The sequence below is a fragment of the Laceyella putida genome (genome assembly GCF_042665195.1).
Taxonomy (GTDB): Bacteria; Bacillota; Bacilli; order Thermoactinomycetales; family Thermoactinomycetaceae; genus Laceyella; species Laceyella putida.
In genome coordinates, this window is the sequence record NZ_JBHTBW010000013.1 from 1 (window position 1) to 56894 (window position 56894).

Annotated in this window: 31 protein-coding genes and 1 pseudogene; 28 read left to right on the forward strand and 4 right to left on the reverse strand. The window is 52.9% G+C overall.

Features of this window, described 5'->3' with window-relative positions; translation table 11 throughout:
* Positions 1–311 precede the first annotated feature (311 nt).
* The 3 genes from ACFQNG_RS04935 to ACFQNG_RS04945 all read left to right on the forward strand — a co-directional run bounded on the left by ACFQNG_RS04935 (position 312) and on the right by ACFQNG_RS04945 (position 3775).
* Positions 312–1064, forward strand: a complete 753-nt coding sequence (locus ACFQNG_RS04935; protein ID WP_379863776.1) for a thermonuclease family protein — start codon at positions 312–314, stop codon at positions 1062–1064.
* Positions 1065–1361: 297 nt separating this feature from the next.
* Positions 1362–2708 carry a glycerol-3-phosphate transporter gene (glpT, locus tag ACFQNG_RS04940; RefSeq protein ID WP_379863777.1) on the forward strand — a complete coding sequence of 449 codons (1347 nt, stop codon included), beginning with the start codon at positions 1362–1364 and terminating at the stop codon, positions 2706–2708.
* Between the two features lie 158 nt (positions 2709–2866).
* Positions 2867–3775, forward strand: a complete 909-nt coding sequence (locus tag ACFQNG_RS04945; protein WP_379863778.1) for a glycerophosphodiester phosphodiesterase — start codon at positions 2867–2869, stop codon at positions 3773–3775.
* A gap of 155 nt (positions 3776–3930) precedes the next feature.
* Here ACFQNG_RS04945 and ACFQNG_RS04950 read toward each other — a convergent pair whose 3' ends face one another.
* On the reverse strand, positions 3931–4281 hold the full coding sequence (locus ACFQNG_RS04950) for a DUF1904 family protein (protein WP_379863779.1): 351 nt from the start codon (positions 4279–4281) through the stop codon (positions 3931–3933).
* Between the two features lie 274 nt (positions 4282–4555).
* Between ACFQNG_RS04950 and ACFQNG_RS04955 the strand changes: the two genes are divergently transcribed.
* From ACFQNG_RS04955 to ACFQNG_RS04965, 3 genes are all read left to right on the forward strand, one after another.
* Positions 4556–5008: a flavodoxin gene (locus ACFQNG_RS04955; protein ID WP_379863780.1), complete on the forward strand. Its 453-nt coding sequence runs from the start codon at positions 4556–4558 to the stop codon at positions 5006–5008.
* Positions 5009–5028: 20 nt separating this feature from the next.
* Positions 5029–5676 (forward strand): hypothetical protein, encoded by a 648-nt coding sequence (locus tag ACFQNG_RS04960; protein ID WP_379863781.1) that lies wholly within the window; start codon positions 5029–5031, stop codon positions 5674–5676.
* A 281-nt stretch (positions 5677–5957) separates the two neighbouring features.
* Positions 5958–7358, forward strand: coding sequence for an amino acid permease (locus ACFQNG_RS04965; RefSeq protein WP_379863782.1), 1401 nt, complete (start codon positions 5958–5960; stop codon positions 7356–7358).
* A 395-nt stretch (positions 7359–7753) separates the two neighbouring features.
* Here the strand turns inward: ACFQNG_RS04965 and ACFQNG_RS04970 are convergent, their stop codons facing one another.
* Positions 7754–9274, reverse strand: a complete 1521-nt coding sequence (locus ACFQNG_RS04970) for a M36 family metallopeptidase (protein ID WP_379863783.1) — start codon at positions 9272–9274, stop codon at positions 7754–7756.
* A 1526-nt stretch (positions 9275–10800) separates the two neighbouring features.
* Here ACFQNG_RS04970 and ACFQNG_RS04975 point away from each other — a divergent pair.
* The 18 genes from ACFQNG_RS04975 (at position 10801) to ACFQNG_RS05060 (ending at position 51066) form a co-directional block, all read left to right on the forward strand.
* Entirely contained in the window at positions 10801–10962 is a 162-nt protein-coding gene (locus ACFQNG_RS04975; RefSeq protein ID WP_379863784.1) for a hypothetical protein, read from the forward strand.
* A gap of 59 nt (positions 10963–11021) precedes the next feature.
* Complete coding sequence (locus ACFQNG_RS04980; RefSeq protein ID WP_379863785.1) at positions 11022–14426, forward strand: beta-ketoacyl synthase N-terminal-like domain-containing protein; 3405 nt, start codon at positions 11022–11024, stop codon at positions 14424–14426.
* Complete coding sequence (locus ACFQNG_RS04985; protein WP_379863786.1) at positions 14335–19965, forward strand: amino acid adenylation domain-containing protein; 5631 nt, start codon at positions 14335–14337, stop codon at positions 19963–19965. Before ACFQNG_RS04980 ends, ACFQNG_RS04985 begins: the two co-directional genes overlap by 92 nt.
* A gap of 174 nt (positions 19966–20139) precedes the next feature.
* Positions 20140–20688, forward strand: a complete 549-nt coding sequence (locus tag ACFQNG_RS04990; protein ID WP_379863787.1) for a hypothetical protein — start codon at positions 20140–20142, stop codon at positions 20686–20688.
* Between the two features lie 172 nt (positions 20689–20860).
* Positions 20861–23917, forward strand: coding sequence for a type I polyketide synthase (locus tag ACFQNG_RS04995; RefSeq protein WP_379863788.1), 3057 nt, complete (start codon positions 20861–20863; stop codon positions 23915–23917).
* Between the two features lie 7 nt (positions 23918–23924).
* Positions 23925–28583: an amino acid adenylation domain-containing protein gene (locus ACFQNG_RS05000; RefSeq protein WP_379863789.1), complete on the forward strand. Its 4659-nt coding sequence runs from the start codon at positions 23925–23927 to the stop codon at positions 28581–28583.
* Positions 28580–31816 (forward strand): amino acid adenylation domain-containing protein, encoded by a 3237-nt coding sequence (locus ACFQNG_RS05005; RefSeq protein ID WP_379863790.1) that lies wholly within the window; start codon positions 28580–28582, stop codon positions 31814–31816. Before ACFQNG_RS05000 ends, ACFQNG_RS05005 begins: the two co-directional genes overlap by 4 nt.
* 24 nt (positions 31817–31840) lie before the next feature.
* Positions 31841–34906, forward strand: coding sequence for a type I polyketide synthase (locus ACFQNG_RS05010; protein WP_379863791.1), 3066 nt, complete (start codon positions 31841–31843; stop codon positions 34904–34906).
* A gap of 46 nt (positions 34907–34952) precedes the next feature.
* Positions 34953–40712: an amino acid adenylation domain-containing protein gene (locus ACFQNG_RS05015; protein ID WP_379863792.1), complete on the forward strand. Its 5760-nt coding sequence runs from the start codon at positions 34953–34955 to the stop codon at positions 40710–40712.
* Positions 40684–42024 (forward strand): MFS transporter, encoded by a 1341-nt coding sequence (locus tag ACFQNG_RS05020; protein WP_379863793.1) that lies wholly within the window; start codon positions 40684–40686, stop codon positions 42022–42024. The genes ACFQNG_RS05015 and ACFQNG_RS05020 overlap by 29 nt, the downstream gene beginning before the upstream one ends.
* Before the next feature lie 202 nt (positions 42025–42226).
* The gene (locus tag ACFQNG_RS05025) at positions 42227–44965 is read left to right on the forward strand and encodes a winged helix-turn-helix domain-containing protein (protein ID WP_379863794.1); all 2739 of its coding nucleotides are present in this window, start codon (positions 42227–42229) and stop codon (positions 44963–44965) included.
* Positions 44966–45266: 301 nt separating this feature from the next.
* Entirely contained in the window at positions 45267–46007 is a 741-nt protein-coding gene (gene fabG / locus ACFQNG_RS05030; protein WP_379863795.1) for a 3-oxoacyl-[acyl-carrier-protein] reductase, read from the forward strand.
* Between the two features lie 170 nt (positions 46008–46177).
* Positions 46178–46435 carry an acyl carrier protein gene (locus tag ACFQNG_RS05035; protein ID WP_379863796.1) on the forward strand — a complete coding sequence of 86 codons (258 nt, stop codon included), beginning with the start codon at positions 46178–46180 and terminating at the stop codon, positions 46433–46435.
* A gap of 12 nt (positions 46436–46447) precedes the next feature.
* The gene (locus tag ACFQNG_RS05040; protein WP_379863797.1) at positions 46448–47668 is read left to right on the forward strand and encodes a beta-ketoacyl-[acyl-carrier-protein] synthase family protein; all 1221 of its coding nucleotides are present in this window, start codon (positions 46448–46450) and stop codon (positions 47666–47668) included.
* A 3-nt stretch (positions 47669–47671) separates the two neighbouring features.
* Positions 47672–48685 carry a beta-ketoacyl synthase N-terminal-like domain-containing protein gene (locus tag ACFQNG_RS05045; protein WP_379863798.1) on the forward strand — a complete coding sequence of 338 codons (1014 nt, stop codon included), beginning with the start codon at positions 47672–47674 and terminating at the stop codon, positions 48683–48685.
* On the forward strand, positions 48685–49101 hold the full coding sequence (fabZ, locus tag ACFQNG_RS05050) for a 3-hydroxyacyl-ACP dehydratase FabZ (protein WP_379863799.1): 417 nt from the start codon (positions 48685–48687) through the stop codon (positions 49099–49101). The genes ACFQNG_RS05045 and fabZ overlap by 1 nt, the downstream gene beginning before the upstream one ends.
* Entirely contained in the window at positions 49088–49306 is a 219-nt protein-coding gene (locus tag ACFQNG_RS05055; protein ID WP_379863800.1) for a hypothetical protein, read from the forward strand. Before fabZ ends, ACFQNG_RS05055 begins: the two co-directional genes overlap by 14 nt.
* Positions 49303–51066, forward strand: coding sequence for a fatty acyl-AMP ligase (locus ACFQNG_RS05060; protein WP_379863801.1), 1764 nt, complete (start codon positions 49303–49305; stop codon positions 51064–51066). Before ACFQNG_RS05055 ends, ACFQNG_RS05060 begins: the two co-directional genes overlap by 4 nt.
* A gap of 211 nt (positions 51067–51277) precedes the next feature.
* On the opposite strand, the gene ACFQNG_RS05065 is transcribed toward ACFQNG_RS05060, so the two are convergent.
* Positions 51278–51634, reverse strand: a complete 357-nt coding sequence (locus ACFQNG_RS05065; RefSeq protein ID WP_379863802.1) for a YunG family protein — start codon at positions 51632–51634, stop codon at positions 51278–51280.
* 549 nt (positions 51635–52183) lie between these two features.
* On the opposite strand from ACFQNG_RS05065, the gene ACFQNG_RS05070 reads away from it, so the two are divergent.
* Positions 52184–52888 (forward strand): methyltransferase family protein, encoded by a 705-nt coding sequence (locus ACFQNG_RS05070; RefSeq protein ID WP_379863803.1) that lies wholly within the window; start codon positions 52184–52186, stop codon positions 52886–52888.
* A gap of 369 nt (positions 52889–53257) precedes the next feature.
* Here the strand turns inward: ACFQNG_RS05070 and uvrA are convergent.
* Positions 53258–53527: pseudogene (gene uvrA / locus ACFQNG_RS05075) on the reverse strand (ABC-ATPase UvrA); the annotation flags it as partial.
* A gap of 278 nt (positions 53528–53805) precedes the next feature.
* On the opposite strand from uvrA, the gene ACFQNG_RS05080 reads away from it, so the two are divergent.
* The 3 genes from ACFQNG_RS05080 to tnpA form a co-directional block, all read left to right on the forward strand.
* Positions 53806–54252, forward strand: a complete 447-nt coding sequence (locus tag ACFQNG_RS05080) for a MerR family transcriptional regulator (RefSeq protein ID WP_379863804.1) — start codon at positions 53806–53808, stop codon at positions 54250–54252.
* Complete coding sequence (locus tag ACFQNG_RS05085) at positions 54143–55585, forward strand: phospholipase D-like domain-containing protein (protein ID WP_379863805.1); 1443 nt, start codon at positions 54143–54145, stop codon at positions 55583–55585. The genes ACFQNG_RS05080 and ACFQNG_RS05085 overlap by 110 nt, the downstream gene beginning before the upstream one ends.
* A gap of 987 nt (positions 55586–56572) precedes the next feature.
* Positions 56573–56894: IS200/IS605 family transposase (tnpA, locus tag ACFQNG_RS05090; RefSeq protein WP_379863806.1), on the forward strand; the 322-nt coding region annotated here is incomplete at its 3' end.

Here is a 56894-nt window from a genome sequence, read left to right on the forward strand (position 1 = left end):
TTTATCGTCTAGCCAACAAACCCCTTCTGAACACCGTTTTCAGAAGGGGTTTGTCTACAGTCTGAGACCACAACACGTGGTCTCTTCTTGTTATTAAAAACCCTCGGCCTGGAAGATGGTGAAAGGATCGAACTCAATCGAAACGATTATGCTTGAATGAATAGCTTGCTCATAAGGTAAGGCGATTTAACGCCCTAGTAATCCAGAGCGGTTTGGAGATTGTCCGCTTTTGTAATCGATTGAATCGTTTGGAAGATAGTGCTATGCTGATTAGTGAAGATACCTCTTATAAATTTGAGGGGGGAATGAGCTTGAAGCGGCAATTTGCGCTTGTGATCATTTTTGCGCTCTTCCTTACTGGCTGTGGAACTCAGCAAGCCGCGAAGGTTGACGATGGCCCTTATGGGCTGGACTCGCCCGCTCCCATTAAAGAAAAAGTTACTTTTGTTGAGATTGTGGACGGCGATACCGCCAAGTTTGAGATTGACGGAAAAGTTGAATCCGTTCGGTTTCTGCTCATTGATATGCCTGAAACTTCGCATCCGCAGTTGGGAGAGCAACCATTGGGGTTTGAAGCCAAAGCCTACACCAACAAGTTGCTGTCCGACGCGAAACAAGTCTATGTGGAATTGGACAAAGAGAAGCGGGACAAATACAATCGCCTTCTGGCTCATATCTATGCGGACGGTCAAAGTGTGCAGCAAGCCCTCTTAAAAGAAGGGCTGGCCAGGGTTGGATACATATTCGAGAGTACGAACCACTTGGATGAATACCGTCAAGCGGAAGCCGAGGCCCGGGAAGCGAAGAAAGGGATATGGAAGTGTCCGGGTTATGTGACGGATGAAGGATACGAGAAGGAGAAATGGTGCCAATCTATCTTGCCGGCGAAACGACCCGAACGTGGCATAGCAGAAGGGGAACCGAACCCGAATTTCCCGGATAAAGACTGCAGTGACTTTAAAACACAGAAGGAGGCGCAGGCTTTCTTTGAACAGGCGGGCCCCGGTGATCCGCATCGCTTGGATGGTGATGGAAACGGTGTGGTGTGTGCGGGTTTGCCATAAAGCTTAAACTTTTCGGTATATTTGTCGAGGATGGGTGCGCTTGGACGTACATATGCAATTAGGTTGTCATGCCTTTGAAAGAATGTTAAAATTATTATGCATAAGTTAATAAGTTTTGGTCCGGAGCGTGGAGATTCCATAAAAAACAAGAAGTGGTCGGCTTCTTTGCTTTTTTATGGTTTTTTTATGTCTTCGGATGTATCCGCTTTCAAAGATTGTGGTTTACAGAATAATGGCGGAAAAGGGGTTATTTGAAAAAATCATGGAAACAGAGAGGAAGAGGGAGGAGAAAATGGGATGATAGGTAAACTGCTCAGTTTGTATAAGCCCGCCCCTCACATCCAACGGTTGCCGGCCGAGCGAATCGACGCCGAGTATCGACGGTTGCGTTGGCAAGTGTTTCTGAGCATCTTTATTGGGTATGCTGGCTATTATTTGGTGAGAAAAAACTTCTCCTTGGCGATGCCGTATCTGGCAGAAGAGGGATTCTCTAAGGGGGAGCTTGGTTTTATCCTGTCTGCCGTCTCCATCGCTTATGGGATTGGGAAATTTGTGATGGGGATGGTGTCCGACCGTTGCAACCCCAGATATTTTTTGCCTACGGGTCTCATTTTATCGGGGCTGATCAATATCTTTTTCGGGACCGTTCCCTATGTGACGGAGAGCGTCACCATAATGTTCATCTTGATGTTCCTCAACGGCTGGGTGCAAGGGATGGGCTGGCCTCCTAGCGGACGTACGATGGTGCACTGGTTTTCCATCAGTGAACGCGGGACGAAGATGTCGATTTGGAATGTGGCCCACAATGTTGGACAAGGGTTGACCGCCCCGCTTGTCAGCTTGGGGATTATGTTGTTTGCCACATGGAAAAGCATTTTTTTCTTCCCGGCGATGATGACTTTACTGGTTGCGGTCTATGTGTTGATCACTTTGCGGGATACCCCGCAATCTTGTGGTCTGCCGCCAATTGAGGAGTATAAGGATGAATATCCCGACGATCAGGTGGAAGACAGGGAAAAGGAACGGACGATTAAAGAAATCTTGTTTAAGTATGTATTGAACAATAAATATCTCTGGTATATCGCTTTGGCCAACGTTTTTGTCTATTTCGTCCGATACGGGGTGATTGATTGGGCGCCCACGTATCTGACCGAAGTGAAAAAGTTTAGCCATGACAGTACCAGATGGGCCTATTTTTTATATGAGTATGCGGCGATTCCGGGTACCCTCCTGTGTGGATGGATGAGTGACAAGCTGTTTAAAGGCCGGCGCGCACCGGCGGGCATCATCTTTATGGCTTTGGTGGCACTGGCTGTGGTCGTTTACTGGTTAAATCCGCCGGGAAATCCGTTGATAGATAACATCGCCCTGATTATGATCGGTTTTTTGATTTACGGGCCGGTCATGCTGATCGGTCTGCATGCGTTGGATTTGGCGCCGAAAAAGGCTGCGGGAACCGCCGCCGGTTTGACGAACTTTTTTGGCTACTTAGGTGGTGCGGCATTTGCTAACGCCATGATGGGAGTTGTCGTGGATTCATTCGGATGGGATGGAGGCTTTATTCTGCTCATTGTCTCTTGCGTGTTGTCGATTTTGTTTTTGGCGATGACTTGGCATGCGGGGAAAGCGGTGGAACAGAGTTGATGTATTGCCCAAGGAGTCGTCGGATTTGGCTTGATAGTGGATTTACACATTTGAAATAAAACCTTTTCACTTTCAACGTCGTTTGTGTGTGAACATATGGGTTGGGGGATGTTTATTTCCCAACTCCCCAAACAGCCTAAGCGTGAGGAGATGATCTAATGAAAAGCACAGCAAAACGCGTTGCCGCATTGACGCTTGGTCTGGCATTGGCCATTCCTTCAATCGCGGGGGCAAAAACGGTTAGCCCTGATTTGCCCTATCCCTCAAGCAAAATCTTGAATGTGGCCCATCGGGGAGCTTCCGGGCATGCGCCTGAACATACCATTCCCTCGTATGAATTGGGACGGAAAATGAAAGCGGATTACATTGAAATCGATTTACAAATGACCAAAGATGGCCATCTGATCGCGATGCATGATGAAACGGTGGATCGCACCACCAACGGTAGCGGCTATGTGAAAGAGCTCACTTTGGCTGAAATCAAAAAGTTGGATGCCGGTTCTTGGTTTAATGAAAAATATCCGCAGTACGCCAATCCCGCTTACGTCGGTTTAAAAGTGCCCACTTTGGAGGAAGTGATTCGAAAGTTTGGTGCTGGCGCCAACTATTACATTGAAACCAAGGCGCCAGAAGTTTATCCGGGCATGGAAGAGAAATTGATTGAGATCCTTGACCGCTACAAACTGACCCGCACCAATGGGCGCTCCGGCAAAGTCATCATTCAATCTTTTAGTGAAGAGAGCTTGAAAAAAGTTCATGAATTAAACCCGCATATTCCGCTGGTTCAGCTTCTGTGGTATGAGACGCCGGGAATCGCAACCATTTCTGACGGGGAAATCAAAGAGATCAAACGATATGCGGTGGGAGTTGGGCCGAACTTCGACAAAATCAATCGCGCCTATGTCCAAAAAGTCCGTCGGGCGGGTTTGCAGATTCATCCATATACCGTCAATGAAAAGGCTGACATGAAGAGATTGCTTGAGTGGGGCGTCACCGGGATGTTCTCCAACTTCCCTGACCGGTTGCACGAAGTGATCAAAGAATATCGGCAACCACACAAACAATAACCCAGAACATAAATATTTATTCATGCGGGCACATGTAGCAAAAAAAGGCCGAAGGCGCTAGCCTCCGGCCTTTTTCCATGGTGCTCCGAACTTTTCCGGCAGAGTGGGAAGCTGTCGACGCCGCTTGCGGAAGGTCATTGGCAAACGTGGCTTTTTCAGGGGGTTCCGATCGGCTTTTTCGCCATGGGAATCTGGTTCAAGGGGGTACCACCTTTGTAATAAAGTGAGGGGGTTAATCGGATGAAAAAAATATGGACCTGTTCAAATCCGTGCCGACACAACAAGTGATGCAACATGGCCGCAACGGCATCATGCTGTTCCTGTTCCCGCTCAAACATTAAGATCTCCACATACTGCGGGGACTTGGTGATTGCTTCCACATGGAGCAGTTCGATCTTCACATTTTCTTTTGGCACATTGGCTACTTCATGCATGCCATCTATGATTAATGGGGCAAGTGTTTTGATTCGCTCTCTTTCAAATCCTTTAAAACGCATAATCGGCATGTTTAATCCTTCCTAATCTATGAAATGTTGCGGGGCTACATCATCATCCGCCCGTGCTGGCGAAAAATACTTCTGCTTCCTAAATACTTGCTTTTAAAAGTATACAACCTTCCCAATATGAATGAAAGGGGTGTGGCCATAACTGGTTTTCAGGTGTGAAGCCCAAAACAAGATCACCATCAACAAGGCGAAGGCCTTATAATGATATTGATAATCATTATCATTGATGTTATAATGATGGCAACGTAAACCAGTTCTTGTGAAGGAGGATTCCATGGTGAAGATCATCATGATTTATACCAGCATGACAGGCAACACAGAAGAGATGGCTGAGTTGATTGCCGAAGGGATTCGCGAGCAAGGTTGGGTCCTTGACATGAAGGAAGTGATGGATGCGGATGTGTCCGAACTTCAAGATTATGAAGGGATTTTGCTAGGGGCATACACATGGGGAGATGGGGAACTGCCGGATGAATTTATCGATTTCTATGAAGAGATGAAAGAATTGGACTTGACGGGAAAGAGGGCTGCCGTTTTCGGCTCTTGTGATTCCGCTTATGAAAAGTTTGGCGCGGCAGTCGATATTCTAACGGAAAGGCTTGCCGAATTGGGAGCCAATCTGGTGTTGAAAGGATTAAAAGTGGAGCTGGCTCCATCGGGGGAAGAAAGAGAGACTTGCAAACAGTTCGGCAGAAACTTTGTGATCCAGCTCTCAACAACTGCATAGTCAGATGATGGGGTGAAAACATGAGAATGCGAGATGTATTTGTGTTATCCGATGAAGATATGAGCTATGCTTGGTTCTGCTGTGACCAATGCAGCAAAGTCATGCGTCCAGAATGGGCAAAGGTTGTACAAAGCACGGTGAACCAAGTGATCCAGGCGTATTATCGACTGCCCGTGGAAAGGCGCTCCGGAATTCGCGTGCTTGAACTGATTGGTGAATACTGGAAAAAAGATGTTGGACTGTTTGAGTCCAAGTTCCACTATCATGAAGTGTTGTTAAAAATAACGGATCATTTGCTGCAATATTTATCCAATGATGGCAGCATGAGTCCTCCCGCGCTTTTGTTTGAAGAGCTGAATGCGTTCATTAAGGAGCTGAACTTGAGTTTACAGCTGAATTTGCATGTGGTTCAATGGACTCCCACTTCGGTGGCCATCAAAAAATACATCGTTTTTGAGAACCCCTATGTCTTAGAGGCGTTTAAGCATATCATCTCAGTCTTTTGCCATCACGGTGTCTTATCTTTTCCGGAAAAAATTGAGATCATTAATATCCTGGACGGAACCAAGAAGGAAATTGAAATCGAAAAAGACCTGCAAAAATCGCTGGATTATTTGTTTTTATCCAAAGAAGTCGTGCAAAAGAACGGGCTTTCCCTGTTGGTATAAACCAATTAACCTCCCATCTGGAGATCTTGAGAAGACGCAATAAGCGTCTTTTTTTATTCATCGAGCAGGGTGAGAACTCAGACTGTTTAGAGAATTTTTACATAAATCATGGTTTTTTATTGTTGTATCAAAAATTTGTTGTTAATTTCATACATAATGTATAGAGTTTTTCGGGGATAATATCGTTATTATCTTGAAAAGAATCAATAAGAGATGGATTTTTTTTGTAAATTCACATGCAATTTTGATGTTTTTGCTTTGTAAAGTAGGAGGTTTATTTCATGAATTTGTTCAGGAAGAAAAGCATTAACGCCATGCTTCAACAAGCCAAGACAGGGACTCCATTAAATAGAACATTGGGAGCGTGGGATTTGACCTTGCTGGGGTTGGGGGCCATCATCGGCACGGGCATCTTTGTGCTTACGGGAACAGGTGCCGTTACGGCAGGGCCCGGGATCATGATCTCGTTCTTGATTTCCGGACTGGCATGTGCCTTGACCGCATTGTGTTATGCTGAGTTTGCCACAATCACTCCCGTCTCGGGCTCCGTTTATACATTTACTTATGCGACCTTAGGTGAGCTGGTGGCTTGGATTATCGGGTGGGATCTGATTTTGGAATATCTATTGGCCGTCAGCCTGGTTTCGGCCGGGTGGTCGGGATATTTGCAGAGTTTGCTTCATGGCTTCGGCATTTCCTTGCCAACGGCTTTGACGGCAGCTCATGGGGCGGTACCCGGAGTGGAAACATGGTTTAATTTACCCGCCTTTATCATCGTCATGATCATTACCTTTTTTGTGTCCAGAGGAGTGAAAGAATCCGCGCGCGTAAACAACATCATGGTTATTATCAAAACGGCCGTGGTGATCTTGTTTATCGTTGTTGGGGTCGGTTATGTCAAACCGGAAAATTGGCATAATTTTTTACCATTTGGTTTTGAAGGTGTTTTTTCCGCCGCCGCTATTACATTTACCGCCTTTTTGGGATTTGATGCCGTCGTTTCCGCAGCCGAGGAAACGAAAAATCCAGCCAAAGACCTCCCGAGAGGAATTCTGTTTTCACTCGGCATCTGCATCCTCTTATATATAGCTGTTTCAGCCATTATGACAGGAATCGTTCCGTTTGCGGAATTTAAAGGAGTTGCTCATCCGGTATCTCTCGCGCTTCAGTATGCGGGCCAAAACTGGGTAGCCGGTTTTATTGACCTTGGTGCCATTCTTGGCATGCTTACCGTGATGTTGGTCATGCTGTACGGGCAAACCCGAATCATATTCGCCATGTCACGGGATGGCCTTCTGCCCGGCGTTTTTTCTAAAGTTCATGCAACGTACCAAACCCCTTATCAGGCGACTTGGATCATTGGGGTTATCGCAGCATTGCTTGGGGGAAGTGTTTCTCTGGATCGGTTGGCAGAAATGATTAATATCGGGACGTTGACTGCTTTTACATTGATCTCTTTGGGGGTGATCGTGTTGCGAAAAACACAACCCCAATTACCGCGTGTTTTCCGTACGCCTTGGGTGCCCTATATTCCGCTTCTGTCCATCGCCATTTGCATCTTTTTGATGACCAACCTTTCTGCCGGCACCTGGTATGTGTTTCTTATTTGGTTGGTGATTGGTTTGTTCATCTATTTCATTTATTCAAGGAATAAATCTCTTTTGAATGAGCTGTCTGATTAGATCAGAATGCCCGCCGCTATTTATGGCGGGTTTTACTTAACCGTAAGGAAAGCCCGATCTTTGTAAAAAGAAAGATCCGTGTTGCTGGAAAGCATGAATCAAAATATAAAGCGACAGTTGGTAATTGTTAGGGCGTGTCTGGCAAATCAAGTTGACCATTGGGAGAAGGCGGAAAAACCTTTTCCCGATGAGCGCCGATGGACAAGTGAAGCGAATGGGAAAACGGTTTTGGAGCCGCCGACATATTGATCAGACACGCCCTAGTTGAAAAAAGGGAAATGGGAGAGCGGTCCCAGTTCCCTTGCGTTTATTCAGAATGTTTTTATAAGTTGAGCCATTTGAAGAAAATCATCTCCACGGCGGCGAAATGATTGGCAAAAACAGTAGGCTTGCCACTATTGGGTAGAAATGCCGCGCGCAGCCCAGATCGCATCGATTTGAGCGCCATGTGAGCCATTGTAAAGCAGCACATCCGCTTGCTTGATCGCTTTTGCGCCATCGTTGAATGTGGCGTTTGGCGTCAATGACCAGTGGGATTGCAAGATCAATTTTGTCGCAACATCACGTCCGAAAGCTTGGGCCATTTCATATTCGCCTTGGGACCAGATTTCGCCATCGGCGTGCACTTCGCCAGCCCAATCCTGCGGATATACTTTGTTTTCATCCAAGCGGCGCAAGCAAGGCGGATTGGAAGAGGAGTATGAAACCGCATCCCATTCACCCACACAAGCTTTGCCAAAGGTATCGTTCCCTGTCAGCGCATCTTCATAAGTAGCCCCCAGGTAGTCGCCAAACCCTTCTCCCATGGCGCCGCCTTCCGCCGATTGGCCCCAGTCGGGAACTTGGTTGTCTTGAATCGAATGACCGTATTCATGTGCGATGATCCCGGCGTCTTCTGCATCATCCACTCCGCCAGTGCCAAATGTTAAAGCTTTGGTGGCCGGAGAGTAGAAAGAATTGTCAGCAGTTGTCCCATTCGTGTTTACCGTGATCGAACGGTTATTGATATTGGTGAAGCCAAGGCTTTGGATATAGCGTTGCAAGGTGTCAATGTGGTAATAAGCCATCACATCCTCAAAGCTGTCATTTGCGCGGGTATAGTTAAAGGTATTGGTGGCTGAATAGGTTTTTGCTTTGGAAGATATGGTTGCATATTGCCCTCTCAAGTAACCTGAACCATCCAAGCCAAGCAGTGTCACAGACTTTAATTGATTGGTCAATGCGGTGGAATCCGCATCTCTGTTATCAGCCAAACCGGAAGTGGAGTCTTGCGTTTCGACCGGGTTCGGGTTGAAGACTTTGCCTGTGCCCGTGGCATATTGGACCCTGTTTTTCTTTTTCAACAACTTGCCGCTGCCGGCATGTACATAAGTATCCCATTCGTCAGCCGGCGCATTTGTTTTTACGACAACCCGGTATGACGGGATGGCCTTGCCGTCTTCGATCACATAGCCGAACTCGCGGGAGGCTGACGACCATTTGCTTTTGTTCGCGCCGCCGATATATTCAAGCGCTTTTGATTCCGCTTCTTGTGGAGAAATTTTACTTTTCATTTGTTCAATCGAGTTAAACGGTACATAATCAGAAACGACGAGCAAAGCTTTCCCGGCGCGGTCGACTGTAACGGTGATTTGTTTGGTAAAAACGGGGGCTCCTTGGATCACCTGTTGATAGCGGACATAAGAAGCGGCCTCCGTATCGATGGTAGTCACGAATTGAAGACTGGAGAGATCATCGGGCAATTGATACTTGCTGGCATGTTCCTTCAGGTGCTGATCGGCGACGGATTTGGCGTCAATGGCTTTGGTTTGCGGTTGGTTGGCATTGATGCCGGGTTCCGCAAAAGCGATCGGAATGGATAAGGTTAAGGCGATTGCCGTAGTGACGGCAATGAAAAGGTTTTTCCGCTTTGTCATCGTAATCGTCGCACTCCTTCGATTGATTGTGATTATTTTATAAACACATTATATAATGTATATTAAGAAATTACTAATATTTTTAGGCAAGTGGATATAAAAATTTAAAATAGAAAAACAAATATTGACATTTCCATCCTCTTTTGTCGAAAACTATCTGGAAACTTCTTATGAGAACCATGGAATCATTGAATTCGATTGAAAAAGACTATTAACGGAATAATTAGCCCGTTCAGAAGAGGTGGCGCAGGCAGCCCTATTCTGCCATCGGATGAGTTGCAGTCCATGATGGGTTCGTCATTGAATGTAGACGGCGGTGTTGTGCACGGCAAAGAAGTCAGCCATTTTCGGCGGGAATGCCCTGCGCTTTTATAAATCGGAGGAGAAATTGCTGTCAAAGTAATGAAAGGGAGTCATCGGTGAAACGCAAAAGATATTTTTCAGGAAGGAAAACAACACCGAATGGATTTTTGGTGTCAGCCCGCTGGCAAATGCGGAAACAACCATTACTTATCTAGGTTCATCACCGCCGCCGATCGGCAATGGTTAAATGGGCGGGATGGAATTTGGCTGGGATCGGCTAATCGTTGAGATTGTGGCAGATCCATCAATTGGAGAATCACCAGGATGGAACCAGAGTCAAATCCAGTTGTGTAAAAATGGAAGGAAAAAGAAAAAATAGGATGTATATGAAGTGAATTTGTTATTAATATAAAACTAATTTAAATATCTTGATTACCAGTTAAAAAAACGTTATGCTTAAAATGAGACTCAAAACGTTTTCGACCATGTTATCAAAAAATATTCAATTTTTGGAATCTAATATCCGGAGCGAATCTTTTGACATTAACTATCATTATCATCGCGTTTTATTGACCTCTTTAAATGAAAAAAGAATGTTTCGTCCTTTGCCGCTTTTTCTTGTGATTGATTTTGTTAAGAGGATGATCGTCTTGTGTTTCCGAAGGTGTGATCGGCTTAGATGCGTTAACCAAGTGGTCAGAAAAAGCCTGAATGGACAGGGATTTTTGGTCAACTTGCAATCGGATTGGTATAAGCGCCCATGGAGTGCTGTTTTTTGATGGAATATTTCGTTTTTTGGTTTCATTATCATTTATCAGTTTGTTAACAGAGGCATCAAATGCGTTGTTTAATATGAAAGTGAGAAATCATTGAAAGAATGTAGATTAAAAGTTATTTCAAAAGTCGTTGATGAGCGGAAAAACCTTTTCCCGATGAGCGCCGATGGACAAAGCGAATGGGAAAACGGTTTTGGAGCGATCGCCATAGCTATTTCTCCATCCAAAAGATGGTTTTGAAATAGCTTCTAATCATAACAAACGAGATCATCGCTTAAAAAAGTGGAGCCACTCAATGATCCCTTCTATTTATTGGGAAGAAAAAACGTTTGCTTTGTTGCCCATAGGAGGCTGTGCCATCCGGCACCTTTTCCTTACATATGTTTTCTGGAAATCCTTTTTACTTCACTGGGTACGTGCATCCGTTATTTGTCGGGGATTTGGTCAATGGGATGGCTGCTGGTTCAAGCATTTGTGCCTGATCACGACTATGCGTCTGCCGTTTGTGATCAAACCGAAAAAACGAGCGGCTTGTCGGAAGGTGAGCGGGTACGGCGAAACCCAGTGGAGACGTCGCGATTGCGGGACCTCTGTCGGGGGAAAGAGTGAATCAAGGTTTAGCCATTGGATTTAAGACACCTTAGAATCAAGTGGGTTGAGGTGAAACCATGTCTGAAAAACAAGATGCTCTCGATCGCGATCCGAAAACGTTTGGGGGTGCGGGTCGGACTGAAATGGTAGCGTGGTTGGTTCGCTACTTATCAGAAAATTTGTTTTTGTCGGAAGAGGAAATCGAGTTGGAGGAGCCGTTTTCCAGTTATGGGTTGGATTCGGCGCAGGCGGTGATGTTGACCTCGGAGTTGGGGGAATGGTTGGGCCGGGAGTTGCCCCCCACCTTGTTGTGGGATTATCCAACCATCGAAGCGTTGGTGGACTTCCTGACGGAAACTCCGTCCAGTTCCGGTCAGGGGCGGGAAGATCGCAAACGGGTTGCTCTGGAAAGTGTGGCGATTGTCGGGATGGGTTGCCGTTTCCCAGGTGCCCATGGTCTGAAAATGTTTTGGGACTTGTTGAAAAACCAAGTCGATGCGATCCGGGAAGTGCCCGGAGATCGATGGGACGTGGAAGAGTTTTACGATCCGGTGCAAGGGAAGCCCGGGAAAATGAATACACGGTGGGGTGGGTTCATCGACCGGGTGAAAGAATTCGATTATGGTTTCTTCGGCATTACGCCACGCGAAGCGGAACGGATGGACCCGCAACAGCGGATTTTGTTGGAAACGGTGGTTGAAGCGTTGGAAGATGGCGGAATCCCATTCGAGGAGCTTCGCGGCTCCCGAACAGGGGTATTCATCGGATTGTCGGTCATCGATTATTCAAAACGTATGCTGACAAATCACAAGGAATTGGACATTTACCCCATGACCGGGAACTCGCACAGTATCGCGGCCAACCGCATCTCTTACCTTTTCCATTTGCAGGGGCCGAGCATCACTGTTGATACGGCTTGTTCTTCCTCTCTCACCGCCATCCATCTTGCCTTGCAAAGCGTGAAGAGCGGGGAAAGCGACCAGGCGATAGTGGGCGGGGTCAATCTGCTTTTGGAACCTGAGATCACCATCGGTTTTTCCAAGGCGGGCATGATGGCAAGTGATGGCCGATGCAAAACGTTTGATGCCAAGGCGGATGGGTATGTGCGCAGTGAAGGGGCCGGCGTGGTGATCTTGAAGCCACTAGAAAAGGCGCTTGCTGACGGGGATCGGATTTACGCGGTCATCCGGGGGAGCGCGGTCAATCAAGACGGGCGAAGCAATGGCATCACGGCCCCTAATGGAATCGCCCAGGAGGAAGTGCTGAAACGGGCTTGTCAACATGCTGGGATCGCTCCGGCAGAGATCGACTATGTGGAAGCGCACGGAACGGGAACGCCCCTTGGGGACCCGATTGAAGTGAAGGCGCTGGGGAACGTAATGGGCAAAGGGCGCCCGGTCGGGCAGAAGTTGCGAATCGGTTCGGTCAAAACCAATATCGGGCATTTGGAGGCGGCGGCCGGAATCGCCAGCGTGATTAAAGTGGCCCTCATGTTGAAACATCGTGAGTTTGTTCCAAGCCTCCATTTTGAAACGCCCAATCTACATATTCCGTTTGACCGGTTCCCCATCGGGGTGCAGACCCAATGCGAGCCTTGGGATGGGGGAGAAAAAGGGAGAATGGCGGGAATCAGTTCATTCGGATTCGGCGGGTCGAATGTTCATGTCGTGATGGAAGAAGCTCCCGCTGTGCCGGCTGACGACCGCTTTGACGAAAAAGGGGACACTCCTTTCCTGATTCCGATTTCCGCCCGGAGCGAAGATTCCCTCGCCTCTTACGTGACCGCCTTGAAAGAATGGGTCCGGGAGAATAAGGGGAAGGTCTCATTGCGGGATTTGGCTTACACCGCTTCGGTTCGGAGAACGCATCATCCCATCCGCAGCACATGGGTGGCGAAGACGATGGAGGAATTGCTCGATCGGCTAGAAGAACCCCGCCACCTCATCCAACAGCAAAAAGGGCTTGACAAACCTGTCTTTGTCTTCACGGGCCAAGGCGGACAATGGTTGGGCATGGGCCGGGAGTTGATGCGTTCGGAACCCGTTTTCCGCTCCGGCGTGGAAGAATGTGCCGTGTGGGTGGAAAAATGGGCCGGTTGGTCCCTGTTGGATTATTTCCACCGGGATGGTGATCCCGCTTGCCTTGAAGATACGGCGATCGCTCAAGTGTTGGTTTTTTCGTTGCAAGTGGCTCTTTTCAGATTGTGGCAATCTTGGGGCATTGATCCGGCCGCGGTCGTGGGCCACAGCATGGGGGAAGTGGCCGCCGCACATGCTGCCGGAGCCTACCCACTGGAAGAAGCGGTGCGCATCATCGTCACCCGGGCCAGGCTCATGCAACCGGCCAAAGGCAAAGGGAAAATGGCGGCAACGGGTTTGTCGCCGCAAGCAGTTCAGCCTTATTTGGCCAAGGCGGGCGGCCGGTTGCATCTGGCGGCCGTCAATGCCCCCGACGCAACGGTGTTGGCGGGGGATCCCGCCGAGTTGAAGAAGGTGCAACAAGCGTTGGATGAACGTGGCGTGTTTTTCCGGGAGCTGTTTGGCGAATATGCCTTCCACAGTGATCAGATGGAATTTTGCCTGGACGCACTCCGCAGGGAACTCAATGGGATTCAACCGCATTTCTCCCGCATCCCTTTTTATTCCACAGTGACCGGAACTCGGCTCGAAGGGGAGCGGCTGACGGAAGACTATTGGGTGCGAAATGTGAGGCGGCCGGTGTTGTTCGGGGATGCGGTTCGGCAATTGATGAATGACGGGTATCGCCTGTTTTTGGAGATCGGGCCCCATCCGGTTCTGTCCGGTGCGATTTCGCGTTGCTTAAGCGACTTGGGCCAAGACGGGCTTGTGTTGCCATCCATTCGCAGGCAAGAGCCGGAAAGGGAACGGATGTTGCATTCGCTTGGCCAGTTGTACGAAGCCGGCTATGCCGTCCGTTTCCAGGAAACAGGCCCAAGGAAAGGGCATGTGGTTTCGCTGCCCATGTACGCTTGGCGCAGCGATGTGTGTTGGGTGGAGCGGAGAGAGGCAGCGCCTCGCCGAAAAAGTCATGGAGTCCACCCTTTGTTGGGGGATCGTGTTCCATTGTCTCCGCTCTTGGAAGGTCGGCTGTGGGAAGCCGAATGGAGGGCGGACTCGCTTCCCTGGTTGGTTGATCATAAAGTGCAAGGAATGGTTGTCGTTCCCGCCTCTGCCATGATCGAATCCATCTTGGCGGCGGCCAATGATATCGAGCCGACGGCTTCCTGGCAGATCCGAGATTTCAAAATCTACCGCCCCCTGTTTCTGCCACAGGAAACGGAGCGGTTGGTACACATTTGCCTGAATGAGAAAACGGCGGGAGAGTGGTTGTTCCGGATCGCCAGTTGTTTGAGAGGGGAGGAGGAAAAGGATGGCGCTTGGACCGTACACGCAACCGGAATCATTCGCACCGAAAAGCAGTCCGTTTCTCGAATGGGCCAGTCTGAAATCGCGTTGTCTTGAAAAACGTACCCCCGAAGAGCATTACCGATGGATGAGACAAATGGGCTTGGAGTACGGGCCCTCTTTTCAGCGGATCGCTGAGCTGTACGGGGGAGAGCGGACGGCCTTGGCCAAGATCCAACTCCCGGAGGGCCTTCATGCGGAAGCGGAGATTTGTCACATTCATCCCGTGATGCTGGACGCGTGCTTTCAAGTGATGGCCGCGGCCGCCTATGGATTGGACGGGGTGGGCCAAAAGGGAAAAGTCTTTGTTCCAGCGGGGATTTCGCGCATTCGCTTATTTCGCAAACCGCAGGAAGTGATGTGGTGTTATGCGGAAGTTTCCACGGATGCCCGGGTTGGTGAGGCGGCGATCATGGGAGATTTGTATCTGTTCGATGAAGGGGGTGAACCGCTGGGGCATTTGGCTGATTTTGAAGCGGTTAGCCTGGATCGAGCCGGTCAAGCGAAAAAGATCTCCGATTTCTTTTATGAAGTGGATTGGCACCCAGTCCCCATCCAACCGGTTCCCGAGGAATGGGACGCCACTGGTTGGTGGGTCATTCTGAAAGATGGCCGGGGAGTGGGAGACCGGTTGGCGGAGATTTTGAAACGGCGGGGCGGAAACGTGGTCGATTTGGGGCAGGAGGCTGGTGAGAAACTACCCGCAAGATGGCGCGAGGTGGTCGAGCGGGCGGGAGCCGACCCGATTCGAGTGTTGCACATGTGGACCCTGGACCTTCCGGAACACGTCGCGCCTGCCCGGTTGGAAGAAACGCAACGCTTGGGCACGGGCAGTGCTTTAACCCTGATCAAGTCTTTGCTTAAGCATCCGCCAAAGAATGCGAAAGTGTGGTTCGTCACCGGCGGAGCGCAAGCCAAGGAGGATGGGCCGATTCGGATCGCTTCTTCTCCGGTCTGGGGATTTGCCCGGGCCTTCTCCGTCGCCCACCCCAACCTATGGGGGGGATTATTGGATGTGGACCCCACCCAAAGCGAAGCGGACCGGGCCAATTCCATTTTGACGGAGATAGCGCAACTGGATGGGGAAGATCAAATCTTGTATCGCCGGGGACAGCGATATGCGGCCCGTTTGGAGCGAAAAGCGCTGACTGTAAAGCATGGGCCATCCCTTTCGTTCCGACCGGATGCCAGCTACCTGATCACCGGGGGATTGGGCGAATTGGGATTAGAATTGGCCAAATGGATGGTGCGGCAAGGGGCGCGCCGCCTGATTTTGACGGGACGAACCCCACTTCCGCCACGAAGCGAATGGAGCCGGGTTCCGAACGACCCCCGGATCAGTCAGCGGATTGAAGCGGTGAAACAATTGGAAGCGATGGGTGCCAGTGTTCATCTTGCCTTCTTTGATCTGGCCGATGAACCATCCCTCCGCCGCTTTGTCGACAATTATCGCGAGGAAGGCTGGCCCCCGATCCGGGGTGTCTTCCATCTGGCGGGGGTTGTGGAGAACCTGGCGTTTGAAGAGATGGAATTTGCGGACGTTTGGAAGGTCTATCGTCCCAAATTGCTTGGCGCCGCTTGGTTGGATGAACTTTTTCCGCCGGGAACGCTTGACTGTTTCGTGTTGTTTTCTTCCTTTACCTCGATTCTCAGCCCACCGCGTCTGGCCGGTTACGCGGGAGCCAATGCGTTTCTTGACGCTTTGGCCAAGAAACGGAACCGCATGTGCCCCGATGCGGTCAGCATTGCTTGGGGACCGTGGGCGGAAGCGGGGATGGCGGTTCGTACACCCCATGAAAAATTGGCTTCTTCCAGTACCACGGCCGGGATGAACCAACTCTCGCTTGAAACCGGGATGGAAGCCCTTAAACAGATTTGCGATCATCCCTCCGCCGTGGTGGCGGTGGCGGATGTGGATTGGCTGGAGTGGGCCAAACTGTACCCGTTTGCCGGTCAAATCAAATTACTTCAAGGATTGTTGGGAGATACAGAAAACGAGGAAGCGGAAACGGAGAATCCATCCGGTTCCGAGTGGCGGAACAAATGGGAAAAGGCCACCCCTGCAAAAAAACGAGCGGTGTTGGGTGAGTACCTCCGCGTTCTTGTCGCTCGGGTCATGCGGTTTGATCCACAAGAAGTGCCCGCAGGTCAACCCCTTACCCAGTTGGGGTTGGATTCGATGATGGCGGTGGAGCTGAGGAACCGGATTGAAAAAGACCTGCGATTCACCTTGCCGATGGTTACATTCCTGCAAGGGCCCAGCCTGAACGAGTTGATTGAACGGCTTGATGAAGGGCTGTCGGAGCAAGAGCCCAACATGCAGGAAAACTGGGAACCGGTGGAGAAACGGGAATACCCGCTTTCCTATGGTCAACGTTCATTGTGGTTCCTGCATCAAGTGGCCCCCGAGAGTGCGGCATATCACGTGGGAATCGCGTTTGCGATCCAATCGCCGATCGATTCCGAAGCCTTCCGCCGGGCGCTGGAGCGATTGGTTTGGCGCCACCCCCCCCTCCGAACCACGTATCGGGTGATGGATGGGGAGCCGATGCAACAGGTGCGGGATCCGGCCGATTTGCCCCTGTTTCAAGTGGAGGCGAACGGGTGGAGCGAGATGGAACTGAGGGAACAGATGGACCAGGATTACCGCAAACCGTTTGATCTGGAGAAAGGCCCGGTTTGGCGCGGATATTTGTATCGCCGGGCGGCGGACGATATCGTTTTCTTGTTGGTGGTGCACCACATCGCCATCGACTTTTGGGGCATTGAAATTTTGCTCGACGAATTGCGACTCCTGTATTCCGCTGAATGTTCGGGAGAAGAGGCGAACCTGCCCCCGCTGCCGGCCCATTATGCCGATTTTGTCCGGTGGCAAAGCCGATTGTTGGACGGGAAAGTAGGCCGGAATCAAAGAGACTACTGGCATCGGCAATTGGCGGGGGAGTTGCCGGAATTGCAATTGCCGACTGATTTCCCGCGTCCCAAAAGGCCCAAGTACCTCGGTGCTTCCCTCCCGTTCAAACTGGATCGCGGGTTGACGGAACGGCTGAAATGCTTGGCCAAACAAGAAAGCACCACCCTGTTTCCGTTATTGTTGGCAGGCTTTCAGGTTTTACTCCATCGGTACTCCGGACAGACGGACATCATTGTCGGTTCTCCCGTCACGGGGCGAAGCCGCCCCGAGTTCTCCGGGTTGCTGGGGGATTTCATCAATATGCTTCCCTATCGGGCTGATTTCTCCGGAAATCCGAGCTTCCGAGCCTTTTTGCGGCAAGTGAAAGCCACGGTGCTTGCGGGACTGGAACATCAAGATTATCCGTTCCCCCTGATGGTGGAAGAATTGCAACCCCAACGGGACACCGGCCGTTCTCCCGTTTTTCAGGTGGCGTTCATCCTGCAAAACTTGCATCGGTTGGAAGGCATGGCCCCATTCATGGTTCCGGGCGAAACGGAAGCGAGGTTGCGCTTCGGCGATTTGACGATCCGTCCTTTCCCAATCGCCCAGCAGGAGGGGCAACTGGATCTTACGCTGGAGATGGCCGAAGTGGACGGGGATCTGATCGGGGTATGGAAGTACAGTATCGATTTGTTTGCCCCCGAGACCGTTGCCCGCATGGCGGCCCATTTTTCTGAAGTGTTGCGTCAGGTGTTGGAAGAGCCAGATCGCCCTGTCCAACAGGTGTCCCCGCTCACCGAAGCGGAACGGGAGCGCGTGCTGTCAGAGTGGCAAGGGGCCAAATCGGAGTTTCCGAACGCCCTGATGCACCAGTTGGTCGAACAACAGGCGCGGCGCACCCCCGATGCGGTGGCCGTCCAGTTCGAAGGCGGACGATGGACCTACCGTGAATTGGATGGGCGAGCCAACCAGTTGGCCCATTTCCTGTGCAAAAAAGGGATTGGGCCGGGACGAATGGTGGCCATTTGCGTCGATCGCTCCATGGAGATGTTGGTGGCGCTGCTCGGTGTCCTCAAAACCGGGGCCGCCTATGTTCCGCTCGATCCCGCGTTTCCGAAACAACGGCTGGAGTGGATGTTGGAGGACAGCGGAGCCCCGGTGCTCTTGACGCAAGCCCGCGTATTGCCCTTGCTGCCCGAAGGGTCTTATGAAGCCATTTGTTTGGACCGTGATTGGGACGGGGTGTCGCGGGAGTCCATGGTTCCCCTTCCCCCTTCCGCTTCGTTGGCCGACCGCGCCTATGTGATTTTCACATCCGGTTCGACCGGGCGTCCAAAAGGAGTGGAAATTTCGCACCGTTCAGTGGTCAACTTCTTGCTGGCCATGCAGAAGCAACTGAGCTTTTCGGCGCAAGACCGGTTGGTGGCTGTCACAACCTTGTCGTTTGACATTGCGGTGTTGGAACTGTTCTTGCCGTTGGCGGCCGGAGCCCAAGTGGTGATCGCCAGCAGGGAAACGGCAATGGACGGCCAAAAGCTTGCGGCTTGCTTGGAGGAGACGGATGCGACCGTCATGCAGGCCACTCCGGCCACATGGCGCTTGCTGATCGAGTCCGGATGGCAAGGCAAGAAAAATTTGCGCATGCTGTGCGGGGGAGAAGCGTTGCCGAAGGAATTGGCCGAGCAACTACTCTCAGTGGGCTCGTCCTTGTGGAATCTGTACGGCCCGACCGAGGCAACCATATGGATGGCCTGTGACCGCATCGGGCATGGCAACGGACCGATCACCATCGGGAAACCCATTGATAACTTGGAAGCGTACATTCTGGATGAGGGACGCCAACCTGTGCCGGTCGGTGTGGTGGGCGAGCTTTATATCGGGGGAATTGGCTTGGCGATCGGCTATTTGAATCGGCCCGATTTGACCGCGGAACGATTCATTCCCCATCCGTTCAACCCCGAAGGCGCCGCCAAGCTGTACCGCAGCGGGGATTTGGCCCGCTATCTTCCGGACGGGCGAATCCAATGTTTGGGCCGGGTGGACCATCAAGTGAAAATCAGGGGATACCGGATTGAATTGGGGGATATCGAATATGCGCTCAGCCGCCATCCAGCCATTCGCCAAAACGTGGTGGTGGCGCGCGAAGACATCCCCAGGGAGAAACGATTGGTCGCCTATTATGTGGCGGATGGGGATATCCCGACCATGGAGTTGCGCCGTTTCTTGAGTGAAACCCTGCCGGATTACATGATTCCCTCCCTCTGGATGAGACTGGGGGAACTTCCGCTCACACCCAATGGGAAAGTGGATCGCAAAGCCTTGCCGGCGCCGCGGGTGGAGCGGCCGGAAACGGCACAGGATGATGTCGCGCCCCGAAGTGGGCTGGAACAAACGATTGCCCGCATTTGGGCCGAAGTTCTCCATGTGGAACGGGTCGGGGTAAAAGAAAACTTCTTTGAGCTTGGCGGAACCTCGTTGCTGGCGGCGAAAGCGCACCGGTTGTTGACCGAGCAAACGGGACGCAACTTGACCTTGATCGATCTCTTCCAATACCCCACGATCGAAGCCTTGGCGCGGCATTTGGCGGGCGATCAAGGAAAAGGGCAAGCGGCAGACCGCTCCGAGCAGATGGAAAAAGGCAAAAACCGTTTGGCGGAACGGTTGCGCAAAAGAAAGTCGCTCAACTCATCCGGTCGGTAATGACTGGGGACCCAAGAGGTAAGGGAAACCGGAAACCTCTTCCCCAGTCCCCTCCCGAGGCGGGCGGAAACACTGCGCCAGTCGCCCGTGAACGGTGCATCGGCCACACATTCTTTTGCGGTCCATGTTCTCCGGGCGTGGAACCGACACACTCTTAATCTTGGAGGAGTCATAATGACGGCACTTGAAGCAAAGCAAAACGCGAAAAAATGGATTTACATCGGTTTCCTGTTGCAATTCGGCATCATTCTCTATTGGGAACTCACGCAGTATGTGGACTTTTTTCCCTTCAATGATGTGGTGGGGCTGAGCATGCAAGAAAATTTGGCTGCCAGTTATGCCAACGACATTCCCAAACTATGCATCATTCTCATCTTGTGGCTGAGCCTGCGCTGGATGACCCAACCTTGGTACTTGTTCCTTTATGGTTCCTCACTCATTTACTACATCGTCTTCCTGGGCATCCAACTCACGATTTGGTGGCCGCGTTATCTCTTTGGCGCCTCCCCGGAGGAGCTGAAGGATTACAACGAAAATTTTGCCCGGACGATCAAAATCCTGCCCAAGTTCGGAAACCATGTTCCGGTGGACTTGCAACACAACATTTTGCAGACTTGGACACTGGTGATCATCATTCTCATGTTTCTGACCCTGAAAAAGCTTTTTCACGCGTACAAATTGGAGCGGCAATCACAGTCCGGCACCGTGTCGACGAATGGATGATGCGGAGCTGTCTGTGAATGGAAAAGCGAAGCACCCTTTTCTGGGGAGGGGATGCCTTCATCCGTGGATCGGCTTCAAAAATGGTTTTAGCGGAATCGCTTTTTTTCCGTTTGCGTTGCCGCTGTCTGTCCCATGAACTTCTGAGCGAACAACAAAACGAGGGGGGCACAGTATGAGCCAAATGGACTATACGGGGCTTGAAATTGCCATCGTAGGGATGGACGGGCGTTTTCCCGGGGCCAAAAATGTTCACGAGTTCTGGAAAAACTTGAAACAAGGCCGGGATACAATCTCCCGTTTTACTAGGGAAGAATTGCTTGCCCAAGGCATCAGCGAGGAAGAGTTGGATCAGCCAAACTATGTGCCGGCCAAAGGCATGCTGGAAGAGATTGACCGCTTTGACGCCGAGTTCTTCGAAATGCTTCCCAAAGAGGCGGAATGGTTGGATCCGCAAGTTCGCCTGTTTTTGGAGACCGCTTGGAAAGCGTTGGAGGATGCCGGATATGTGGGCGAACGGTATCCCGGTGCCATCGGGGTGTATGCGGGTGCGGCCCTGAATACATATCTGTTCCAAATCGTATCCAGTCCGAAAGCTTTACCCGGCTTGGATGATTTTCAATTGATGCTGGGCAATGACAAGGATTTGCTCAGCTTGCGCACGGCATACAAATTGAACTTGAAGGGACCGGCTGTGACCATCCAAACCACTTGTTCCACCTCGTTGGTTGCGGTTCATTTGGCGTGTCAAGCTCTGTTGAGCGGAGAGTGTGACATGGCGCTGGCGGGAGGGGTATCGCTCCTGTTGCCGCAAAAAAAAGGATATGTGTATCAAGAAGGGATGATTTATTCCCCGGATGGAACCTGCCGCCCGTTTGACGCTGAAGCGGGAGGAACGGTGTTTGGCGATGGGGTGGGGGCGGTCGTGTTGAAGCGGTTGGAGGATGCGCTGGATGCGGGCGACCACATCTACGCGGTCATCAAAGGGAGCGCGGTGAACAATGACGGTACGGACAAAGTGGGATTGACCGCTCCAAGCGTCAGCGGGCAGGCTAGCGTCATCAAGGCCGCGTTGGCGATGGCGGAAGTGGATCCGGAAACGGTCTCGTATGTGGAGGCTCACGGCACGGGTACGCCACTGGGGGACCCGATCGAGCTGAGAGCACTGACCGAGGCGTTCCGGGAGAAAACGGGGGAGAAGCAATTTTGCGCCATCGGGTCGGTCAAGTCCAATGTCGGCCATCTCAATACTGCGGCCGGTGTGGCCGGTTTGATCAAAACGGCTTTGGCGTTGAAACATCAGCAAATTCCGCCCAGTCTGCATGTCGAGAGGCCCAATCCCAACATTGATTTCGAGAACAGCCCATTTTATGTGCAAACGCAGTTAACCCCTTGGCAACGCCGCAAAAACGCTCCACGGCGGGCGGGCATCAGCTCGTTCGGCATCGGGGGAACCAACGCCCATCTGGTTTTGGAAGAGGCGCCCGTCAGAGAAACCGAACCGACACAACGTTCGTTCCACCTGCTCACTCTCTCGGCCAAAACCCCCGCCGCCTTGGAACAGGCCACCGATCAATTGGCGGAACATCTGGGCAAAGAGACTTCCCTTTCTTTGGCGGACGTGGCCCAGACGTTGCGCATCGGGCGATTAGACATGCATCATCGCCGCTTTGTGGTGGCCGCCGACGCGGAAGATGCCAAGCGTGCGCTCGTCGATCGGAATCCGAAGCGGGTCTTTACGGCCGAGACGAGCCCAAACCGGCCGGTGGTGTTCCTCTTCCCGGGGCAGGGTTCGCAATATGTGAACATGGCCAAGGGATGGTATGAGCGAGAAGAGGTTTTCCGCCAGGAAGTGGACCGTTGCGCGGAGTTCCTGAAGCCGCATCTGGAAAGGGATTTGCGTGAACTGTTGTATCCCGTGGCCGGAACGGAAGAAGAGGCAGCCGAGGCCTTGGGGCAAACCCGTTATACCCAACCCGCCCTGTTTGTGGTGGAATATGCCCTGGCAAAACAATGGATGGCTTGGGGCATTGAACCGGAAGCGATGCTTGGCCACAGTGTGGGCGAATATGTGGCAGCCACTTTGTCCGGCGTAATAAAATTGGAAGATGCCTTGGCGTTGGTGGCCATGAGAGGCAGGCTTATCCAGGGACTTCCATCGGGGGAGATGTTGGTGGTTCGCGCCACGGAAGAGCAGGTCCTTCCCCTATTAAATGAAGATGTGTCGTTGGCGGCGGTCAATGCGCCGGGAGCTTGTGTGGTTTCAGGTTCGGTGGGAGCGGTTGCGCGGTTGGAGCAAACATTGCAAGAAGCCGGAATCATGTCTCGCCGTTTGCGCACTTCCCACGCTTTCCACTCCCACATGATGGAGCCGGCCATGGAGCCCTATACCGAGCGGTTGCGGCAATGTGCGCTGAACCCGCCCAACATCCCGTTCCTCTCCAACGTGACCGGCACCTGGATCAAGGCGGAGGAAGCGACGGAACCGACGTATTGGGCGCGCCATCTGCGTGAAGCGGTTCGGTTTGCAGACGGGATGGCTGAGTTGCTGAAGAAACCGGAACGCATTTATTTGGAAGTGGGGCCGGGGCGAACCTTGGCCACACTCGCCAAGCAACAAGGTCCCGCCGGCAAGCGGGTTATGGCAATCGCTTGCACACGCCATCCCCAGGAGGCGGTTGAAGATGAGACGGTTCGCCTGGAAGCGCTGGGACGTTTGTGGCTTGCTGGCGTCACTTGGAGCGATGGGGCCTTATACGGGAAAGAGAAACGGGCCAGGGTGCCGCTTCCGACTTATCCGTTTTCGGGAAAACGGTATTGGGTGGAGGGAGCTTGGCATTCCGTCTACAGCATTCGCCATTCCCTGCCGGAAAGCCCGAAACGAACGGCGAAACGGGAAGAGGTCGATGTCGGTCCGACCCACGCACCCGCAATGACCGCGACGGGGCCGCGAAATGAACTGGAGGCCATCTTGGCCGAGGTGCTCTCCGAGGTGATGGGCATTTCCGAAGTGAGTGTCTTTGACGATTTCTTTGAATTGGGGGGCAACTCGTTGGTGGCCAGCCAGGCGGTGGCCCGCATGAGGGAAGTGTTGCAATTGGAATTGCCGGTGCAGGTGTTGTTTGAAAAGCGGACCATCTCCGAATTGGCCGAAGAGATCGAATCCAGACTCGTGGCCGAATTAGACCAGTTATCGGATGAAGAAGTGGAAAGACTGATGGAACGGAGTTGAGAGAATGATGAACGGACAGCATAACGGAACTCCTTCAGCTCAACTCTCCGACGCAAAGAAAAAGTGGCTGCAAAAACGGTTGCAGGAGATGAAACAGCGGGGGAGTAAGTGGTCCATTCCCAAGCGGGAAACGGGAGGTCCGGCTCCCTTGTCTCCCGCGCAACAACGGCTGTGGTTATTTTACCAATTGCAGCCGGGAAGCACTGTGTACAATTTGCCAACGGCGGTTCGTTTGCGCGGTTCCCTTCATATGGAAATATTAAAAAAAAGCATTCAATATGTAGTGGAACGTCATGAAATTTTACGAACAACTTTTTCCATCCAGCAAGGACAACCTGTGCAAATCGTACACGCCGCCAACGAAATGACGATGCCGTTCACCGATTTGAGTCGGTTGGAGCCGGATGAGCGGGAGCAAGCGTTGCGCCGGCTCAAAGAGAAGGAGGCGACCCAGCCGTTTGACTTGGGCAAGGGACCGCTTCTCCGCTTGTATCTGATTCGGTTGGAAAAAGAAGAGAATGTGCTCTTGTTTAATATGCACCACATTATTTCTGACGGATGGTCCATGGGGATTTTTGTCCGGGAAGTGACGGAATGTTACCGCGCCCTGATGTACGGGAAGAAGGCCGCTTTGCCGGATCTGCCGCTCCAATATGCCGATTTTGCCGTTTGGCATCAAGACTGGCTAAAAGGGGAGCAACCGGAACAGGAACGGCGTGAATGGTTGGAGCGGCTTCAAGGGGTGCCCGTGTTGCAATTGCCCACCGACCGTCCGCGTCCCAAACGGCAAACCTACCGGGGAGGGCGTCGCCGGGTGGACTGGCCCGCCGAACTTTTGACCCGCTTAAAAGCATTCTGCCGGCAAGAGGGCGTTACCTTGTTCATGACTTTGTTGGCGGCGTACAAGGTCTTGTTGTACCGTTATTCCGGACAAACCGACTTTGCCGTGGGATCGCCAGTAGCCGGACGCATCCGGCCCGAACTGGAAAAGCTGATCGGTTTTTTCGTGAACACCTTGGCGCTAAGAACCCCCATCGAGCCGGATTTGGGTTTCCGCGAGTGGTTGCGAAGGGTGAAAGAGACTTGCGTCTACGCCTATTCCCACGCCAATGTGCCGTTTGACCGACTTGTCGCCGAATGGGGGAAAGAGAAAGAGCGGGATTTGAGTTATTCGCCGATTTTCCAAACGCTCTTTGTGTTGCAACAACCGCCACAGATGAACATGGAAGGGCTTGAGCTGGAGCTGGAACCGCTTGACACCGGGGCGTCGATGTTTGACTTGGCCCTGTCCCTGGAGGAGAACGGCGGCCGATTGGTTGGTTTTTTCGAATACAATGCGGATTTGTTGGATGACGCGACCATTCGCCGCATGAACCTGCATCTGCAACAGATTTTGGAAGGGGCGCTTGCGGACCCTGACCGCCCCCTTTCTGCCATCCCCTTGTTAACGGATGAGGAGCTGAGCTTGCTTGCGGCATGGAACGAGACAAAAAAAGCGGTGCCGCAGGTTTGTTTCCACCATCTCTTCCGCCAAACGGCGGAGCAGCACGCCCAGCGAACGGCATTGGCACATAACGGGAACGCCATGTCCTATTCCGAATTGGATGAGCGTTCCAACCAGTTGGCGCACGTTCTCAGAAAAAAGGGCGTAGCCAAAGGAACCTTTGTGGCCATTTCGCTGGAGCGTTCGTTTGACTTGATCGTGGCCGTGTTGGGGGTCATGAAGGCGGGCGGTGCGTATATCCCGCTCGATCCGTCCTATCCCCATGACCGGCTGGCCTACATGTTGGAAGATTCGGGAGCACCAATCCTGTTGACCGTTTCCAGATTGCGCCCGCAATTGCCCACGGGTGGGGCCCAGATGATCTGCCTTGATGAAATCAGGGCGGAAATGGCCGGCGAGCCGGCGACCCCGCCCGACGTACCGATGGAACCGGATGATTTGGCCTACATGATCTATACCTCGGGTTCCACCGGCAAGCCGAAAGGGGTTTTGGTCACCCACCGAGGATTGGGCAATGTGATGTCCCACCAACGGGATTTGTTCCAAACCGACCACGAGAGCAGGGTGTTGCAATTTGCCTCGTTCAGCTTCGACGCGTCGGTGTTTGATTTCTGCATGGCGTTTGGGGCCGGAGCCACGCTGTGCTTGGCCGACAAGGAGCAGTTGTTGCCCGGACCCGATTTTGTCCGTTTGCTGAGGGAAGAGCGCATTACCCATGCAACGTTGTCTCCGTCCGTGTTGAATGCGATGCCCGATGCGGAGTTGCCGGATCTCAAAGTCATCGTCACGGCGGGGGAAGCCTGCTCCCAAGAGATTGTCAACCGCTTTGCCCCCGGACGGAAGTTTTTCAACGCCTATGGCCCGACGGAAGCGACGATTTGGGCATCCACGAAGGAATGCCGGCCCAATGAAGGGACTCCAACCATCGGCCGGGCCATTTCCAATGTGGAACTCCTTGTGCTTGATTCCTTCCGGCAACCGGTTCCCATCGGTGTTCCGGGTGAACTCTATATCGGGGGGATCGGATTGGCCCGGGGGTACCATGGACGGCCGGACCTGACGGCTGAACGGTTCGTTCCCCATCCGTTCAAACCGGAAGCGCGCTTGTATAAAACGGGGGATTTGGTTCGCGCCTTGCCAAACGGGGACCTGGCTTTTCTCGGTCGGGTGGATGATCAAGTCAAAATCCGCGGGTTCCGGATCGAATTGGGTGAGTTGGAATCCATTATCGCCGGACATCCGGGAGTGAAGGCTTGCGCGGTGACCGTGCGGGAAGAACAAGGAAGCAAACGCTTGGCCGCCTATGTGGTGCCGCATGAAGCCAATCAAGGAGTGGCCGCCGACCTCAGGGATTTCCTGAAACGAAGGGTGCCCGATTACATGGTCCCCGCGCATGTCGTAACGCTGGCGGAACTGCCGATGACGGCAAACGGCAAAGTGGACAAAAAAGCGTTGCCGGCGCCGGAAACGAAAACGACCGACCAGGTGGTGGCGGCCCGCAATCAAACGGAGGAGACCCTCGCGGAAATCTGGCGGGAGGTACTCCGCGTGCCCCAAATCGGGATGGAGGACAACTTCTTCGAATTGGGCGGGGATTCGATTTTGGCGATTCAGGTGGTGACCAAAGCCAAGGAACGGGGAATTCCCTTCACCACCAAACAATTGTTTGAACACCAGACCATCGCGGAATTGGCGAAGATTTCCGGAAGCTCGCCGCAAATTGCGGCGGAACAAGGGAGATTGCGCGGAGAAGTGGCATTGACGCCGATCCAGCGGTGGTTCTTCGAGCAAGACTTTGCTGATCCGCACCATTGGAACCAAGCGGTTGTCTTTCGGGTGCACCGACAGCTTAGGCTCGAATGGCTCAAAGGTGCGATCAAGGCCGTCATGGATCACCACGATGCGCTTCGGCTCTTGTTTGCGCGGGGGGAGTCGGGCTGGAAACAATGGTTCGCTGAAGGGGAGGGCGTCATCCCTTTGTTGACGGTGACGCTTGACCACTTGGATAAAGAAACGATCCGGAAAACATTGGAACCCCATCAAGCCGCGTTCCAGCTGGACCGGGGACCGCTCATCCGGTTCGTTTGGCTTGACGGCGGGGAGGCGGAGCAATGCCGTTTGGCGGTGATCGCTCACCATTTGTTGATTGACGGGGTTTCTTGGCGTTTGTTGATGGAAGACGTGGAACGGGTTTATCACCAGCTGGAACAAGGGCAACCGGTGCAATTGCCGCCCAAGACCACCTCCGTTCGGGAGTGGGCCGAGACCTTGCTGGAGTATGCCCAATCGGACGAATTGGGCCGTGAGCGGAACTTTTGGCTCAAGCAAACGGGCCGACCGATTGCGGGGTTGCCCCGCGACGGGGAAGGAGAGCCGACGGTCAAGCATCGGCAAACTTTGACTTGCGAACTTCCCGCCGATGAGACCCGAGCTTTATTGCAGGAGGTTCCGCAGGCGTACCGGACCCGGGTCCATGAGATTCTGTTGGCGGCATTGGCATTCACCTTGAAAGAATGGAGCGGCGAATCTGAGTTGTTGGTCGATATGGAGAGCCACGGGCGGCAAGACGTCATTCCTGGAGTGGACTTAACGCGGACGGTTGGCTGGTTCACCGCCAAATATCCGCTCCGGCTCGCGATGGACAAAGAGACGCCTGGTGATCTGCTCAAATCGGTCAAAGAACAGATTCGCGCCATTCCCAACCAAGGATTTGGCTTCGGGTGCCTGCGTTATCTCCATCCGGACGAGAACGTGCGCCTGCGTTTGAAAGAAGGGGACAAAGCGGAAGTGGCTTTCAATTACCTGGGCCAATGGGATGTGGGGAGTTCTGGGGAGGCGTTGTTCCGGATGACGGGAGAGCCGGTGGGTCTTACAAGAAGTGAACGCGGAGCGAGTCGCCATCTGCTGGAAATTGACAGCATGGTGGCGGAAGGCAGTCTCAAGCTGACTTGGGCATTTGATCGGCACATTCATCATCCGGCCACCGTCGAACGACTGGCCGACCGCTATCTGACGTGGCTGCGTGCGTTGATCAGTCATTGCCTGTCGCCGGAGGCCGGGGGGTTCACCCCTTCGGATTTCCCGGAGTTCGGTTGGGACCAAGAAGAATTGGACCGAATCACCGCGGCGATCATTCGGACATTGGGAGGAAACGAAGAATGACCCTCAAACAGATTGAAACGTTTTATCCGTTGTCTCCCGGTCAACAGGGAATGTTGTTCCACTCCCTGTTGGCTCCCGCATCCGGCGTGTATGTGGAACAGATTGCCTGCAAAATCGAAGGCCCATTGGATGTTGAACGGTTTCGCCAATCGTGGGAGAAAGTGACCGAACGGCATGCCATCCTCCGGACTTCCTTTGTATGGAAGGGACTGAAAGAACCGGTGCAAGTGGTCCACAGGGCGGTGACGTTGCCGTTTGAAGTGCTGGATTGGCGGAATGTTCCCGAAGCGGAGAAACGGGACAAAGTCCGGGATTGGATGAAAGGGGACCGGACCAGGGGATTCCAAATGGATCGCGCGCCATTGATGAGGTTTACCCTTATCCGTTTGAGTGAGGAAGAAATCGAATTCATTTGGACGCATCACCATATCCTTCTGGATGGTTGGTCCTTGGCCAGGGTGCTCAAGGAAACGCTTGACGGGTATTTGGGGAACCAGGAGACCGCTGTTTTGCCTTCTCGCCCCTTCCGCGACTATATTGCCTGGTTGCGAAAACAGGACGGCAGGCGTTCGGAAACATTTTGGAAGGAAGAGTTGGCAGGATTGGAGGGGCCCACCCCACTTCTCCGTTTGTCGGCCAAAAATTCGGAACGCGAAGAAGACTACGGCGAATTTCGCATGGTCCTTTCCCAAGCCGTGACCGATTCCTTGCGCCAAACGGCCAAGCGGTATCGCCTTACGATGAACACGATGGTGCAAGGGGCTTGGGCAGTTTTGCTCAGTCGGTACAGCGGGGAAACCGATGTCGTCTTCGGGGCAACCGTATCGGGACGTCCGCCCGATTTACCGGGAGTAGATGGGATGATCGGGCTGTTTCTCAACACCCTTCCGCTGCGAACTGGGGTGAAGCCACGGGAAAAAGTGGTCGATTGGTTGGATTCGTTGCAGGCAAGGCAAGTCAAAATGCGGGAGCATGAGCATTGCCCGTTGGTCGATGTCCAACGCTGGAGCGGGGTGCCTTCCCAGCTACCTCTTTTTGAGAGCATCCTGGTCTTTGAAAATTACCCCATGACCGAGTTGGAAGGGAGAGGGATTAAAATCCGCCATCCGCATTCGGCCGGTTGGACCAATTATCCGTTGACATTGTTGGTGGTGCCCGACGAAGCGCTGATGGTGCGCATGAAGTACGACCGCACGCGTTTTGAGGAACGGTTCATTCGCCAGGTGGCCGCGCATCTGGGCCATTTGCTTGAAGAATTGCCAGAAAAAATGGAAGAGACTATCGGGCGCCTTCGTTTGGGGGCTGACATGGCGCCCCGGCCGGAAAGGGATCGGGTGGAGATCTCACATCCCTTTATTCCGTTTCCGAAAGAGGCATTGGGCCAATCCATCGTCGACCGCTTCCGCCAACAGGTGGCGGCCGCTCCGGAGCGGTTGGCGGTCATCTCCAACCGGGCTTCCTTGACATACCGCGAGTTGGATGAACAGGCTACCCGCATCGCGCGCGCCATTTTAGAAAAGCAGGCGGTTCCGCGTTCCCGTGTCGCGCTGTTGTTTGAACAGGATGTGACCATGATCGCGGGGATGCTGGGTGTGCTAAAAGCCGGCCATGTGTATGTGCCGCTCGATCCCCAGTTCCCAGAGGCCCGGTTGGCGTTTATGGCGAATGATGCCGAAGCGGTGGTGCTCCTCACCAACCAAGCCAATCTTCCACTGGCCGAACGCATTCAAGAAACGGTTTCGCACTCGATGGAGGTGTTGGTAACCGATCAGCTTCCGCACCTGAAAGGCGAGGGAGACCTGCCGGATTCCATCTCACCGGACGATATGGCGTACTTGCTTTACACCTCGGGTTCAACCGGCACTCCCAAAGGCGTGATGCAAAGTCACCGGAACGTGCTTTTTCACATTCGCAATTACACCAACCAGTTGCACATCAACGCGGAAGACCGGTTGGCCCTGTTCGCTTCCTACAGTTTCGATGCGGCGGTGATGGACATTTACGGGGCGTTGCTCAACGGGGCGGTGCTGGTGATCGCCGATCTGAAGCGGGATGGGTTGTTGGCGCTGAAGGAGATGTTGACCAACCACCGGGTCACCCTCTTCCATTCCACCCCGACGGTGTTCCGTACCTTCGTCCAAACGCTGCGCCCGGACGAACTGGTTCGGGAAATCCGGTTGGTGGTGATGGGGGGGGAAGAGGTGCAGGCCCGGGATTTCGCCCTCTTTCAAAAACATTTTGCGCCGGGAGCCGTTTTCGTCAATGGGCTCGGACCGACTGAATCCACGATGGCCTTGCAGTATCGCCTCCATCACCAAAGCGAGTTGAAATCCGGGACGGTTCCGGTTGGTTATCCGGTTGAAGATGTGGACGTGTGGCTCCTCGATGAAGAGGGGGAACCGACCGAAGTGACGGGTGAGATCGGCATTGTCTCTCCCGCGGTGGCCTTGGGCTATTGGAAGCGACCGGAGCTGACGGAGAAGGCGTTCAAGGAGTTGCCGGGCGGCAAACGGTTGTACCGGACCGGAGATTTGGGGAGAAGGCTGCCGGACGGCGCCATCGAGTTTTTGGGACGAAAGGACCATCAAGTGAAAATTCGGGGCTTCCGGATTGAAACGGGCGAGATCGAGACCAAGCTGCTTGAGCTATCGCAAATTCGGGAAGCGGCGGTGACTGTTTGCCAGGATGAGCGTGGGGAGAAGAGATTGGTTGCTTATGTGGTGACCCATTCGGGCGAAACGGGGCAAGAAGAGGCATGGGAGCGCCATTTGCGCCGGAAACTGCCCGCCCATATGATTCCCCAGGCATGGGTGGAGTTGCCTTCCCTGCCTTTGACCCCGACAGGGAAAGTGAATCGCCGCGCCCTGCCGCCGCCAACCTTCGCGCAAACAGGTGTTCGTGATCCTATTCCTCCCAAAACGGAATGGGAAAAACAAGTGGCCGCGATTTGGCAAGAGGTCCTGCACCTCGAACAGGTCGGGGTGGAAGACAACTTTTTTGATTTGGGAGGCCATTCGCTTTCCCTGCTCCAGGTGCACAGTCGGTTGCAGGTGGCTCTTGGGCGGGACATTCCCATGGTGCAGTTGTTCCAATACCCCACCATCCGCTCATTCGCGGAGAGGTTGGGGCAGAGCCAAGACCGGAGTTCCTTCTTGGCTTCCAAGGATCGGGCGGAGAAAAAACGAGAGGCGCAGGCGGCAAGGGCACGTGCCCGCGCCCGAACGCGACGATAAAGGGACGAAAGGAGAAAAGCCGCTATGGAAACGAGCGAACAAACGCTGGCGCAGGGAATTGCCATTATCGGAATGAGCGGGCGGTTTCCGAAAGCCCGAAATATCCGGCAGTTTTGGGACAACCTGTTGGCGGGAAAAGAAGGGATCACCTTTTTTTCCGAGCAAGAATTATCCCACATTCCCGCGGAGATCCGTGAGCATCCCCGATATGTGAAAGCGGCCCCTCTCCTGGAAGATGCGGATTGTTTCGACGCTTTCTTTTTTGGCATCACTCCCAAGGAAGCGAAAGTGTTGGACCCCCAACATCGGGTGTTTCTCGAGTGCGCATGGGAAGCGCTGGAAGACGCCGGCGTCGATCCGGACCGGTTTGCGGGCCGAATCGGGGTTTACGCAGGGGCGACCAGCAACCAATACATGATCAACGTCGCTTCCCATCCTGAAATGATGGATCCAAAAAACGGCTTTGTCGCTTCGGTGATTCATGGGAACAGTCCTGATTATATGACGACAAGGGTTTCATACAAATTGAATCTGCGCGGGCCAAGCGTGACGGTACAGACCAGTTGTTCCACCTCGCTGGTGGCGGTCCACCTCGCTTGCCAGGGATTGCTCGGGTATGAGTGTGACATGGCGTTGGCGGGGGGCATCTCCATCAAGGTTCCGCAGGTGGAAGGGTACTTTTTCCAAGAGGGAGGCGTGGTTTCTCCCGATGGGCGCTGCCGCCCGTTCGACGCCAAGGGACAAGGCACCGTGTTTGGCAGTGGGGTGGGGATTGTCGCCCTCAAACGGTTGCAAGATGCGATGGAAGACGGGGATCACATTTACGCCGTGATCAAAGGGAGTGCCATCAACAATGACGGGGCGGTCAAAGTCGGGTATACCGCTCCCAGTGTGGAAGGTCAGGCGGAAGTCATCGCCGAAGCGCTGGCGGTCGCCGAAGCGGAATCGGACACAATCGATTACGTGGAAGCCCATGGGACAGCGACCGCGTTGGGGGATCCAATCGAGATGGCGGCCCTCTCGCAAGTGTTTGCCGAGCGCACGGGGAACGAGAATCAATGCGCGATAGGTTCCGTCAAGGGCAATGTGGGCCATCTGAGCGCCGCTTCGGGGGTGACGGGGCTGATCAAAACGGTTCTGGCGTTGAAGCACAAGCAAATCCCCCCGAGCCTCCATTTTAAAACCCCCAATCCCAAAATCGATTTTGACGACAGCCCGTTTTACGTACAAACCAAGCTCATCCCATGGGAACGGCGCGGGGAACATCCGCGGCGGGCGGGGGTCAGTTCGTTCGGGATCGGCGGAACCAACGCCCATGTGGTGCTGGAGGAAGCGCCGGCGATGAACAGTGGGCCATCCCCTCGAGCCGCCCACCTGATCACCATATCGGCCAAAACGGTGGCAGCCTTGGAGAGGATGACGGACCGGTTGGCCGAACACTTGGCGAACCATCCCGATGGGCCCTTGGCCGATGTGGCCTACACCTTGCGCCTCGGCCGGAAAGATTTTGTCCACCGCCGTTTCATTGTCGCTTCCAACGTGGCGGAGGTGCAAAAAGCATTGGCAGAGCGGGACCCGAAACGGGTTTTTCAGGGGGAGGCTCCTCCAGGGGAACGGTCAGTCGCCTTTCTCTTCCCAGGCCAAGGGGCCCAATATGTCCAAATGGGCAAGGGCTTGTATGAGACAGAGGCGGTGTTCCGCGAAACCGTGGAACAATGCGCGGAAACGTTGAAGCCGCTCCTTTCGTTGGATCTGCGCGAGCTTCTTTACCCGGGGGCGGGCCAAGAAAAAGAGGCGGAGGATCTGCTCAAACAAACCCGGTATACGCAACCCGCTTTGTTTGTCATCGAATATGCGATGGCGAAACAATGGATGGCGTGGGGAATAAAGCCGGAAGCGATGTTGGGGCACAGTGTGGGGGAGTATGTCGCCGCAACCTTGGCGGGTGTGATGGAACCGGAAGAAGCCCTCTCTCTGATCGCCGCGCGGGGTCGTCTGATCCAAGCGTTGCCGGTGGGAGAGATGGCGGCGGTCCGCTTGCCGGAAGAAAAGGTGAGCCCGCTCTTGGGGGATGACTTGTCCCTGGCTGCCATCAACGGCCCCAGCCTTTGTGTGGTCGCGGGCACAGCTGAAGCCATCAGCCGCTTGATCAGCCGGCTGGATCAGGGGGGTATCACCGCCCGTCGCCTCCACACCTCCCACGCTTTCCATTCCCACATGATGGAACCGGCAATGGCGGCGTTTCGGAAGGAGTTGCGCCGCATTCGCTTGCGCGAGCCGGCCCTCCCGTTTGTGTCCAACCTGACCGGAACATGGATCAAGGCGGAAGAGGCCACCGATCCGGAATACTGGGTGCGCCATCTGCGGGAGACGGTTCGTTTTGCCGATGGGGTCAAAACGCTTTGGGAGCGGCCGGAGCGCGTCTTGCTTGAAGTGGGGCCGGGACGAACGTTGTCAACATTGGCCAAGCAGCAGGGAACCCGGGAGCAGTTAACTGTTCCGTCCATGCGCCATCCGTTGGATTCTGGAGAAGACGCTGCCTTTTTGGCCCGGTCGCTCGGACAATTGTGGTTGGCCGGGGTGAAATGGGACGATGCCGCATGGTTTTCGGGGGAGAAGCGGTTGAAGGTTTCATTGCCCTCTTATCCCTTTGAGCGGGAACGCCACTGGTTGGAATTCCGGCGGGATGGCTGGGGCGGCCTGCCCATCGCCGAAGCGCCTGCCCAACAGAAACAAGAACGGTCGGAGAATGAAGCCCAAATCGGGTCAGAGGAAGTTGGCCGCCGGGTAGTGATGACTGCTTACGCCCCTCCGGAGACAGACATTGAAAAAACGATCGCCGCGGTGTGGAGGGAAGTCTTGGGGATTGAAAAGATCGGGGTTCACGATGATTTCTTCGAGTTGGGGGGGAATTCACTCTTGGCCACCCAACTTGGTTCGCGCATGAAAGAACGGTTTCCGATCGAGATTCCGTTGCAAGTTTTTTTTGAGGGGCCCAACATTCGCAATCTGTCGGCATATGTGGAAAAACTCCTGTTGGAAAAGCTGGAACAACTGTCTGACGAAGAAGTGGAAAACCTGCTTTCATGAATTTTGATTCCGGATTACGGTACAGTCATCGCGGAGGTGCCCAATCATGTCCGATCCAAAGAAAAACTTGTCTCAAGCAAAACTGACATTATGGCAAAAATTGGCCCGGGGGGAAGGGATACAGCTCCAACCCTCCATCCCCAAGCGGAATCCGGATCAACCCGCCGGTCTCTCCTATGCCCAAGAGCGATTGTGGTTCTTGGAGCAACTTGTTCCGGGTACGCCGGTCTACAACATGCCGGGAGCGATCCGCCTGAAGGGGCCGCTCCAGATCGAAGCTTTGGAAGCGTGCCTCAAGGAATTGGTGCGCCGCCATGAAGTGTTGCGCACGACTTTTGTCACCGCCGAAGATGGAAACGCGCGCCAAGTGGTTCATCCCGCCCCCGCGTTCCGTTTGTCCCAACTCGACCTGTCGGACTTGGAGTCTAAGATGAAAGAGCGGGAAGTGAACCGACTGGTCCATGAAGAGGCAAGAACACCGTTTCTGTTGGCGGAAGGCCCTCTGATCCGCGCCAGATTGCTTCACTTGGGGGATGATGAACACGTATTGCTGTTCACCATGCACCATATCGTGTCAGATAGTTGGTCACTCGGTTTGTTCGCCAAAGAAATGGCCCTTCTCTATCGGGCCTTCGCGGACGGAAAGCCCTGCCCGCTTCCGGACCTTCCCATCCAATACGGCGATTATGCGGTATGGCAAAAAAGCCGCATGGATACCGAAACGATGAAAGATCATCTCCACTACTGGAAGAAACGACTCTCCGGCAATCTGCCCGTATTGCAGTTGCCGACGGACTTCGCGCGCCCGGCCATTCCTTCTTACGCGGGTGGCCGTCTCGGGTTCAACGTGGATCGGGAGCTGACCGATCGCCTCAAAGCATTGGCCAAAGCCGAAGGGGCCACCCTCTTCATGACGTTGCTGGCAGCATATAAAACCTTGCTGTACCGGTACTCTTCCCAAGAAGACCTGATTGTCGGAACACCGCTCGCCGGGCGGCGCCAAAAAGAAGTGGAAGACTTGATCGGGTTCTTTGTGAACACCCTTCCGCTCCGCACCGATTTGGGCGGCAAGCCTTCGTTCCGGGAGTTATTGCGCCGGGTGAAAGAAACCGCGTTAGAAGCGTTTGACCATCAGGATCTCCCGTTCGAAAAGATCGTGGTAGAAGTCCAGCCCGACCGTTCCACGATGAACCAGTCGCCATTGTTTCAGACCATGTTTGTCCTACAAAATGCGCCGATGCCGAAAATGGATCTGGGTGATGTTACTGTTTCATTTCTGGATGTGCATAGCGGCACCGCCAAATTCGATCTTCTTTTAACGATGATGGAAACGGAAACAGGCATGACCGCGGCTTTTGAATATGACAAGGATCTGTTCCGCGAAGAAACGATGCGGCGCATGATTGCGCATTTCCGGCGTCTGCTTATGGCTATCGTCCAAGAACCGGATCAGTCGATCGCCCGGCTCGATTATATGAGCGAAACGGAAAAGAACTGGCTCATTCACCAACCGCAAGCGACGACAATCCGGGTCGAGGTGCGGGAATGCATTCACGGCAGGTTTGAAGGCCAAGCGGAACGACGCCCCGAAGCGACGGCCGTGGTGTTTGAAGGAGAGTCCCTCACCTATCGCGAGTTGAATGAACGGGCCAACCAATTGGCCCATCACCTGAAAAAAAGGGGAGTGGGACCCAACCGCTTGGTGGGGCTCAGTGTGGAACGATCCCTTGAAACGGTGGTGGGGATTCTCGGGATTCTCAAGGCGGGTGGGGTTTATGTTCCGTTGGACCCGACTTATCCGGCGGACCGGTTGGCGTTCATGATTGAGGATGCCAAGCTGGACGTGTTGGTCACCCAATCCCGGTTTATGGAGCGTTTGCCCGTGCATGATGCGCAAGTGGTGTTGCTTGACGCCCACCTGGAGGAAATCGGCCAAGAAAGCGTCGCCAATCCGCCGATGGAAACGACGCCGGAAGATCTGGCCTACATCATTTACACGTCGGGCTCCACCGGGAAACCCAAGGGGGTGTTGGTCCCCCACGCGAACGTGATTCGCCTGTTCGACGCGACCGAGCATTGGTTTGGTTTCCACGAAGGGGATGTTTGGACGCTGTTCCATTCGTACGCCTTTGATTTTTCGGTGTGGGAATTGTGGGGGGCCCTTTTCTACGGCGGCAAAGTGGTGGTCGTTTCCCATGAGACCGGCCGCTCGCCCGAAATGTTCTATCGGTTGTTGGCCGACGAGGGCGTGACGGTCTTGAACCAAACGCCAAGCGCTTTTCGCCAACTGATCATGGTCGAGGAAAACCGGAAGGAAATTCCCGAGTTGTCCTTGCGGTATGTCATTTTTGGCGGGGAAGCGTTGGAATTGCAAAGCTTGAGACCATGGTTTAGACGCCATGGCGACCGAAAGCCACTGCTCGTGAACATGTATGGCATCACGGAGACAACGGTCCACGTCACCTACCGCCCGATTTCGCAGAAGGATGTGGAGGATGGCATGGGGAGCGTGATCGGCGTTCCGATTCCCGATCTGAAGGTGTATGTGCTCGACCCAGAAAAAAATCCAGTGCCGATCGGAGTCCCCGGCGAGTTGTTTGTGGGCGGGGCGGGCGTCGCCAAGGGATATCTCAATCGTCCGGACTTGACCACGGCGCGGTTTATTCCCGATCCGTTTTCCGATGAGCCGGGAGCGCGCTTGTACCAATCAGGAGATTTGGTCAGATACTTGCCCAACGGAGACCTGGAATATTTGGGGCGGATGGACCATCAGGTGAAAGTCCGCGGGTTCCGAATCGAGTTGGGCGAGATTGAAGCGGCGCTGACCAAGCATCCGGCGGTTCAGGAAAGTGTGGTCATTCCCAGGGAAGAGCAGCGGGGGGACAAGCGCTTGGTGGGATACGCCGTGTTGAATCCCAACTACTTGGCGAAGTGGTGTCGAGAAGATACCCGGGCGCAGGTGAAGGAATGGGAAGTGGTGTTTGAAGATTATTATGCCCAGCCGGAAGCGACACCCGACCCGACCTTCAACATTATTGGGTGGAACAGCAATTATACTGGCCAGCCCATTCCCGCCGGGGAAATGAAAGAGTGGTTGGAAGCGACCGTGCGGCGGATTCGCTCCCTAAATCCGAAGCGGGTGCTGGAGATCGGGGTGGGGACGGGGATGATTCTTTACCGGGTGGCCCCGATTGCCGAATCGTATACGGGAACCGATTTCTCCAAAAAGGCGATCGAGTATGTGGAAAAGACCTTGCGCCTCATTGACCCGATGGAGACGGACATCCGCTTGCTGAACCAGCCGGCCGACGCGTTTGATGCCTTGGGGGAGAACGCGTTTGACACGGTCATTCTCAACTCGATCATCCAATACTTCCCGAGCGCGGACTACTTGGTCGATGTGCTCAAAGGTGCGGTGAAACGGCTTGTGCCGGGAGGACGAATCTTCATTGGCGATGTGCGCGATTTGCGCTTGTTCGAAGCGTTCCACATGGCGGTGGAGCGGTTCCGGTCCGCACCCGATGAATCGGTGGAGCGCTTGATCACTAAAGCGAAACAACGTGCGGCCAGCGATGGGGAGCTGCTGTTGGATCCCGCCTTCTTCTACGCCCTGGCGCGGGAAATCCCCGAGATCAACCGGATCCGCATCATGCCAAAGCGCGCGCGCTCCCTCAATGAATTGAGCCAGTTCCGTTATGACGTCATCTTGGAGGTCAACGGGGAACCGGCCGAACCCGCCCCCATCCACACAGATGAGCGGCCATGGACAAAAGAGATTACCATCGATGCGGTCAAACAAGTGTTAAGGGCAGAAGAGCCGGAGCGGCTTGTGGTTCGCGGGGTGCCCAATGCCCGTCTCATCCGGGAAGTGACGGCTCTACAATGCGCGGAGCAAGTCCGGGGGAAAACGGTGGCGGAATTGGAACGACATCTTTCGCATAGGAAAGGTGTCGATCCGGAAACGTGGTGGGAATTGGAAAGCGAACTGCCATACAAAGTAACCCTTAGCTGGAACAGCGGAGGCCGGGACGGGCATTACGACGTTTGTTTCACGCATCAAGCGAACGCCATGCACCCATTGCCGAATTGGGAACAACCGGTGGAAGCTAACCTGCCCGCCACCCGTTACGCCAGCCATCCCCTGATGGGCCGGATCAAGCGCGCGCTCGTTCCAGAGCTCCGGAACCATCTGAAATCATCCCTGCCGGAGTACATGGTTCCATCCGCCCTTATGGTCTTGGACTCGATCCCGCTCACGGAAAACGGCAAAGTGGATCGGAAGGCGCTTCCGGCTCCGGATCCGTCCGTCTTTGTGTCGGAGCAAGAGTTTATCGAACCGCGCAGCGAAACGGAAAAGGCCGTCGTGGACATCTGGGCGGATGTTTTGGGGCTGGGCCGGGTTGGGATCCATGACCACTTCTTTGAATTGGGTGGGCACTCTCTACTGGCAACCCAGTTGATCTTTAGGCTTCGCGAGCGGTTTGAGCTGGACGTTCCGCTCCGGGTGGTTTTTGAAAAGCCGACCGTGGAGGGCATGGCCCGGGCTATCGATGAAATCCGCAGGGCCGGAATGGAAGGGGCCCGCCAAATGGTTGAAGCGGTCGATTTAACCGGTGAAGCGGTGCTGGATCCCACCGTTTGGCCGGAATATGTGACGTCGGACCGGGCCAAAGCCGTGTTTCTCACCGGAGCCACCGGATTTTTGGGCGCCTTCTTGTTGCGGGACTTGCTTGCGTGGACGCCGGCCAAGGTTTACTGTTTGGTGCGGGCCAGCGATCCGGAACGGGCTTGGGCCCGCATCCGCGAGAACCTGACCCGCTACCAATTGTGGGACGAGGAACAAGCGTGGCGAATCGTTCCGGTGGTGGGAGACTTGGCGAAGCCGCATTTGGGGCTGTCGACGGATCAGTTTGCGCGGCTCGGCGAAGAAATTGAGGTCATTTATCATAACGGGGCGCTTGTGAACTTCGTTTACCCTTATGAATCGCTGAAAACGCCCAATGTGATGGGAACCCAAGAAGTGATTCGTTTGGCCGGCTGCGGGAAAGTGAAGCCGATCCATTTCGTGTCAACGTTGTATGTGTTCCCGCCCGCGGAAGACGGTAGCGAAAAAACGGCATATGAAGACCAGATTCCGAAGCGCAGCGAAGGGTTGAAAATGGGGTACACCCAAAGCAAATGGGTGGCCGAACATCTCTTGGCCGAAGCGAGAAAACGCGGCATTCCGGTCTCCATTTATCGCCCGGGCCGGATTTCCGGGGACAGTCGAACCGGGGCGTGCCAGACGGATGATTTCTTGTGGCGGATGATTAAGGGGTCGATCCAACTCGGTTGCGCACCGGATCAAGACGCCTATGCCGAAATGAGTCCGGTCGATTTCATCTCCCGCGCCATCATCTATCTCTCTCAGCGTCTGGAGTCCCTCAATAAAGGATTCCATCTGGTTAACCCACAGCCGATTCACATGCGCGACTTGCATCAAGCCATGCGGGAGATGGGATACGAATTGGAACTGGCGCCTTATGAGACATGGTTGGAGCGCCTGATGGAAGCGGCCGCCCGCGGGAAGGAAAATGTGGCCGCCCCCTTGGTCAACTTGGTTCGGGAAGGTGCCTTTAACGTCGCCCATCTGCGTTTTGACCAACGCAATGTGCACGAAGGGCTGAAAGAATCTGGGATTGTCAATCCGCCTGTGGATGCCCGACTCTTGGAACCGACGATCCGCTACTTCATCGAAACCGGATATCTGCAGCCACCCCATCGGAAGGAGTTTAAAAATGCACCAGACGCCTCCAAACGGCTTTAAGACATTTTTCACTGTTTTGAGCGGACAAATGGCTTCCTCTTTCGGCTCCGGATTGACCCAGTTCGCCCTGGTGTTGTCCGCCCTTGAGATGACCGGGTCGATGACCCAATATTCCCTGACGTTTCTGTGCATGTACCTGCCGGCCTTTTTGTTTTCCCCTTGGGCGGGAACGATTGTGGACCGCAAGGACCGCAAGCAAATCTTGTATTGGAGCAACGGGGTGGCCTTTATGGCGACCCTGGGGCTCATCTTGAACTTGCAATGGGACACGCTTTCCCTCTGGCAAATTTATCTGGTGATACTGGTCAAGGCCATCGCCTCCACGTTTCAGCTCACCTTGACTCAGACGTTGGTGACCGTGTTGGTTCCCCAGGAACATCACGGAAGGGCCAATGGCCTGACCCAAATGGCGGATGCGTTACCGCGGATTTTCGCGCCCCTTGTCGGAGCGTCCCTGCTGGCATGGATTCATATCAAAGGGATTATCTTGATTGAACTGGCAACCTATCTCTTGGCCTTTTGGACCTTGTCACGGGTTCGTTTGCCACAGGAGGACAAGGGGGAAGAATCCCATCCTTCCGTGCTCAAAGAGGCATGGGAAGGTTGGCGGTACATCGCCGGGCGCCAAGGGTTGGTGGCCCTGCTGATTTACTCGACGTTCAACAACTTTCTCATCGGCATTATCGAGGTCTTGGTGAATCCGCTGGTGCGGGACATCATGAACTACAAGGATTATCAAGAACAGATCGGCTTGGTTCTCATGTTTGGCGGGTTGGGAATGCTTGCGGGAAGCATTCTGATGGTGGCTTGGGGAGGACCCAAACGCAAGATCAACGGTGTCCTGGCCTTCACCATGTTGGGGGGGGTTCTCCTCATTCCAGGAGGGCTGATCCATTCAATAAAATGGTTTTACATAGGAGCGTTTCTCTATTTTGTCACCATTCCAATCTCGCTTGGCGCAAACCAAACCATTTGGCAGGGAAAGGTTCCTCTTCCCTTGCAAGGACGGGTGTTTTCCCTACGCCGTATGACCATGCTGAGCTCTGTTCCCATAGCCGCACTGGTGGCGGGTCCGTTGGCGGATGCCTTTACTCCCCTGCTGGTGAAAGGGGGAGCTTGGGCCTCTACAGTTGGATTGATTACCGGTGTGGGACCGGGACGTGGAACGGCGTTTGTGTTCATGCTGATGGGCATTCTGAGCGTGTTGTTTGCCTTGATGGGCTATGGAATCAAGCCGATTCGCCGGGTGGAATCCGAACTGCCCGATGTTTCGACCACATGTGACGACAAAGTAAGACCTAGCATGAACTGACGCTGTTGTGGCGAAAAATGCCATCGGAACCGGAACCGTATGCAAAAAGTTCGAGATGGGCGACACTCGAAAGGTTTTCGGTTATGCAAAGGATTTTGGGGGTACCCGCCCAGTCCACCCGTTGGCCGGTTGCGGAACCTTGGCGGGAGGGTGGGCGGGTGGAGACCCCGATTCCAAAATCTGAAGGTGGGGAGGACTCCGAATGAAAGGAAATTACGGAAACGTTTCTGTTGAACGGTATTTTCCGCGTGAGTTGCTCCTGAAAACAAAACTTTGGATCCCATTTTCCCCAAGAGCCGAGTATGTATCCCGGAAACGGCTCATAGAGAGATGCCAAGAGAGTGAAGGCAAAAAATTGACCGTCGTGGTTGCGCCCGCAGGGTACGGGAAAACCGCCCTGGTTTCGGAATGGGCAGTCCGGAGCAAGCTGTCGGTGGCCTGGGTGTCACTCGATGTCAGCGACAATAATCCAGCACGCTTTTGGATGCATCTCATCGCCGCTATGTCCTTCTTGGAAGACCCGTTAAGGGAGGCGGCGATGCAAAAGCTGCTACAACCCGATTGGGAACAGGAAATGGTTTTAACTCTGCTTCTCAACGCGATTGACGCCCAGCGCCCCAAATTCACCCTGATTCTGGATGATTATCACCTGATCCACAACCGGGACATCCATCAGGGGATGGCCTTCTTGTTGGAACACCAACCCCCTGGAATGCACGTGATTCTGTCCAGCCGGACGCAACCGCCATTGCCTTTGGCCCGGTTGCGGGCAAGAGACCAATTACTTGAAATCAACCATGCCGATCTTCGCTTTCGTATCAATGAGGCATCCTCGTTTTTGCAACAGGCGACCAAGCGTCGTTTTTCTCCTTGTCAGTTGAGAGAACTGCTTGGCCGAACGGATGGCTGGATCACCGGCATCCGCTTTCTGGTCAGCGACAAAGCGGCCAAGGGGAACGAAGCGACGGATTGGAATTTGAATCGCCACCTCACCCACTATTTTGAGGATGAAGTATGGAACCAACTGGACGAATCGGAACAAACCGTTTTGCTGAACACCAGTATCTTAACTCCCTTGAATGCAAACACGTGCCAAGCGCTCACGGGGCGTCCGGATTGTCAAGGATTGTTGGAAATGTGGGTGAAAGAAGGCTTGTTCCTCTTTCCGGCGGATGATGAGCAAAAAAATTACCAGTACCACCCGTTGTTTGCGGAGTATTTGCGGACTCGCCTCCGTCGCGAATCCCCCGACCGCGAGCATCAGTTGCACCGGCGGATGGTGAGATGGTATGAGAGCCAATGGTGCACTGAAAAAATGATGGAGCATGCGCTGGCTGCACGGGATTATGAAGAAGCGGCCGACATGATTGGGCGCCATGCCGGAGCGTTGATGAAAGAAGGATGGGTTTCCCTGGTGGAGAGCTGGCTCCATCGATTGCCAATAGCCTTGTTGCATACACGGCCACAGTTAGGATGCCTGTTGGCTTGGGTTCGTATCTTGAAAGGGGAAGTGCGGCACGCGTTTGAGTGGCTGCATGAGTTGGAACGGCATGGGAACTTCCGGGAACAAAAGCGGGACGAAGCGTTCGAAGAAGAAACCGCTTTGCTCCGCACGGTCATCGAACTTTTGTTGGAACAGGACGAATCCGCATTGAAGAAAGGGAAAAAAGTGTGGGCCGATTTGCCGCCCGAACATGCATACTATCCCCATGTATGTTTGGCCCTGGGGGAAGCACATTGCAAGCTGCATCGATTGCATGACGCGATGGTTTGGTGCATGAGAGCAAAACGGGGGGCTGAACGGACTGCGGATTTTCACTTGGCTCTGTTGGCGGACGGGATTCTGGGGGAAGTGGAGATCGCCCGGGGACAATTGGAAGACGCCATGTTAAGGTTGACCAAGGCATTAAAGCGTGCCCAAACGCCCCGGGGCGATCTGCCCGGTTCCGGCTACCTTTATTTGACCTTGGGAAAAATTTATTATGAATGGGATCAGCTTGATGACGCGGAGAGAAGTTTTGCGCGTGCGTTTGAGTTGTGCAAACAATGGGGTAATCACTCCGCAGTCGTTGACACATACATTTGGAAAGCCCGGGCCATCTTTGCCAAACACAAGGGAGTGGTTGCCAAGGAGCTTCTGAAGCGAGCCGAGGAGTTAATCAAGGATGCTGTCGTCTTTCCGCAGCATTCCTCCAAAATCAAGGCGGTGCAAGCGTCGTTGGCCCTGTTGCAGGAAAATGAGGCAAAAGCATTCGTTTGGGCGAAGTCGTGTGACGCCGGCCTAATGGACCTTTCGCTAAAGGAGAGCGAGTTTGAGTACCAAACGTTGATTCGGGTGCTGATCAGGCAACGGAATGAGGACAAGACGATGCGCATGTTGAAACGGATGATCAAAGATGCCGAAGAAACGGGGTGCAGCAAGAGCCTGGTGACTTATTATTTATTGCAAGCGTTGGCCCACAAAGCGTTTGGACAGGTGAACAAGGCATTTGGTTCGCTTGGAAAGGCACTGGCGGTGGGAAGCCGGATGCAAGCGGCCCGGGCCTTTATCGATGAGGGACAGGCCATGGCCGAACTGTTGTTGCAGTATGTCAACGGAGTCGAAAAAGGTTGTCTTTCCTTGCCTGACGGGGTGAGCAACGAATATTTGTCCCATCTGCTCCTTTTATACAAGCGACATGGAATCGGTCCCGTGCGGCACTGTAGAGAAAAAAGCGGCGAGGCTCAACCGGACTGGATGATCGAACCGCTCAGCGAACGGGAAAAACAAGTGTTGCAATTGGTGTCGGAGGGACTGAAGAACCAGGAAATCGCCGATGAATTGGTGATTTCGATCAGCACCGTCAAGAAACATATCAATAACATTTACGGGAAATTGCAAGTGAGAAACCGGACAGAAGCCATTAAATTCGCAAGGAAACTGCACTTTTTAAATTCATAGGGACCATGAAAGCCCGTTGGGAGAGGCTCCTTTCAAGAACAGGAAAGGAGCCTCTCCCTTTTTTGTTGCCCGAAGCGTAATTTGGCATCGCAGTTGGGCGGGCCATAGGCCTATGGTCATCATCGCGGACTCGACAAGCAGATCTCTTGAAAGGTGGGTTCATTCTCCTTTTGCGTCTGGGGTGTATTCCCCCCCGATACTACCTTTGGCTACTGTTTGCCGCGCTCATCCATGTTAGACTAGCCGCATACAAATAAATCATTTGTTTTTCATAATGGTTTTCGAGAGGGGGAACCCGGAGATGAGCGACCCCCAACATGTGTTGGTCACGGGCGGGGCTCGTGGGATTGGGCGCGGGATTGTCGAGGATCTTGCTTCCCGTGGGATCAAAGTCACGTTTTTGTATCGGGGCAGCCAGGAGCTGGCGGAGCGGTTGGTCGCCGGTCTCCATGAACAAGGCGGAGACGTTTCCGCTTACCCATGCGATGTCCGCCGATCCGATGCCGTCAAAGAAGCGATTGCCACCATACTGGATCGGGAAGGCCCGGTGGACGGGTTGGTCAACAATGCGGGCATTACCCGGGATGCCTTGCTGTTCATGATGAAAGACGAAAACTGGGCCGATGTCATCGAGACGAACTTATATGGCGTTTACCACGTGACACGCCACTTGATTTCCCATTTCTTGCGGCGCAAGCAAGGAAGAGTGGTCAACATCACTTCCGTTGCCGGCCTGGTGGGGATTATGGGGCAAACGAACTACTGCGCTTCCAAAGCGGGCATTATCGGGTTCACCAAAAGCCTGGCGTTGGAAGTGGCCAAACAAGGGATCACCGTGAATGCCGTTGCTCCCGGATACATCGACACCGAAATGGTTGCCAATCTTCCCGAAGCCAAACGGGAAGAGTTGCTGAAACGGGTTCCGATGGGCAGGATCGGCACCGTGCGGGATGTGGCGGGGGTGGTTCGGTTTTTGTTGGGAGACGAGTCCCGCTACATGACGGGTCAAGTGATCACTCTCGATGGCGGTTTAACCGTTTAGTCCGGTGGGACGGGTTTCGTTTCCCGCGGTTGATCGAGAGGAGAGCGTTCACGCACGGACGGCATTCGCGAGCGAAGCCAACAGCCTAGCCGCTCCCGTCAAAGAGAATTTGATGGGAAAGATTTTTTGGGTACGAACCGCAATCCATTATGATTTCGGAGGGATGGATGATGATGACGGTGGAAATGAAAGAGAAATTGAAAGAACTGGTGGCTAATACGATCGAAGTGGACGAATTTGAAGAGCATGACCGTTTTGTGGAAGATTTTGGTGTCGATTCCATGATGGTGTTGGAACTCGTTGCGCGGATTGAAAAAGAGTTTGGCGTTTCCATCCCGGATGAATATTTTGCGGAATTCCAAACGTTTGCCGATGTAGCCCTCATCACCGAAAAGTGCATGAAAGAAACAGAATCCGCCAGTTTGTGAGGGGGGAGGAACATGCGTGAACGAATCGCGGTAACCGGCTTGGGCGTCCTGACGCCGATTGGCAACGATGTGAATAGCTTTACCGACCATCTGTTTAAAGGAACGATCGGCACCGGTCCGATCCGGTCGTTTGACACCGCCCCCTATGAGGTGAAAAACGGGGGCGAGGTCAAAGGGTTCGATCCAGAGCCTTTCATTAAAAAACTGAATCCCCATGAGCTGGATCGTACTTCGCAATTTGCCATCGCCGTGACCCGCATGGCGTTGGAACACGCCGGACTCGACCCGGAGGACCTGCCGCGCAAACGGGTGGGTGTGATTTTCGGAACCACGCTGGGAAACCAGCAAACCCTGGAAAGGCACGTGGACGGCCGCCTCAGCGGAGACACGTCATATCCGGTTCCATACCGCCGCTATTCGGCGCAAACCATCTCGTCCTGCGTCGGGGCGGAGTTCGGTTTTCGCGGGCCCAATCTGGTGATTCCCACCGCTTGTGCGGCAGGCAATTACGCAATCGGTTATGCGGCGGATATGATTAAACGCGGCAAATCGGATTACATGATCTGCGGGGGAACGGATGCCATTTCCCGGACCTGTTTCACTATGTTTGCCCGCTTGAACGCCATTGCCCCGGAAATCTGCCAGCCGTTTGACCAAAACCGCAAAGGGATGATGGTCTCGGAAGGGGCGGGTGTGCTTCTGTTGGAAAGGTATGACTTGGCGGTGAAACGGGGGGCGACCATTTACGCCGAGTTTGCCGGTTATGCCAACAGTTGCGACGCGTTCCACGTAACGGCCCCGCATCCGGAAGGAGACGGAGCCGTATTGGCCATGCGAAAAGCGCTCGAAAACAGCGGGTTGACCCCGGAGAACATTGACTACATCAGTGCGCATGGCACCGGAACGCCCGCCAACGACAAAATCGAGGCCAAAGCGGTGCACAAAATTTTTGGCGAGCGTTCGCGGAAAATCCCGATCAGCTCCATCAAATCGATGATCGGCCACACGATGGGAGCGGCCAGCGCCATCGAAGCCGTGGCGTCTGTGTTGGCGATTCATTACGGCAGGGTTCCGCCCAACGCCAATCTGCGGCAAATGGACCCAGATTTCCCCTTGTTGGTGGCAAACGAGGCCATCGAGATGGAAATTCATGCGGTGTTGAGCAATTCGTTCGCTTTTGGTGGCAACATCAGCACGCTCATTCTGAAGAAACAAGCGGAAGCGGGGGTGTGACAGATGAGTCCGGTTGTCATAACGGGAGCGGGAGCCGTTCTCAGCAAAGCGGTTCCATGGGAAACCCGCTTTCCGATCGTCGCCGCGGATCAAATCAATTATGGCGACATCATTGGTAAACGGGGGTTGCAATATCTCTCCCCTGCCACCCGCATGCTCTTGTCGGCTTCGGTATTCGCATGGAAATCGTCCGGATTGGAGTCGGTAGAACCGGCACGGGGCGGAGTTGTGGTCGGCACCAACATGTGCTGCATGCGCCATGCCGCCGGCTACGATTGGCAGGCGTTGACGGAAGGGGTCCATACGGTGAGCCCCATGGAAGGGCCAAACCTTTTGCTCAATGCGCCAACCGCCCGATTGGGGATTTTCCATAAATTGATGGGGTTTAACACCACATTGTCTTCAGGTCGGCCTGGATCGCTCGACGCGATCGAATACGCCGTCCACGCCATTGAAAGCGGCGAAGTGGATGTCGTGATCACAGGGGCGGTCGAGTCCTTGTCGGATGAGTATGTCGCCTGGTTTAAAGAAAATGGACTCATTGAGGCGGGAGAGGAATCCGTCTTGACCGAAGGGGCCGGCGTCCTCATCTTGGAATCGGACGAACATGCCAAGGAACGGGGCGCGCGGATCTGGGGAACCGTCCGTGGCCTTTCCTCGGTGTTTGACCCTGATGTGAACCAGGCGAAATCGCCGCTATCGGAAGAGAGTTATCTCGAATTGTGGGAGCAGTTGTCGCGGGAAACGGGCATTACTGCGCAAGAAGTCACCCATGTCCACGCCAATATGGATTGCTTGGGCGGACGCGTGGAAGGGGAAAAAGCTTTGCTGAACAGGCTGTTCCCGGACGCGAACTTGCTGGGGCTGGATTCTTCTCTGGGTGAACTGTACACCATCACGGGCATGATTCAAGCGATGTATGCCTTGGAGACCGGTGGGGACGGGCTCCATTGGATTCCCAATGTGGATTGGTTTGGCCGATATCATTCGATTCTGGTGGAAAAGAGAGATGCGTAATGGATTTTCAAACCATTAAATCAACCCTGCCACAGGACATTCCCTTTTTGATGGTGGACAAAGTGCTTCACCGTGTATATCGCCAAGAGATTGTTTGCCTCAAAAATATCAGTGGAAATGATTGGGTTTTTCTCGGCCATTTTCCCAAACGCTCTGTATTTCCGGGAGTATTGATCATCGAGGCGATGGCGCAATCGTCCATCCTCCTCTTCACGGAACCGGAAGCGACGGAAGAGCGCTTGTATTATCTGACTTCCACCAAAGTCCGTTTCCTTCACCCCGTCATGCCGGGCGATCAATTGAAAATTACGATCAGCGTCATCCGCGATTCCTCCATCGGCGCCATCGTGAAAGCGGAAGCCGAAGTGGAAGAGAAAGTGGTGGCCAAAGGTGAACTCTCCTTTGCAGTTCAATGATAAGCCAAACGATCAATCAAACCGGTCGGCTGATTGCCGCCTTGAGAGGGGAGTGGTCGATGTGGCCGTATTCGCTCCATTCGAACGGAATAAGGCCGAGCGGCCAAGCGAAGCGGGAGCGTCAAGGAGCATACCCTTTGTCATCGGCTATTTGGCCACACACGGGATGCGAAATTCCAGTAAAAAACGGGATGTGTTAGGATGAGCACGAATCAGCCATCTCCTCTCTTTTCCAACATGGTAGAGATGCTTCAAAAACAAGCGGAAAAGTATGGGGACAAGAAAGCCTTTATTTACTTGGTCAACGGGGAAACAAGCCATTTCCTGACATACCGGGAATTGGATGCCCGAGCCCGGATCGTGGCATCGTTCTTGCAAAAAAAAGGAGTGGCACGGGGCGAGCGGGCCCTGTTGGTATTTCCCTCCGGCTTGGACTTCATCTATACGTTTTTCGGTTGTCTTTACGCCGGGGTGATCGCGGTTCCCGCTTACCCGCCGAACAAACATGTCGACCGTCTGCAAGCGATTGCGGTGGACGCCAAAGCCAACGTGGCGTTGACGACTTCCAAAATCATTAAAGGGATGAAGACGCGCCTTTCCTCCGTTCGGGGATTGGACGGTTTGGAATGGTTGGCCTCAGACGAGATCACCCGCACGGAAGAAAACCGGTATGATCCGATTTCCATCGATCAAGCGGAGACTGCCTTTTTGCAATACACATCCGGTTCGGCCGGCTCCCCCAAAGGCGTGGTCCTAAACCATACCAATCTTGTAAGCAATGTTCATATGTTGCACACGGGATCGCAAAGTGAAGATTCTTGGACGGTCGTCACCTGGTTGCCAATGTATCATGACATGGGCATGATCGGCACGATCTTGCAACCTCTCTACACAGGTGCCACTTGCATCGTGATGGCACCGGTCGAATTTTTGCAAAAACCGTACCACTGGCTCAAAGCTCTTTCCGATTATCGCGCGGAGTACAGTGGCGCTCCCAACTTCGCTTACGATCTTTGCGTCGCCCGCATTTCGGACGAACAGATGAAAACGCTGGATTTAAGCCATTGGAAGATCGCCTTCAGCGGCGCGGAACCTGTCCGGCACCACACCGTGGCCCGATTTATCGAGAAATTTTCCGCTTGCGGGTTCAAACCGGAATCGTTTTATCCCACCTTCGGACTGGCTGAGACCACTTTGATGGTGACGGGTGCCGGGGTGGAGGATCCACCGCGGTTCCATACTGTTGACGCGGAAGCGCTCAAACAGGATCGAGTGGTGGCCGCTGACGAAACCACCAAGGAAACGCTGACCTTTGTCGGTTGTGGTCATCCCTGGTTCGATACCCAGGTGCGGATTGTCCATCCGGAAACGTGGGAAATGTGTGGTGAGGGGGAAGTGGGTGAAATCTGGGTGGCCGGAAGTATCGTCGCCCAAGGCTATTGGAACCGTCCTGACGCAACGGAGGAGACGTTCCACGTGCGCATAAAGGACACGGGGGAAGGCCCGTTTTTGCGGACGGGGGATTTGGGGTATGTGCATAACGGCCATCTGTTCATTACGGGCCGTTTGAAAGAAGTCATCATTATCCGCGGCAAAAACCACTATCCGCAAGACTTGGAATTCACGGCGGAACAAAGCCATCCCGCTTTGATTCAGAATGCTTCGGCCGCTTTCTCCATTTTGGAAAAAGGGGAGGAGCGCTTGGTTATCGTGGCCGAATTGAACCGCCATTACCATTTGGACACCGAGCCACCGGAAACGGTGCATCCTGGCAGGCTGTCCCTGAGCAAAAAAGAAGTGTTGCGCTCAGTTCGCCAATCCATCTCCGAATGCCATGAATTGCAGGTGTATGACCTCGTTTTAATTCCGCAAGGGAAAATGATGAAAACGTCCAGCGGAAAAATTCAGCGGCGCGCCATGAAACAAGCCTATCTTGACAGGAGTCTTGAACGTTTGGACGGATAAGGGATTTCGGGGTGTCTGGTAGTGAAGCGGTCTGCCCAACCGTAAGGGTGAGGAGGGACGAAACGACAAGGTAGCCTGCTTTAAACAGGCTACCTTGTCGTTCATTCTTCCTAAGAACGTCCGTGCATCCGTTTCCACTCCGCTTAGCTCATCTAATGAACAGACGAATATTGGGCCAATAGGACGCAACGCCGATTCAGATTCTTCTTTACTAAGACTCGTTCACTCTGTTAATAACAGCCTGTCTGAGGTAATTGTATTGTTGTTCATTTGTGTCAGCAAAGGCCTCATCTCTGTTAGAAAGAATATTCTTATATTGAATTTCTTCTCTAAACTGGGAAGCAGTAAAACCATATACCTGACCATTAATTCTGTTATAAAAGTGCCAGCCTTCTGATAATGGAGTTTTCAAAATTTCACCACCTAACAAATCATTCACAACCAATGCTGTAACACCACATTGTCCAAGTGCTGGATTATCTGGAGAATATTTTGTACTCGATTTCTCTGACCAAACCTCAAATAAAATCTCAAGTAGTCTTTCATAAGTCAAATTTAAGTGCTTCATGTCCAATACCTCCGTTTAACATAAGGGACAGCCGGTTTGTTTTTTTTGGTCCGATTGTTCACGACCTACTTCATTTTGGGGGTAACTAGACATCACCAGTAACTATTCTAATACAAATGTTTATAGATTGAGAAAGGAGTGATTCAGATGAAATTTTACTTTGGTTCTCAGATGAAGCAGACATTACTCACACTTCCATCATCGTTTTGGTTTTTGTGTGGGGGGACTTTGATCAATCGAATGGGCATGCTAGTGTTGCCTTTTCTTTCTATATATCTCACTTCTTCTCATCATCTACCGTCAAACCTTGTGGGGCAAATTACTTCCCTAATTGGATTGGGAGGAATGGTGCAATCACTGTTTTTGCCTGTATGAACCGGTACGTCTCGCAAGTGGAGAAGAAGACATCTTGTGGACGGCGGTAGGTTTGGGCTTTACCGCGATGGTGCTGTTCCTCCTTGCGGCGATGGTTTTCCACCGACGCAATTTGTCATTGTGACGAGGCAGATGAGCGTGCCGGAAGATTAGCTTATTAAGGAGGGTTTCATTATGACAACGGAAAACCAAAAAATGACGGTAGGCGGATTTATCTTCAGTTCGCTCGTTACCATTTTAATCTTTCCCGCAGTAATTCTGTTTGCGTCCGGGAATTGGCTTTGGCTGGAAGGCTGGATTTTCAGCCTATGGTTTGATGCGATGGTCCTATCAAATATGATTTATTTGTACCGGTACGATCCCGCGCTGCTGGCGGAGAGGTCTAAATTGCCCGGCTCTGACAACCAAAAGCAGTGGGATAAGTATCTTCTAACCGGAATTTATTTACTGGCCATTGTCTGGCTTATTATCATGCCATTAGATGCAAAAAGGTTCGGATGGTCACCGTTCTTTCCGGTGTGGTTAAAGGTTTTGGGAGGATTGGCATTATTACCGGCTTTATATCTAATCTATCAAGCAACTGTTGAAAATACATTTCTTTCAACATTGGTCAGAATACAGACTGATCGCAAACATCATGTAATTTCCACAGGGGTTTATGGCTTTGTGAGACATCCATTGTATCTTGGCTGTCTGTTAATGATCCTCGGGGCGCCTCTGCTGCTGGGTTCAATGTACGGCTTAATCATTGGTTTAATTGTTGTTATGGTTTTAGTGGGCAGGATCATTGGTGAAGAAAAAATGCTGGTCAATGAATTGGAAGGTTACGAAGATTATAAGAAGAAGGTGAAATATAGACTGATCCCATTTGTTTGGTAATTTATCCTACCCGAAAAGCCACACCTTGATGCCACTGCGACCCCCAAGATGAGCAGCATAACCGGAGCATCGTGAAATATAATACCCCTGGTTCTTTACCAAGCGCCAGGGGTTTTTCATCAAGAGCGGATTCCCAATTTCTCTTTCAGAAATCGGCCAGTATAAGACGCTTCGATCCGGGTAACGAGCAGTTGCCTTACATCCCTGGTGTGCAGCCCCGTTGTCGGTTATTCCTTCGCCGCCAGACAACGTATTGACGGATTGTCCCCACTTCAAGTAGCCAAGTCCCACTTCACAGAGCAGCTTCGCCGTTTCGGTTATTAGGGGGGAACCGTCGTGGCCGAAGGAACCCCAGCAAATCCTCCAATCGCCTTGACCAACCACATTTCCTCCAAAGCCGCCAGCTCCTGGCCCCATGTCAATGATGTGATCAGCCGCCCGCATCACCTCTTCGTCATGTTCAATAACCAGCACAGTGTTCCCCAAATCTCGCAATTGGTTCAACATTCGAATTAATCCTTTTGTATCTCTCGGATGTAGTCCAGCCGTCGGTTCGTCCAAAATATAGAGCACACCGGTCAGTCCCGAGCCCAATATTGACGCCAGCCTTAGCCTTTGTGCCTCCCCTCCGGACAGCGTTGGGGAATTGTTCCTCCTGCCGAGCGCGCAGCAAATGGCTATCGGATGTACACCGAAGAACACATGGCTTATTTTGAATGCATTTGGGCCATGCTCCCTGGTTTCGGCATGAATATCACAAAGGAAGTTTTGCGAAAAGTGCAAAGGAAAGAGGTGGACGACGCGCTCTGGCTCGTTAACAAGTAGCGGGCGCGTATCCACCAAGATAAAACGATGACGGAGAAAGCCGTTCGGATCTTGGAAAACGAGGAACTTGACAAGTTCGAACTGGGAGGAAAATGGCGATTGGGGAGGTTTCCACCTTAACAGGTGTTTCAAGTTCGGCCATCCGGCATTGGGAAAACGAAAGGCTGATTTCGTTGCCTCGGGACCAAGTAAACGGCTATCGGAAGTTTAATCGTACTCAAATCCGGCAAATCCAGATGATCCGTATATTACGATCGGCTCTCGAGCGCACCAATTGGAATTCCAAGCGTATATGTTCGTCACAGTTTCCACATATTAGAGGAAACAAAGGAGGAATTTCAGTTGGTGTGGATTCTTTGGCTGTACCTAATAAATTCACTCTTTATGTTAATCGTAGCGATCCGCGAGGTACGCCGGCCGGCCAAGGCTTTGAATTGGTTAACCATCGGTCTCGTTTTGCCTGTCATCGGTTTCGCACTCTATCTCAGCACTTCCCATTCCATGCGCATGCGTCGGGAAAGACTGACTTCTCCGCATAACGAGTCCGACACGTTGCCCGATTCATTTAGCCGCTCAGCATCGGTCATAGCTCATGCTTTACGGCATTTGACCGTGCATGGCCTTCGGACTGGCCGAGTTCAGGTGCTCATGAACGGTATGGAAACATACGAGAAGCTCATTGAATCGCTACAGAACGCACAAAGAACGATTAATCTGGAATATTTCATATACCGGGATGACCAAATTGGTAGACGCATCACGGATCTGCTGATCGAACGATCCACGGCTGGTGTGCGGGTCCGCTTTTTAAGAGACGGTTGGGGGAGCCGAAACTTTCCGCGGCGTCAGATCATTCGGATGATGGATGCAGGGATTGAATGCCGTACATTTTTTCCAGTGCGTTTTCCTTGGGTATTGTCCAATTGGAATTATCGGGATCATTGTAAAATCGTCGTGATCGATGGAAAGGAAGCTTTTACAGGTGGCATCAACGTTGGGGATGAGTATACCGGATTGAAGCCGAACGTAGGGTTCTGGCGCGACACTCATTTACGAATCGCAGGTGAAGTTGCAGACGATTTGCAGGCTGTCTTTGACGCCCATTGGAATATCGCTTCGCCAGAACGGATGAAGATGAGGACACGCTCGAACAAAAAAATTGAGGATACGCGAAAAACCATTCAACGTCCTAGTCATATATCGCAGAACATCACTCCACCCGGCAGATCCGCACTTTCTGGATTATCGGCAGAATGTGGCGCTGAGTTGGGCACCATGGATGGTAGCGATATTGATACCGTCCCGAGCACAAAGGCGTTGCAGAAAGCGTACGTGCAGACCTTGGAGGGCAATCCTGGAATTCCTACTCAAGTCATTCGGGAGGCCTACTTCATTTGCCTGACACAAGCGGCTAAGACCATTGACATCACCACCCCCTACTTTGTGCCCGATGCAGATATCATCATGGCGATAAAGACAGCCGTGGCACGTGGTGTGCGCGTAAGATTACTGGTTCCCCGCCACGTCGTTCCAAAAATCGTGGGCCTTGCAAGTCGCACCTACTACGGAGAATTGTTGGAAGCCGGTGTGCATATCTACCAATACGACAAAGGTGTGTTGCACGCGAAGTTGATGATCATCGATGGGGAGATTGCCGAAGTAGGTGCAGCAAACTATGATATGAGAAGTTTTCGCCTGGATTACGAGGTGTGCGAAATCTTGTACAGTGCCGACGTGGCGCGGGAACTTACGGAGCAATTTGAGCGTGATCTCACTGATTCCATACCGTTGCGAATCGAAGATATGCTACGGCGCTCCCTTTCGCAGCGCATGATTGAGCAAGGTGCTCGCCTGCTTTCTCCGTTGTTGTAGCCCGTACATGCTCCGTTGATTCACTGCATTTTTACAGTATGTCGGGCAATTCACCTTGGCTTTGGCGTAATCTCGTTGTAATGAGCGATCGCGGGTCCTTTCAAGTTAAAGGTTATCTTCATTGATGAGTGTGAACTGTTGGAGAAGAATGCAAGGTTCATGAAGAATATGAGACGTTCCAAAACTTAGTGGAGAATGTGAAAAGGGATGGGGGGTGACCTCTGTTCCTTTTTGTCATCTAACGGAAGAGGGAAATACCGTGTTCTGAGTGGGAATTACCGCAGGAGCGGCTGGTTATGACAGACCAATGATCCCATCCGCCACGGCTGAAGTAATAAATCGGGCAGTTGAGAAAATGATATCATCCAGCGAGATCAGTAACAAAAACAAGTGGCAAGCATTGGAGTATATGGCCGCGGAATATTTGAGTGGTGAGTGACATGACAATCAATCTTTGGGAAAGAGAGGAGGTCGACTATAAAATTTTTTGAAGCATTCACCTTGTATTGAGAAATGGGAGCAGGCTACCGTTTGATAAAAGTAATAAACTATAACTATCTTCAATTCAAGAACAAAGGTTAGAACAAATAATACATCGCTCTAACCTTTGTTCTTGAATTTAACTAGTTCATCAACTCATATACTAAGCCAAATACAATCAAAACTACTGTAACACTGATAGCCACAATTGTAACGTTAGCACCGAAATCAAAAAGTTTATCAGCCGAATCCTTTTTGTTTTTTTCTTTAATAATAATCATCTCCTTTATTAAGCTGATCATTAATTAGTATAAAGTTTTTTTCCTCCAAAGGCTGTTCTGATTTTAAGATGTTAAAATTACAGATTTTTGCTGGCTGAAAGCCCACGGTTTCAATCGTGGGATGAAAGACGGCGTTGCTTGGTATCCCCATAAAGGGGATGCTTAGAGCAACTATTTTTTATCTTTTGATGTTGCAGTTTGCGGATCGAACGGTTAGGATCTGGATATGGAACAAGACGACAGAAGAACAAGAACAACAGTCTCTTTAATCAATTATCATTTTGTTTTCTGTCCGCGCTATCGAAGAAAAGTACTGGTGAATGAAGTAGAAGAGCGATTCAAGGAACGGGTGACCGAAATTTGTGAAGAGAATGAATGGGTGATTGTCGCTATGGAAGTCATGCCTGATCATTGTCATTTGTTCTTGAACTGTCTTCCCACTCATTCACCATCTGATATCATGGCAAAAGTGAAAGGAGTGACTTCAAGAAGACTGAGACAAGAATTTAAGCACTTGTCCCATCTGGTAAGTCTTTGGACACGTTCTT

Bases quoted from the DNA above. Each gene is read 5' to 3' on its own strand.
- ACFQNG_RS05010 (WP_379863791.1), top strand. From the start codon at position 31,841: ATGGAAACGAGCGAACAAACGCTGGCGCAGGGAATTGCCATTATCGGA.
- ACFQNG_RS05020 (WP_379863793.1), top strand. From the start codon at position 40,684: ATGCACCAGACGCCTCCAAACGGCTTTAAGACATTTTTCACTGTTTTG.
- fabZ (WP_379863799.1), top strand. From the start codon at position 48,685: ATGGATTTTCAAACCATTAAATCAACCCTGCCACAGGACATTCCCTTT.
- ACFQNG_RS05080 (WP_379863804.1), top strand. From the start codon at position 53,806: ATGGCGATTGGGGAGGTTTCCACCTTAACAGGTGTTTCAAGTTCGGCC.
- ACFQNG_RS04955 (WP_379863780.1), top strand. From the start codon at position 4,556: ATGGTGAAGATCATCATGATTTATACCAGCATGACAGGCAACACAGAA.
- glpT (WP_379863777.1), top strand. From the start codon at position 1,362: ATGATAGGTAAACTGCTCAGTTTGTATAAGCCCGCCCCTCACATCCAA.
- ACFQNG_RS04990 (WP_379863787.1), top strand. From the start codon at position 20,140: ATGACGGCACTTGAAGCAAAGCAAAACGCGAAAAAATGGATTTACATC.
- ACFQNG_RS05000 (WP_379863789.1), top strand. From the start codon at position 23,925: ATGAACGGACAGCATAACGGAACTCCTTCAGCTCAACTCTCCGACGCA.
- ACFQNG_RS04975 (WP_379863784.1), top strand. From the start codon at position 10,801: ATGGGATGGCTGCTGGTTCAAGCATTTGTGCCTGATCACGACTATGCG.
- ACFQNG_RS05015 (WP_379863792.1), top strand. From the start codon at position 34,953: ATGTCCGATCCAAAGAAAAACTTGTCTCAAGCAAAACTGACATTATGG.
- ACFQNG_RS05025 (WP_379863794.1), top strand. From the start codon at position 42,227: ATGAAAGGAAATTACGGAAACGTTTCTGTTGAACGGTATTTTCCGCGT.
- ACFQNG_RS05045 (WP_379863798.1), top strand. From the start codon at position 47,672: ATGAGTCCGGTTGTCATAACGGGAGCGGGAGCCGTTCTCAGCAAAGCG.
- ACFQNG_RS04960 (WP_379863781.1), top strand. From the start codon at position 5,029: ATGAGAATGCGAGATGTATTTGTGTTATCCGATGAAGATATGAGCTAT.
- fabG (WP_379863795.1), top strand. From the start codon at position 45,267: ATGAGCGACCCCCAACATGTGTTGGTCACGGGCGGGGCTCGTGGGATT.
- ACFQNG_RS04985 (WP_379863786.1), top strand. From the start codon at position 14,335: ATGGCGCTTGGACCGTACACGCAACCGGAATCATTCGCACCGAAAAGC.
- ACFQNG_RS05040 (WP_379863797.1), top strand. From the start codon at position 46,448: ATGCGTGAACGAATCGCGGTAACCGGCTTGGGCGTCCTGACGCCGATT.
- ACFQNG_RS04945 (WP_379863778.1), top strand. From the start codon at position 2,867: ATGAAAAGCACAGCAAAACGCGTTGCCGCATTGACGCTTGGTCTGGCA.
- ACFQNG_RS04965 (WP_379863782.1), top strand. From the start codon at position 5,958: ATGAATTTGTTCAGGAAGAAAAGCATTAACGCCATGCTTCAACAAGCC.
- ACFQNG_RS05035 (WP_379863796.1), top strand. From the start codon at position 46,178: ATGATGACGGTGGAAATGAAAGAGAAATTGAAAGAACTGGTGGCTAAT.
- ACFQNG_RS04995 (WP_379863788.1), top strand. From the start codon at position 20,861: ATGAGCCAAATGGACTATACGGGGCTTGAAATTGCCATCGTAGGGATG.
- ACFQNG_RS04980 (WP_379863785.1), top strand. From the start codon at position 11,022: ATGTCTGAAAAACAAGATGCTCTCGATCGCGATCCGAAAACGTTTGGG.
- ACFQNG_RS05065 (WP_379863802.1), bottom strand. From the start codon at position 51,634: ATGAAGCACTTAAATTTGACTTATGAAAGACTACTTGAGATTTTATTT.
- ACFQNG_RS04970 (WP_379863783.1), bottom strand. From the start codon at position 9,274: ATGACAAAGCGGAAAAACCTTTTCATTGCCGTCACTACGGCAATCGCC.
- ACFQNG_RS05005 (WP_379863790.1), top strand. From the start codon at position 28,580: ATGACCCTCAAACAGATTGAAACGTTTTATCCGTTGTCTCCCGGTCAA.
- ACFQNG_RS05070 (WP_379863803.1), top strand. From the start codon at position 52,184: ATGACAACGGAAAACCAAAAAATGACGGTAGGCGGATTTATCTTCAGT.
- ACFQNG_RS05060 (WP_379863801.1), top strand. From the start codon at position 49,303: ATGAGCACGAATCAGCCATCTCCTCTCTTTTCCAACATGGTAGAGATG.
- ACFQNG_RS04950 (WP_379863779.1), bottom strand. From the start codon at position 4,281: ATGCCGATTATGCGTTTTAAAGGATTTGAAAGAGAGCGAATCAAAACA.